The organism is Halobacillus shinanisalinarum (assembly GCF_022919835.1).
Lineage (GTDB): Bacteria > Bacillota > Bacilli > Bacillales > Halobacillaceae > Halobacillus_A > Halobacillus_A shinanisalinarum.
Genome location: NZ_CP095074.1, coordinates 4,832,420 through 4,887,025, shown reverse-complemented (window position 1 = coordinate 4,887,025; position 54,606 = coordinate 4,832,420). Strand labels below are relative to the sequence as shown.

The following is a 54,606-nucleotide window of genomic DNA, read 5'->3' as shown; positions in this document are numbered from 1 at the left end:
GAGTAATATAAAAAAGCTAAACTAGCAGCAAATAATAGAATATACGTGATATCAAGTTTTGAAAGTTTATTGAACATATCATACATCCCCTTGTCAGAAACAAACGTTCTTAGAAACATTTGTTCGTATTAGTTAATTTTAATTATATACGAACAGAAGTTCCTGTCAACTGTTTTTTCGAACGCTTGTTTGTGTTTTTTGAAACCGCATGGTACAATGTGGTTATTATAATTCTATGTACGAGGTGACAATCTATGAATAAACTTTCGAAACGTCAACAAGCGATACTAGACTTTATTAAAGAGCAAGTATTACTAAAAGGGTACCCCCGTCTGTAAGAGAGATCGGACAATCTGTCGGGCTTGCTTCAAGTTCAACCGTTCACGGACACCTTTCCCGCTTAGAAAAAAAAGGCTATCTTCGTCGCGACCCAACGAAGCCACGAGCAATCGAAGTGATTGATTTAGAAGAGAACCAGAGCGTACCCCGCAGCGAAGCATTCTATGCGCCGGTAATAGGTAAAGTTACGGCCGGCTCACCTATTACAGCCATAGAAAATATCGAGGAATATGTACCTCTCCCTGATTCATTAGCAGGGTCAGATGACAATACGTTTGTTTTAGTTGTTCAAGGTGATAGTATGATTGAAGCAGGCATTCTGAATGGGGATATGGTGATTGTTCGCCATCAACAGACAGCTGAGAATGGGGACATTGTGGTGGCTATGACAGAGGATGAAGAAGCCACAGTGAAGCGTTTTTTCAAAGAAAAGAGACACATTCGACTGCAGCCTGAGAATGCAACCATGGAGCCGATTATATTGAATGATGTTTCGATACTAGGTAAGGTAGTCGGTCTTTACCGTACCGTTCATTAAAAAAGCCCGGGAACAAATTATTTTTGCTCCCGGGCTTTTTTTAGATTTGTCATATCAATGTGGAGACCTCAGAATCGCTATACCAGTAACCACCAGTTTTTAACAGTATTTTAAACATCAACTTAGTAGCTAAAATTGATACCTGCTCTATGCCTTTGGTTTGATTGCTCATATTTTGTTAAGTCTGACGAATGCCCTCCACATTGCTACGGTAATTACATATAATGAACTATCAACTAATAAAGGAGGTATAAATATGAGTTACGGCAATAACGGAGGATTTGCTATGATCGTTGTTCTCTTCATTCTTTTGATCATCGTAGGTACTAGCTTTAACCGCGGTGGATTTGGCGGTGGATTTGGTGGAGGTTATTAATAAAAACTCCCTAGTAGTTTGAGGGTAAATCTATTACCCTTCCCATAACTAGTATTTAGCCGATCCGAAGTAACGATTAACACCCCTACCTTGGCTTGAACATTTCCGTTGACACGCTTACCTTCTCTCACCTTGACGATGGTGCAGACGATAAGGGCTATAGAACCCTCATCCTCTGTACCATCTATTGTAATTATTGCCTTATATCCCTTCCCATAAAATCTAAGGCTGCATTATGCCTTTAATGCTTTGCTAATAATTCACCAGCAAACACAAAAAATACCTTGACGCAAGCAACGCCAAGGCATTTAAAGTTTAATAAGTTTGCAGGTACTGCTCGCGCTCCCAAGGGTGTACTTGCGTACGGAACACAATCTATACTTCCAAACGATTATATATGCTTATCAAAACCGCTTAATTTAAAGGTTTATTGATTTGGCTTCTTTAAATGTTTACATATATTATTGTTTTGTTTTGGTCTTTTTTTGGTCAATATTTTGGTCATGATAGACTATTATTCTATTATCACTTCTCCTGCTTTGTCTGCTCCAATCATCGCTGCTCCTTTTTGAGTATATGCAATTCGACCAGAAGCCAGGTTATCACCAAACGGATCACCAGCTGAATGAACATTTACCCATATGGCATCATATCCGCCTTCTTTATGACTTTCCTTAATGTAGTTAACCACATCTTCAGCACTAAAATTATACAAATACTCTTCTTTGCTTGGGAGTTTAACTCTTAAGTTAAGGGAATTATTATCCGTGTTTTCTTTTTCCTCTACCACTTCATAATCGATACTCATAATGAGCTCCCTATCATCCTCTGGTTCTTTTTCCATTAACCCTGAGTCTACAATCATCGAGAGTTTTTCACCTTCGAAGTAAAGATAAACCTCTGAGTCTTTCTCTACACCACCTTCACCCTTATAGGTGAGTTCTTTTCCTCCTAACGCTCCGTCATCTATTGTATCAGCTGCCTGCCCACCAGCTACTTCAATAACCTCCCCATGGGTCATTCCTTCTTCCAGTTGTTCAAATTCTTCTTTGGACAAAGTAGTCTCCGCTTCAGAACATGCACCTAATAATGCCATAGCTGACAATGTGAGAAGTATTCTTTTCATTTGCTCACTCCTATTATAAAATGCCTATAATAACCCCAAGTATCTGAAATATAAATCCTAATGCTATAAGCCTTAGACCTATTATAGTTTTTTTATGTTGTAAAAAATCACTTAAAGATATTTCATAAATTGACGCCCATGTATTCGGTTTAGCTTTATCTCCTTTCGATACTATAACCTGCCATGACATTAAGACTACCCCTATAAGATCTATACATAAACCTATAAGCTGAAACCACTGTGATATTTGAATCCACTCCCTTACGCACTTATATATTACCTATATTCTACACGATTTCCACAAAAAAGAAATATTGATTATTAAACAGCTGCACCGACACCTGCCAATAAATCAATGAACAAAGGTGACATTTGTACAAGCACATATCCTATCCCAGCTTTCATCAATAGACCATAACCTCGATCGTTCATACCGATCATCACCATCAGCGCTCCGCCTGTAATCATCACACCAGCAATAGGCAACGATAATGCGATCATTAATTCAACAACTGGATCAAAAGCATTTACAATTTGGCCTTTAATCGCATCACTAACCGCATTAGCAGCAACAACTTCGCCTGTTGGTGCAGCAGACACTTTCGATAAAGGCAATAATGCAGCTGGAAGGACTAAACCGTACTTACTCACCTTCTTGAAATCCTTCTTCTTTCTTTTATAATCTCCACTCATGAAATCCCCAAATGGAATAGCTTCTGTTTTAGCCATGTTGACCATCTCCCTTTATTTAATTTCGTTTAAGGTGTACACATGCCCCTTCATTCCGTTCATGAGAGCTTCCAGGCGTGGTTTTCTGCCTTCAATCTCTGTGACCCACAATAGATAAAAGTCTACCCCTGTCACCTCTTGAATCTTTCTATACTTATCGATTTTCTTTTTATTAACGGCCATCGGCTGGCTTACGTCCGCTTCAACAAATATTGGCATCCCTTTACGTTCAAACTTAGCATCACAAATGATAGACAGATCAGCAGCCGCTTTAATTTTGACTTCATTTTCCCATGTCTTTGGCCGCTTCAAATAGATCCATAATTGATTACGTAATAGGAAATGCTGCACTTGTAGTGTTTTCTTTCGTATGACATCACTACCTATTTGATCACGGCCAGCTTTGTTTAGATAGTAGACGTTTTCAAGACCGTGTCGATAGCATGATAAATAGTCACCCATTGATTGTAAAAAACGATTGGTGTTACGGACCCCTTTTAAATCATGAATGGTTTGCAGCTGGGAGCGTGTCAAATAATCAAACCTTTTCAAACTCAAGAGGACGTTTTCTACTCGATTCTGTTTTATCAAGGTGTTGTTCACGCTGATCATCCTTCCCTTTAATGGTGATGTGAGGTTTAACACATACTTTGATCTGTTCGTCACTCATATATGGCGTTTGTACAGTCTGACAACGGACGTTTTTATATATAGCCCTTCCAGGAATCATTGGTAAATCCTCAGCACCCGCTTGATCCAAAACATTACTTGATGCCGTTCCGCTATCTAACACAAAGGTTAAACGTGTAGGAATATTTCTTTTCATATCGATGGGAACAGATCGACTGGTCGGATATTGGGTCGCATAAACCGGGTAAAAACCGGCGGCTCGACCTTTTCTTCCAATTTCGGTTAACAGATCAATGCAACTTTGATCCCCTGCAATATCCGCCCCCTCATCAATAATTATAAAGTGGCGTTTTTTTATTCCAGCTTCTTTGACGTTACTGTATCCCTTACTTATGAAGTCTTGATAAACCTTTTTCATATCTTCCTGGACCGCTTCCAATACATTTTTCGCCTCTTCAGGTTCGGTTGCATATCTCTTTACTTGTTTCAAATCCTTGAATTTGTTAAATTCCGCTCCTTCCTTCAGGTCGATCAGTGAGAAACTTACATTCTGAGGCTGCATTATGATTAAGGTCGTGATCAGCATGTTTAAATACTGAGATTTACCATATCCAGGAGTACCGGCAACAATAAGGGAATACAACTTATCGAAATCATGATAAATCATCTCTTTTCGGTTGAATCCAATAGGCACCTTCCAACCATTTCTCAGAAGATCACCCTTCCAATCAATTTGTTTTGCTAATGGTTGGTTGTAGACTCTGATACGTAACATTCCGTCAAAATCAATTTCAATCTCTTTTCTTGCAATCTTTTTATCTGTGACAATCTTTCGTATCTGCTTTAAAGCCGTTTTATCCCACTTCACTTGTAAAAGGTCCCGTGGATCAAATTCTATATATTTAGACCGCCTATTCAGTCCATCCTCTAACACGTTCTGTTTATCGATAATTTCTTTAGAGGACATCCCTAATGGGAGCTGCAACACATATTCCGTCCCTCCCTCAATTTTCCTTTTTCTCCGCATCCTCACCGTTTTCATTTTTCCATCTTCCTGCACCGTCCATCCTGAGTTAGCGAAGATACGTTGAATTTTTTCTCCATCATTTGTTGCTGGACCTTTCGTTTTCAAATAAGAATATCCAGCCACTCCAGCCATGATCATTGTGGATCCGATCTCTACGATCATCACACCACCTCCTAAAGATATTTATGGAATAAATAGTTCCGCTTAAATGGAATGTTCCAGACAACTAATAAACGTTGGTATCAAGGAGTTAGGAATATTCCCACACCCTTTCTAGGTTTGTATTTAATAAAGCATATTCCATATCTGCTCGTCCTATGTATAGATGCAAATAAAAATTTGGATGCATCGAGAAGGGTATTAGGAATGGTGTGGAGAATATCTTCTTATGAGAATAAAAGTTAAATTAAATGAAATGATCGAGGAATCTGGTTTGAGGAAAAAGCATATTGCTAAAAAATTAGATGTAAACCCAACTACGATATCCGGTTGGATTAGTGGAAAAAGGAGGATTTTCTTAGAAGATGCTGTCAGGCTCGCGAATATACTTAATTGTGATGTTAATGACTTATATGAGATAGTTGATGAACGAAAAGAGGGATAAAATGAGCGATCCAGGAAATCCGGTCGGTAGCTAAACATAAAAAAAGCCCTCACGTGGAGGGCTTTATAAAAAGGTTATCTCAAAGACATTATCAAAACTAATGGTGATGTCTTCTTTATTTACTTGATCAATGCAACTAATCTTTTTTGTACTTGGATTTATTCCCTTAACTTTAACCGGGGTATAACTGTAATCGAAACCATTGTGATGTTTTAGTTCAACAAGTAAGTTATCATTCATAGCACGTTGCAACGCAAAACTGTTTTCCTCGATCTGTTGCTCATCCAGTATGCCTTTTTCTACACGCTTTTCTTCTTTCCGCATTTTCTGTAGCATTTCAACGTGTTCCGGAATCATTAATGAAGTCCACTTTGCGGTTCCCCGATCATTTACGTGATCACTCATTCTCTACACTCCTTAATAAGAACGTTTGTTCCTATTGTATCTAGCGTCGGGCTCTATGTATACATGAAGTTTTTTACAAATAAAAAGACCCCACCTTTTCCACGGCAGGGTTTTGGACTTCGAAGACCACCGGCTTCTGCGAACAACCATTGCAAAGTAGAGAAAATGTATGATGGTTCTTTTATTATAATCTTTTTCCATAATAAAGCAACAACTAATTATAAAATACTACAAATATGTATGAAGCCCCTGCTTTATTGTATTAAATTATCGGAAAAGATAAGACTAAATATAAATGTGTTCGCCAAAGAAAGGGGAGAATGATTACTAGTGCATATAGACATTAGAACCAGTATGATCGTAACCATTATTTTTGCAGTATTGGGGATGATTGCGGCTTTTTTCCAAACAAAATGGATTATTCATACCATCAAAAAAGAAAATAATTAAACTCTTTACTTATTTAAAAGTTATGTAATAAGCCCTCGCATGGAGGGCTTATTATTTTACACTCGTTCGATCTTCACATTATCCTTGCCAGACTCAACGGCTTTTCGCACTTGATCAGCAATGTTGTCATCATCAGCATAGGCACCAACCTGCTTACCGTTAATAATTACTCGGTAAACGGAGCCGTTAGGATTTTTATCGTACATCTTAACGGTGGCGTATGCACCTTCCGCGTTACTAATCCAACCTTGACCTAGCCGTAGCCAATGGCCTTTAACTTCATACAGGTGAACAGTATAAGGTTCCCCGTTTTTACCGTGTCCTGCTGGTAACTCTCGGATTACAGGTGCATCAAGACTAGGACGTTCACGGTAGTTCATTGGTTTATCTCCAATGACCACTTCGCCTAGTCGTTCATCTGCATCCATGCTATACGTTGGCGCCGGATCGTCTGCTACATAACGAACATTGAAATAATCACAAATCCCTTTAGCGTGCTCAATGGCAACTTCCCTTTGGAAGTCTCTATCCAACATAAGAAAGGCTTCATCTGGATGATCCATAAAACCATTTTCAGTTAGTACAGCAATCATGTGGGTTTCACGTAGTACGTGGAAATTAGCTTCTTTAATACCACGATAGTTTTGATGCGTCCCTTGCCTTAGATATTTAGCAATACATCCAGCAAGTTCTCCCGCATCTCTGTTCAAGTGACCAGGGTAAACAAATAACGAAATTCCGCTAGGGTTAGACCCTTCAAAGCTACCATCAAACGCATTAAAATGACCAGAGATATAAGCATCGGCCCCGGCCTTATTTGCACGATTAGTTCTTGATGTTAAGGAATGATCAGTGTCACCTGGTGCGACTAGAAGTGTATCAAATCCACACCGTTTTAACTCTTCATTAAGAAAATTAATCATCGGTTTATTAAATTCATTTTCATGAATTGCTCGCCCCAAACTAGAAATATAAGGCGTGCGTTTTCCCGGTGTGTTTTCTCCATGTCCGTCATCTAAAGCAATTAAGTAAGCCATTATTATTTATCCCCTTTCGTATATCCTGCGCGTTTTTTAACCAATTCAAATAGTCCTGTTCCTGCTAATCCAGCAAACCCACCTGCCCATAGACGCAATACAAGTTCCATTTCTGTAAATGGATAAGCAGCTGCTCCAATAGCTAAGCCGATAACCAAACTAACTACAGGTACGATGTTCTTAGGCATGTTCACAGCTTTTTTAAATAATTCCATCAGTCCTGAAACCACTGGAATGAGCACCGTTGCGAAAATCATCACTTGTTCCATTTCTCCTCACCTCCCTTCGTATCTCCGTCTTTTTTTGTTTGTTCTTGCTCAAGCTCTAACTCTTTTAAAAGCTCTTGCTTATCCAAGTTTTTAAGTTGCTGATCGCGTTCTAACGATTGCTCTTTACCCATAGGCTCCTTATTCAATTTCTCAAGAGCATTAAATAATACTGGCGGGATCGGCAAGCCGATTTGAGCACAATTTTCGAGGATACTAAGCCCTTCATTGACCACAAAAAAACTAGTGACGGCTAAGATCACTAGTCCATGCGTTTCTTGTCCTGTAGACAAGATGAGATATTCAATTCCTGCCCCCATGGCAACCATTACAAATATGGCGAACTTTTTAATGGCCCCGCTATTCCTAGCGTGCTATTCATTGACTTGGTGGTGTAGGCTCGCATTAAGCCTGTGATGACATCTAAAATCATGAAGAATACAAGCACGACCACGGCTTCGTTTATAACACCAGCGATGTAAATAATAAAGCTGCTAAATACCGCTAGCACTCCTTTCGACGCCGTTACTTCCAATCTGCTCACGTCCCCTCTCCTCCTTCGACATTCGGATTACCCCCTTTTAAAAAGTCCTTAATCGAATTTATATCTATAACCACCCTTAACTCCCGAGGTGGGAAGGGGCTATCTAAGGTAGCCCCTGTTTTTATCCATAAAAATAACGCCTATTTGGCGCTTTATTGTTTACTGACTATCTTCAATTCCTCAATCTCTTGTTCTAACTCTTCCGCATATTTTATAATCTCATTTTTATGTGAACGCTCTACAGCTAAATCCCCTTCTAAGGTGCCTATCCTCATGGCTAGGTGCGTCATTGCTTCGGGATACTGATATTGAATTTCTTTTTTCATTTCACCACTCCTAATAATTCTTCTAAATACTCGATACGTTTTTCTAATTCCTCAATCGTCGGTTTTCGTTGCCCATTCCCGGGTTTCCCTGCGTTGTCGTTCGCTTGCTCCGGGAGGTTCTTAATTTTCGGTGTTAGTTTCCGCATATGACGGCGGCGGAGAGGCCCCGCCTTCACCTCCTGTTTTTCGCCTTTACGTATATGACAAATGTACCCGTCGTCCTGTTGACCGGGATTTATTTCGAGACTCATAAACTTGTGGAATAACGGTAAGTCTCCGGTGTAGGCAGGTATATAACCCCCGCCAATATACGTCATTTCTAGGTGATAATCGAAAAACATTTTCTCTTTGTCGGAGACTACATACAAGTCGTACTGGCATCGGTCTTCGCGGTTTAATATGAACGAAGCCGCCTCGAATGTGAATTCCTCGCCTTTATAGTGAAGAACGCCTTCACCTAACGTAATCTGATCGTCTGTAACAGTCACGTCGAAACCATCCATATATTTTGTTAAACTTGTAACCTCTCTACGTTCCATGCTTTACCTCCTTATTCAGGTTCAAAGAATATAATCATTCGTACTTGGAATGAACGTCCGTCAACGGCTGACGTTCGGCCTGTACCCGTTACATAGCACGTAAACCCTGTTGAAGTTATGTTCTCGAAGCCGCACACGGCTGAACTAGAGTAGGCGCCTGACACCTGCCCGTGTACAGAAAAAATATTCTCGGCTCCGCTAAAACTATAGTCGATTGATCCGTAGGCATATCCGTCCGATCCTACGCTGACGTAGACGTCCATAGCATCGAAATACATAACCCCATTATAGTTTAATGCGCCGTAATCGTTACTTACTAATGCCCCATAGCTTTATATGAACTCGGGCTTACGTCACCGGCTTGTATCCACGTGTTTATAGGTAAAATTGCGGTTGTGGTGTTAACTTCGAAATAAGTTCCGTCACCTTTATAGTAGCTATCTACTGGATGACTGTCCGAGGACCACATCAGTTTTGCAGAACCCTTTGAATCGCCTCGGTATTGCCAGTGTTCAAACCCAAAGCGATTATCACTGCCGCCTGGTGCTTGGTTATCACGTCCTGTAAACATTATGCCTGCTGACCACTGTGTTTGACTAGGATCTCCATAGTTTTCCGTATAGTTTGATATTAGTAATTTAGGAACTTTACCGCCTGCTGATCCACCTGTCCAAGTTGAACGCAAGTCTAAATAACCGTTATCAGTCCAGCTACCTCCACCGGCTAAAAATGCTTTTTGTTTGTTAGGGTCTGTCCAATCTAGTAAAAACTGCCTTCTTGCTACTGTACTGCTTATTTCACGAGATAGTGATATATAATCCTTATTACCCTGAATAGAAAGTCCACGTTTGCCAGGTTCATCTATATCCCATGCTGACGTAATGTCTCCTATCTTTCCGTAATCGGGATTAGGATCATTAATACCGCTATCGTAAAATTCTAGGGTTCTACCAATGCTTCTAATAGAACGCCTATTGTTTAGCACGGTTTGCCACTGACCATTTGCTATTTCTACTTTATCTCCTGCACCGTCGTCAGTAGTTACTGATCCTTTGAAGTAACCACTTGCACCCTGTAAGTCACCCGCAAACTTAACATTTCCATAGTTATCAACAACAAACTGTCCATTTCCTACATTTAGTCCGTTAAGAGACTTAATATAGTCTGCAACTAGCCAATTAACGCCAAATGACGTGTTGGTGTCAACAATGTTTGGTCCTCTCTCACCTTCTGGTCCAGTAGGCCCTTGCGGACCCTGATCACCTGTGGGACCGGTAGGACCTGTTGGCCCTCTGTCACCTTCCATTTTAGCCCATGTGTATGCACTAGGTGAAGTTGACTCAGTAGCCGTTGTTTTGTTCTGAGCAAGTCCAATATATCGTTTTCCATCAGGAAAGTTAGACATACCGTTACCGTATTGGTCATTTGCATACCGAATCCAAGTGTATCTAGGTTGTCCATCTGCTCCCGGTGGACCTTCCACACCCTGGGGACCTTTCGGGCCTTGCGGACCGGTCGGACCCTGATCGCCTGTAGGACCTTGGGGCCCCTGACTACCTGTGTCGCCTTTCGGTCCTTTTACTAATGCCCAAGTATAGTCAGCTGCATTACTTGATTCGGTTTGATCAAGATTATTATAGGAGATCCCTATATACTCTTTATTTGTTGGATCATCTGACATACCACTACCCGAAACAGTGTCGGCATATTTTATCCATGTATAATAAGTTTCGCCATTCGGTCCAGGTGGGCCTTTAATTCCCTGTGGTCCTTGAGGCCCTGTATTTCCTTGAGGACCTTGAGCACCCCTACGTCCTTGCTTTAACAAGTCTTCTATACTAGGCTCATTTCCGTCAGCTAAATCAAACCTTGGAGCGTAATAATGTGCTTGTGCAGCTTCACTAATAATGTCATCTGAATAGTAGAGGTACGTTCTGTGTTCTTGTGTAAGCCTATCTACAGGTACCCTAAATGTAAGTGCTGTGTCAATTTGCTCACCTGTCTTGCCATCGTACACGCCACCTAATTCATGCCTAGTGTCGAGGGTTTCGCCTGAACCATACATGTACCCTACTATTAAATACCATCTCCCTAGCTCTGGCAGGTCTCCACTCCAAAAATAAGGGTTTGTATTTGTTGAGCCATCAAGATTTAATATTCCGCTGTCGCACCCTAAATAAATTCTTGGTACCCTGTCTAGCTGCATAGCCCACACAGACAACCTGTATCTTTGTGTATGGTCTATTGGAATATCATCATGATTCCATCCACCTTCACTGCTATCATCGGCGTCCTGTGAACGTGCTTTCCAGATAATATCCCTTCCACCAAACGGAGTTGCATCAATTTCACGATAATTTTCTTCAGTTTTTCCATTTTGAGAATAGTTGCCATCACTGCCCGTACCTATTGACCAAGGTTGATTTTCTAAAAGATTGCTGCTGTAATACTGATGTAGTGCGGGCATAGACCAAGACCCCAGTATATTACCGCTAGAATTTCTTATACACTCAGAAAACCATACGTTACCATAACCCTGTGCAACTTCTTCAACAGTTAGATACCAGTCACTAGGTTCATTACCTGATGGAGCAGGAGGTCGCACTTGTGTACGCCTATAGCGTATTTCATAGTTATTACCTTGTGGTCCAGTAGCACCCGTTTCCCCTTTTGGTCCTGTTGCACCTGCGTCACCCTTAGGACCTTTTATTAAGGACCATGAATAGTCGTCAGGATTCGTTGATTCAGTACCTGTAGTTTTGTTTTTAGCAATACCTATATACTCTTTACCTGAAGGTGAGTTACTGATTCCCGATCCGTTTGCATCATCGGCATACATAATCCAAGTGTAGTAAGTTTCTCCATCTACACCTGCTGGACCTTGAATACCTTGTGGACCTTGGGGTCCGTCTGGACCTGTAGCACCTTTTGGCCCCTGTGGTCCTTCAGGTCCTTGAGGTCCAGTATCGCCTATTTCTCCCTTTGGACCCTTAATTAATGACCACGAATAACTGGAAGGATTGTTACTATCAGTAGCATTGAAGTCTGTATATTGACCAATATACGTTTTTCCTGCTGCATCCGTTGTACTAAATCCTGCTGAGCCATCACTATTTGTCGCATATGCAATATGAAGATAAGGTGTTCTTCCATCTTCTCCCGGTTGACCTGGAATACCGCGTTCACCGTCTGCCCCTTTAATAAGTGTCCAGTTATACTTGCTAGGGTCGGTGCTGTCGCTTGGGGTATGGTCTGCATACACACCGATATAAAGTTTGCCAGTAGAGTCACTAACGCTAAAACCACTTGTGCCTGTGCTGTTGTTGGCATAGGCAATGTGTGTATAGGCTGTTAATCCATCGGCTCCCGTCTGGCCACGTATTCCCTGATCTCCTTGAGGACCTTGTAAACCTCGAATACCTTGAGGACCTTGCTCACCCCGATCGCCTTTATCCCCTTTAATCAATGACCACTGATAATCAGAAGGAGTGGTGCTGTCGGCTTGAGTGAAATCGGTGTATTGTCCGATGTACGTTTTTCCAGTGGACTCGGTTGTACTAAATCCAGACGTTCCTGCGCTATTGGTGGCATAAGCTATATGCAAGTAAGGTGTCTTGCCGTCTTCTCCAGCAGGTCCTGGTATCCCCTGGCTACCATCTGCACCTTTAATCAGCGTCCAGTTATATTTGGCAGGATCAGTGGAGTCAGTTGGATTGGGATCCACATAGATACCGATATACGTTTTATTTGTCGAGTCACTAACCGAAAAACCAGTTGTACCTGTTGAATTGGTCGCATAGGCAACATGCGTGTAGCTGGAGGTGCCATCTTCACCCGGAATCCCTTGGATACCTTGGCTTCCTGCTTCACCCTGTAAGCCCCTCAAACCTTGTGGACCTCTTTCTCCTTGATCACCCTTAGGACCTTTAATAAGAGAAAAAGTATAATCACTCGCGGTTGACGACTCTGTTTGAGTGCTCTTATTATACGCAAGTCCTATATACTCTTTACCAACCGGATTATCTGAAAGCCCTGTCCCAACAGCATCATCGGCATACTTAATCCATGTATAAGTTGGTTGGCCATTTTCACCAGTTGGACCGGGTACTCCCTGATCCCCTTTGGGCCCTTCAATTTTAGACCATGTGTAGTCATTAGGATCCGATGATTCTATTTGAATGGTTTTGTTATAGGCTATCCCTAAATACTCTTTGCCGTCAGGTAGCTCTGCCATCCCAGTTCCCTGGGCATCATCAGCGTATTTAATCCATGTGTAAAGAGATTGGCCATCCTCGCCAGGAGGACCAGGAACACCCTGCGGACCACCCGGACCAGCTACCCATTCAGATCCGTCCCATGTTCTCCATACAATGTTATCGAGATCAGATGTGTCGATCCACTTCTTGGCTTTATCCTCAGGAGGAGTAGGACCTTCATGGAATTTTGGTTCAGCATATTCCTTAGCCTCTTTGAGATTAGCTTTCGCTTGTTCAATCCGTGCTTCTTGCTCTTTAGTTAATTGCTTGTCACTGTATTTCTTAGCTTTTTCCACCTGAATCTGAGTATATTTAGCCGGCAACTCTTGCTGTTCAATGCCGCTGATCTCATTAAACTTCTTCTGAATTTTATCAGTCAATGTCGGCACCGACTCACCGTAGGTAGCTTCTAATCGAAAACCACCTACTTCATGAACCTCCAAAAAGGCCGTAATAGGCGCTTTCATGGTGATGCCCCAGTCTCGATTGTCTACGTTTACTCGGTCACCCAAGTCAAAGTCCTTCTCATACTCAAATGGCGTTTTAAGCGCAAAAGGGTTACTTGCTTCGGTGAAAGTAGGTGTTAGAAGTTGAGCCTCAAAGTGAAACTGCGGAGCCATATCATTAAGCTTTCGTTGGCCACGCTCTTTCAATGATTCACCGTTGTCGCCTTCACCTGTTTCATCATCGACATCACGGGCATCGATAAAGGTTTCAACCCTCTCCCATCCAGTGATATTCCCAACAATGATGATTTCACGGTCCTCACCTTCACCCTGCCCACCGACAAATCCAACGTTGGCTGAATCAATACGAGAGCTTGAAAACCGTTGTGTTTCGACTGTTCCATATTCAGGACTGAAGAAGACTGGATCATTTCCCTCATTGTTTCCTTCCGTCAAATCTCGTCCATCCATAACATCGAATATGAATTGCTTATTAACAAGGTCAACGTCAACTTTCCAACCAATACCTGTGAGTTTGCCTATTGTGGTTAACTCATCAGATACTTTTTTATATCGGGATTCCCAAGAGATGTGGTCGCCTCTATGACGATTATGGGCAATGACCAGGCGTGGCATTTTCCGTGCCCGGTCATCCGGATTCACAAAATGTCGATCAACATAATGTTTCATGACGGTTTCTGCATCACCCGATTTTCGATCCTGGTCAGTGTGTTCAGGAGGCTTGGTTTCGCGTCGCCTCATAAGCCCCTTTAACGTTGTTCCTTTAAATATCCAGTTCTCGGTTGCTTTCCCGTTTTCATCGAGAGCAATTTCGCGACTAAGGATGATCCCTGCTTTGTGTGTTTGCTTTCCAAGGATGATAATGTTTCCTTCTTGGAAGCTTTCTACCCCGTGCGCATAACGGTTGATATGAATCTCAAAGTTACCAATCTCGTAATAATTACGGGGAAATTGAAGACTGATATAATCATGGACTTCATCTAGTTCCGTTAAATATTTGTCATAGACTCGGATGCCTGTTTTCAAGAGGGGTCACCTCCTTACGCCATTTTAGCAATACGTACCCTCAGTAGATTAGATGAAATAGATTCGCCAGTGTTGTAATGAATAAATCTAAACTCCACTTCGTCTCCTTGATTGAAACTATCAAAGCCACTAGCGATGAAAAAGTTGTCATTACTCGTGTTTAACACTCTGGCTTCTAGTGGGAAACTTTCTTTCCCGTTCACATAGACGTATATGTGACCGTCTAGGCCGTTTGGGAATGAAGATTGAGGAAGGCCGACTTCTGCCCAGACGTTGAATACTCCGTTTGCCTTAGGGCGAAACATTGTGTCACTGATCAGCTCACCTTGTTTATCTTCTAGCACCTCTCCAAAAGGCAGTGCCGTCCGTACATTTTCAGGAAAAGATATATTTGCTTGGTTTTCTGTTTTCACAAAAGATTGACGCGGCATAGTGACCATCCCATTTTCATCAATGGTCAAGCCGCGATAGATATTGTGAAGTGGAATATACCCACATACATTAGGATTGGCCCGCTCATCCGTAATTTGAGATTGTTCAATAAAAGATTTCCCAGCCGTCACCCTAACTTGAGATACACTCAGTTCATAAACCAGTGTGTCACGCTGCAAGTCAGGAGGCACCGGGTTATCACTAGGCGTGCCTTTCTTAACATAAGCTTTATTCCATCTTACTTGAGGACTTGAATCATAACGGGTTACAATACGGTCAATACGATCATAAGACGGGTCTGCTGTATCGTGTGTCAGATTTAAGGCAGCTGTATTGTTATAACCGTAGCCATTAGCAAACGCCCACATAGGACCAAGCTGGACAGTCATGCTATTAGTAGCTGTGACCTCTCCATTAGACAGGTTAGGCGCGTTTGAAACACCATTACCGATAATCTGTGCGAAAAAAGCCGCAAGAGCATCTTGTTGATACTCTCTTGGATCATCCGGGTAGCTATCATAAAAATAACTTCGTTCCATGGAATCACTCCTTTTTGAGCAAACTAAAAAGCACCCCTTTGGGATGCTTTAAACTTAATCATTCTCTTTAATTAACTCAGCAAATGATTGTGATAAATATTCATCAACTTCTTCAATCTTGAACTCTCCGTCCTTACAAGAGAGTTCACCTTTTTTAGCTACTATTTCATCCAATACCTTTTCTTTTCTTTCTTGATGTTCATGTTTTGGATTAGTAATCTTCCTAATAACGATTTTCTTATTTTGTTGGTCTAACCGGATGTCTAAGATGTTTTTCTTGAATTTTAATTCACTATATTGTCTAAGAGTACTTCCGTAGGATAAGTCTGCATAATCACCTTCTAAGCCAATCTCATTACGATAAAAGTTACCTACACTACGCCTGAGTGATTCAAAAGCTTCTATAGCTAACTCTTTATCAGCATCGATAATTCTCTCCCTAATCTTACCTGCTAAATCTTCTCTTTTCATTTTGTCACCTCCTCCTTCCAAATTATATTCGACAGTAAGAGACAATTTCCTTTAAATTCCTAAATATCTGTTTTGCCAACTCACCGCCACCGCCGCATTATTACCGCCAGCATCAGCAATAAACTGGATCTCATTTTCACCGGGTTCAAGCAACCAGAAATCAGATTCCGGATCACGCCACCCTAAAACCTTCCGTATTGCATAGCCTTCGCGATAGAGTTCAGCACGGATTGCACGTGGACTCGTATCTAGATGCAGGATTTCATCAGCACTAATCGACTGATTCATTTGAATGAATTGACCTGTGGTTTTATTTGTAATCCTTGGGTTTGTCACAGGACCCTGTATATCAATTTGGACCGGTGTAGGCTCGTCCCCTTGGTTATCAAGAGTAGTGGTGTCCCCTGTGACTGATAGTTCAAAGGGCAATGTAAATGGTAAGGTGAGTCCGCCTTGATAAGCACGTAACGCTCGGCTTGTTTCTTCTGGGTCTTTCCAGTAAGGATCAGGTGCTAGGAAATTCACTAAAAAACTTTGGATAGGTGAACGTTGTTTGTCCGGAAAAGCTGGAGTTCCATCCACAACAGCTAAAATCTCTTTAACTGCCCCATCAAACTCAAGTGTGATTCTTCCTAAACCTAATTTAGGACTAAGAACACGCTGCATACGTGATCTATGTTCTCTAATGTCTTCCAAATTATATAATTTGGTAAATTCACCTTCCATGGAAATTGACCGGGGCTGTAACCTCGTGTCTATATAAGTAGCACCATCTTGATATGGTGCTGACTGAGTCTGCGCGTCTGCTTCGACCTCTCCAATGCCTTCTAACTTTGTGATAAGATAGGGGGATTTATAAAAAACGATACCTTCGCCTTTTGCGTTGGTAAATGTTAATCTTCTCATTAGTTCATCCCCCATTCCTTCGCTAACTTTTGCGATGCTTGTTTCATTTTACGAGCCGTATCAGCCGGTGAATCTGTCTTACCATAGAAATAAAAGTGTTGGTGTATATCCCCACCTGTTTGATGGGCACTTGATACATTCGCACTTAATTGCGATGGTTGTGGACTTGGTGATGATCGTCTTGAAGGGACTAAATCAGCTGGCGCCCCAAAAGATGCTATACCCAAAGTTCTTAGATTTGCAATAGCTTCAATTTCTTTTCTAGTCTCTTTCTGATAACCTCTGATAAGTTGAAAATTTCCTTCAAGTATATTCCTGTAGTGCTTAGGTGCATATCCGCCTTGGGGTTCTCCCATTTGTACAGATAGATCACGTCCCGCTAAGAGTAGCTGTCGAACTAATGCTTTATTAGGAATATGCGTAGCACTATCGTTTAACCAGTCTCCCTCTTCTAAAACAAACTGGAAGTACTCACGCGCGTGCCTTCCACCCAATTTTGATATTTTAGTTATACGTTCCTGGAGAACAGCTGGATCAAAAGGTAATTCTCTTTCTTTCGTTTGAGAAACCACATTCTGGATAGCTTGTTCAGTTGCTTTTTTAATGCTTGTACCTACCGCGCTTATGGTAGAGACCAACATACTATTTCCTACATTTATATTGTTTTTTATAGCACCTGAGACAGTAGTAAGTTGATTACGAAAACGAGCTTCTGCTTGAGTTAGATGCGTAGCTACTTTATTCACGCCTAAATGAATACTACCAACTATCTGTTGTAATAGTGGGCTCTGGTTAACGATCTGAGTTGTTTGGGCTTTTATTAATCCTGTTGCTAAACGCAATTGTTCAAGGACAGCTTCTTGTTCGTTGTAAAGGATAGCCATGGATTTACCGGAGACCCCTAGCTTGTTCCCTGCTGCTTGCCAAAGCGCTAGTGCACGACTTCTATGCTGTTCTAGGGGTATGACTACTTCCTCTTTATCCCCTTCACCAACCATAGCAAGATGTTCTCGATTGATGATCCCGCCTCTTTCGAAACCGCCTAAACTACCAGGGTTGATAGCTCTGCCGTTTTTCCTCACCTCATAGTGCAAGTGCGGACCTGTCGAATCACCGGTGCTTCCTACCGTCCCTATTATTTGGCCTTTACTTACCGAATCCCCTGTACCGACGTACAATTGATTTTGGTGGGCATATAAATGCGAATAGCCACCGGCACCTTGGATATGAGCCACGTTACCGTATCCGCCATACCCACTCCCACGACGACCATAACCGGCGAAGATAACCCTGCCAACAGATTGTGACGGTATAGGTGTTCCTATGGGTGCTCCATAATCATTACCTTTATGAAGGGTTCCCCATCGCTGACCAAACCCGGACGTTTTCGTAAAACCGCCGCCAAACCCGAATAAACTACCTAGACTCGGCAGTTTGTCCTTAACGAAATCAAGAGCGTTATCTTTCAGGGAACTGAAAATGCCTTTTCCCATTGTTGTAAAAGCGCCGCCAATGTCAGGGATGTCAAAACCAAATTTATCAAGTGCAAAATCAAAAAGTTTACTTGGTCCTTTTAATAGGTTTTTAAAGAAACTACCAACGCCACCTTCATAGCCTGGGTACTGCGTTTTAAATATTTCCTCTGTTTGACGGTTTGGTAAAACAGAAGTTCCTCGAGGGAGGTTTAATAATTCCGATCCACGCTGCCCGACGACACCTAACCCTTTACCAGGGACGTGGGCAAGCTCTCGACCTTTTTCTCCTACAACCGCCAAACCACCGGGGTGGAATCCAGTACCTTTTGCGTATCCTGGGGGTGTCCATTCACCGATTTGCTTATCTTTAAGCCCTATATGTCTTAAAACCCAGTTAATCCCGTCGATCATGGAGTTAACCGGCTTGGCTACAGCAGCGATAAACTTATCCCATTTACTCAGGACTTGACCAGTCTCCCAATCTACTTCATCCACATGCCCTTTTGCTTGCTTTTTCGCCTGCTTAACGACGTTCTCTTGCATACTTGTAGCTTTTTCCACCGTCTTATCACGTTGTCTTTGAGCGTCAGCAATAAGTTCCTGAGCCTGTTTATCTGAAATTGTACCTGTTTCATCCCGCTGGCGGACGATTTCAGCTACGGTTTGTTTATATTGCTTGTTTGCTTCTTTGATAGCACCGTTAGTTTGCTTTTTAGAATTCTGTACAACAGCAGCTGCCTGACGAGCTGTAATGTTCTCACCTTGGGCCTTCATACGTTCTAAAATAGATTTTTGTTCTACCTCATTTTTAGATAGAGTTTTAATACCTGTATTAACCATTTCTTTTTGGATTTGGTTAATCTCTTTGCGTTCTGAATCTGTCAGTTCACGTTTTTCTTTACTGGCTGTCGCAAGAATTGTTTGAATCCTATCCTGGGCTTGCTGGACCTTTGTTTGTTCTTTCTTATGATTAGCTGTCATCTTTTCAAGCGCTTTTGCTTCCTCTTCTTTCGTTAACGCGCTGCTTCGCTCAAAGAAAGACTGCATTGTCCCATAGGCTTGATTATATTTCGTTTTAATCCCTTCTGATATCTGAGTCCCCATCCGATTAAAGGTTCCCGTCAGATTTGTAGCCATTTTCTCGGAAACGGTTTTACTAGACCAATTTAATAGATTGAGTTGTTCTGTTGCCTTCGTGTTTAGTTTAAGAAATCCACCAACAGCTTTTTGTGTGGATTTAGATACTTTCGATCCAAACAAATCAACCTGTGGAATCGTCTCATTTTTTAGATGTTGATATAACTTATATCCAGCTGTCCCGATCGCGGTAATCCCTGTAATCGCTAGTCCGACCGGACCACCTAAAGCTGCCAGTCCGAAACGTGCTACACCTAAAGTCCTTCCAAATTTTCCGAAACGACCAACGGCTGAAGCAACCTTTCCACCTAGGCCACCTAGTTTGGATCCCGCTTTTGTAGTCGAGGCACCCATTTTATCTGTCTTTTTAGAAGTTTTTTGGAGTGTTCCTCCCATGGTGTTTACTTGTGTACCCGTTTTACCAGCCGTTATTCCAAGGTTCTTTGTTGAGGTGCTTGTTTTCTTAGCAAAGCGACCAAACACATTAAACTTTTTATTGGTCCTTCCCATCCAACCTGTAAGACTAACCATCCCACGAATAGAATGTCCAACGGCATTAGTAATAGCACCAAATGCAAAGGCTAACGGTCCTAATGCAGCCGTCAGACCAATGGCTCCAAGTAGTAATTTTCGTTGTGCTGGCGACATATCCTCAAAAACGCTCGCAATTTTTTCAACAGCATCCGACACAGTTGGCAAGACTTCAATTCCTAAATTTAATAGCTCGTTTGCGATAGGGAGAAGCGCTTTTTGGAATTCACGCCATTTTGCTTGAAACTGTTGCGCTGGGTTTTGTTGCATGGTGTCATTTAGTTTTTGTGTGGCTCCTTCAACTTTCCCGAGTTTGTTTGTTGTGGTGTCCATGGCCAAAACGACTTCTTTTTTTACATCTTCCCATTGGGTACCAAAGAGAGCTACACCAGCCTGTTGCTGCTTAAGAGGATCTTCCATAGCCGCAAGTCCTGCTACTGTAGCCGCAAAAGCCTGCTGTGATGAGTCACCGCCTTTTGCTATAGCCGTGCCCATTTTCTGAGCAGTTAAGCCAATTGCGGCAAAACCTTTTTTCGTAGTTTCAGAGCCATCGACAGCACGGACAGAAAACTCCTTAACCGCGTCGCCGACTTTATCTAGGTTAAAGGCACCGTTTTTAGCACCCTCTATAAGGATGTTCATCATTTCTCCAGCAGAAAAGCCCATTGCGCCAAACTGCGGAGCGTATTCCGTCATTGTATCAAGTAAATCGCCGGCGTAATCTCCACCCTGTTGAAAACCGGCAGTGATATAATCGAGTGCAAGTGTTCCAGTCGTTTCAAAGTTTTTCATAATAACGGAAGCTGTGCGAGTTACATCGTTAACATCTGTTTGGAACACGGAACTCAATCCAAGAGCACCTTTGGTCACTTTTTTCAAGTTTTGTTCATTAAGTAGGTCCATGTTCCGCTTAACCGTGGTTAAGGAAGTACGCACTTCATCAAGATTTGTACCAAAACCTTGTTTCCAAACATCGGTGACAACGTTGTTAAGATCTTTGGCTTCATCTTTCGTAATACCCAACTGATTCTGAATTAGACCTTGGGACCGTTGGAAATCAGACGCCATTCGCACAGCTGCGGCACCAGCAATCCCTACTGGAGCTGTGACGGACATACTTAAGTTTCGGCCCACTTCTCTAAAGTTTCTGCCTACGTCTACCATGGTGCCGCCTACACCGCTAAGCTTTTGTTGGACAGCTTGCCATCGTGATGTCTGTGTATTAAGTGCCTTATTAACACCTGATAATTGGTTTTCTAATTTCTTATAAGAACCAATCGCATTATTAACTTTCGTCCCTGCTCGTATGGTAGCGTCGGCATTTTCGCCTTGCGTTTTCACAAGCTTGTCATATTGTGCCCGTAGCTGTTTAACGCGTTGACCTTGCAGTTCGTATTGTTTTCCAAGAGAGGCAGCTTTGACTTTTAATTCCTCTGTTGTATTCCCGAATTTCTTGAACCCACCAGAAGCAGCACGAAGCTCACTCCTTGCCAAGTTCATCTGGGAGTTAATGTTCTTAATCCCTTTTTGAAAATCCGCACCATTTAAACCAACGCGGACAACTAAATTTCCGATTTCTTCAGCCATAGCGCACCTCCCTTAGAAAACATGATCAATTGGCGTTAGTTTCGGCTGTTGTGGTTCACTTTCAGCTCCCATTAATTCAAAGAAAAAACGGATATCCATTGCATCGATCTCTGGCAACTTATATCCGTTCTGCATCAATTCACGATACATTTTTTTTAGATTGTCATACTGTTCAGCGAAGGTTACGCGCCTTTTTCGTTCTCCGCCTGTTGTGTCAAAAAATCCGTAATCTCATCTTCAGACGGCAATCCAAGGATCTCTTCTCCCATGATGCGACGAATCTCACTCATCAGTTTTGTCGCATCCACGCCTTTGTAGAATTCATCACGTGTGAACTGGTTATTAAACACTTCGCAAACAAAATCGATTTCTTTTTCAAGTATTTTAACGTCAAAGCCCTTCTTCTCTTCCTCAGTAGACAGCTCCAACGCTTTTTTAAAGCAGTATCCAGATACAAACGACTGAGTAAATGTTTTATCTTCACCATTTATTTTTAGTACGATTTCCAATGTATAATCCTCCTTAAAAATAAACGCCCGCGATTAGACGGGCGCATGTCATTCATAATACGGCTGGGCGGGGTTAAAAACCCCGCAACCGCAAGCTTAGGGCGTAGTTGGCGCAACATCAAGCTGAGCCGGATCAAAGACTTGATCAAAGAAGGTTCCTTTATACTGATCAAATTCTGTTACTTCCTCATCCCCCGTAATCTTGAACGCTTCATCAAAATCGCGACGAATGAAAGTAGCTGTAATTTCTTGGTTTGAGAACTCAGGGGAATCTGCTTTTGTATTCCACTCGTCAGACGGTGTGGCAAAACGACCTTTCAGTAACCAAACATTACGATTTTTACCGTTTGCTTTAGTCCCTTTAAAACCGATTGCGATATAAGGTGCTGTGGCCGTCTGTTTATAAACAATGACACCTTTTCTAACTTCTTGACCGAGGATTTCAGCCAATACGGCCTGTTCAAGTGCAGAAGCTGTGATTGTTATTGTCGTCTCGCCGATTTGCGAAACAACTTCAATAGGACCGTTATCAGCGTACTGGGTTGCTGTTTCTTCCGCTGTCTCCGTAGAAGCTGTGATTGCAGGCGCCAAAGGTTTTACTTCTCCGTATGTTGCGCCCGATGCTGAATCATCGAGTAAAGGTGCATAAACTAAATCTTTTAAACCAACGATTGATGATGCCATGTAGAATTCCTCCTAAAATGTTTTTACTGTTTGATAACGCATAATCTTTCTAAAACCTTTCAAAGTGTCATCCCATTGAGGATTTGCACTTGTACGCGAAAAACCCATTGCTTTCATGGTTTTATCCACTTCTACAGCAATGGGGTGGGGATTATAGGGTGTCCATATATCAATCTGAAAGCGCAATGCACTTGCATACGGACTATTATCATGAAATTGAGAATCATAATTGTTTAATTCAGCAATCCGGATGTACGGAGGGCTCTTACCAGACGCTATAGTGTATTGATGGACACCGCCTGTAACATTAGCTTTGATGTAAGCATTGTCTTTTAATGCTTGATAAACAGGGATGGTCAAATCTATCATAATTTTAGCTCCGACCGGATGACATCTTTAATTTTTTCCTGGGCTTCATCCTTTGATTGATCGTAGGCTCGTCCCATGAAGTCATCAGGTGGCATTTTAATAGTTCCGTTAACCAAGAAATTTGCTCTCCATGCCGTTTTCTTACCTGGACCAACTTCAACAGATTTAATCCCGTCCAAGTTTTTCACACCACTGATTTGAATATCGTCCCGTATGTGGACATAGCCCGATGAATTAACATCAGAAACCGCTACTTCCTCCCGCATGGCTTCCGCAACAGGTACCCCTCCAGCGCGAATCGCTTTGTTCTCCACACGTACACCATTTTTCCCCATGCTTTCAATACGTGATTGAATTTGTTTCATACCCTTAATGTCCATGCTCATTGGATCACCTCCAATTTCAAGATGACATATTTTTTATACGCATAATCAGGCAAAACAGCCTTGATGTTGTACTTAACTTCGTGCCAGAGCACATACATATCATTTGTAATTCCTGTTTTCCAGCGTATCTTATGATCGATTTGCTGTTCGGCCTGAACCGCTGCCGCTTCATAGAATTCTCTACCTTTCGGTGCAGAAGGCTCTGACCAACACTCATAGAAGAGATCATCTTTTCGATCTTTTTCAGGAATTGGATAACCTGTATCCGGATCTTTCTCTGGACCTGGAATCATGATCTTTATTCTTTCATTCATGGTTGAAAACCTCACGTTACATCACTCTCGCTTGGCAGTGCCTCAGCTTTTAATTGCAAAATAAAGGTTTGTAAGCTAAATGGGAGATCTGAAGCACTGCTTCCAACTACAACAGGTGATCGATTCTCATATCCATTTGAGACCATCAGAAGGATAGCAATCTTATACCTTTCAGACGGAGGATCCGGTTCAGGAATACCCGCCCCTTTTAGAAATTCTTTCGCAGATAAGAATAAAGAAGTGAGGATTTGATCATCCTCACTTCCATCTATTCTTAGCCAGTTTTTAATCTCTGGTAGGAACTGCTCTGCTGTTAGCATGAATCAATCCCTCCTTATACTGCTGCTGAAGTTGTAACAACTAGTGGCTCACTTAATTCAGACGCCGCTCCATTATTAGCTACCGCTTTAACCTGGTAACTATAATCAGTGGAGGCAGTCAATCCACTATCCGCAAAACTTGTTCCTACTCTTGTATCTAAGAATTCCCCATCACGGAAGACTTCATAGTGTTGAATTCCCTCTGGGTACGAAACAGCATCCCAATTAAGCGTTAGACTTGTGTCTGTCACATTGGTTGCTGTTAAGCCAGAGGGCGCATTAGGGTGTCGCAGTAACTTCAGCAATACGAAAGGCTGATTTGAGTTTGATCTGGTGATCCATCCATGCTGTAATGACAAACTGCTCAATACCTGTTTTAACATCTTTATCACGATCGAAAAGCATACCTAGATCATAGTTAAAATGAGAATACATGAAACTACCCACAACAGGATTTACAGCTGAATCAGAGAAAATAACCGGCTTCCCTAATACTTGCTCAGGTTGAGCTGTGTAGAGTGTTGAGTTATTGTTGGCCAAGACCTCAATCATGTCTGAGTAGTCCTGGAACCGCATAACGATTTTCGCCGTTTCACGGTAATCCTCATGAAGATCAGCAATAGCATTTTTAATCGCCTTGTACATATTTTCGCCTGCCACTTTCTTAATGGCGTTCTGCGTAGAGTAGAAAGACATGTGCTCTTCCCCAACCTTAGGAGTTGCAGCAAAAGCGACTTTCTTTTCTTTAGCAGCTACACCAGAAGATAGGGCACGATCCACGTGTGAGACTAGGTTTGTGTGAGTACCGTTTAGGACGGTTTCTGAAATACCAGCAAACACTTTAAACTTATGACGACCAAACGTTACGACATCCCCTGTTGCTTTAAGCTCCTTCGCCGTTTCCTTATCTGCGATAAAGTCATCATCATCTAAAGAGAAATTCAGTTTAGGAATCTCAAGGTTTGTGATTTGCGTAAAGTCTGAAACCCCGCGTAGTTGGTTCTTCACATAAGGCTCAGTAAGAATATCTGAAGAAACTGTTTTAGGTAAGAACTTATCTCCGTTTGTCGTTCCCTCATCACCTAGAGCCGCTTTTACATCACCTGAGATAGGCTTTTGTCGCATCGTCGCACGAATTAGTTCTGCTTTTGCTTTTACTTTTTGTTCAGTTGGGTCGTCGATCGCTTGAAGGTTATCCTGTTTCGCGAACTTTGCACGTTGTTCTTCCTCAAGCTGATCGTGCTGATTCTTGATTACGTCAAACCGCATTTTTAAATCATCACGTGATTTTTGCAGGGCTTGAATGTCCTCAGTTGATTTGCCTGTATCAATAGCAGCTGATGCCAGTGCATCTTCTGTCTTTTGCAATTGCTGACCAACCGTGGTCATGTTTTGCTTTAACTCATATAACGTCTTATCACCAAAATGTTGGAGATCTAATTTTAATAGATTCTTTTGTTTTACTGTCTTAAATAGTTCTTTGCGCTTCGTCATCTTACATTCCTCCCAGAATATCATTGATATAATTTGAATTTGATCTTGCTTGTTCCGCAATCTTTTGCCGCTCTGCCATTTCTTTTTCTGAAATAGCAGCCGATTTTTTTGGTTCCACTTTCTTATTTAAGAAGTCCGGTACATTCTTGTACTTCTCAAATAGTTCTTTGCTGACAGATGCAGCCATTTGATTTTCTTCCAGGACCACATCACACAAGCCATACTGGAAAGCTTCATCTGCTGATAACCAAGTTTCAGCATCCAACATTTCCTGCAACTTAGATTCATCCAACTTATCCCCTGACTTTTGCAGATAGGATTGTACGGCAGAATTATTGATACGGTCCAGATCATCAGCTGCTTTTCTTAATTCAGCAGCATTGCCGATAGCAATATTCCAAGCATTATGAATCATAAGCATAGAGTTTTTTGGCATGTGAATGGTATCGCCGGCCATGGCAATAACACTGGCAATTGATGCGGCCAAGGCATCTACATAGACATTGATGTGAGCGTTGTGCCGTTTCAGCATGTTGTGAATCGTTACACCCTCAAAAACAGATCCGCCGGGTGAGTTAATATAAAGATTAATCGTTGATACATCGCCTAATTCATCTAAGTCCGCTTTGAAACTAGATGCTGTCGTATCTTCTTCCAGCCATTGATAGCGCTCAATATCACCATAAATAAAAATATCCGCTGAGCTATTGCCTACAGCAGACATCTTCATTTCCCAGAACTTTTTCTTTTGTTGCTTGCTCATTTTTGAACTCACCCCCTTTCGTTGGTTAATATCCTGATTATCATGTTTTTTAAACCACTCCTCTACAAGCTGTTTCCAAAGGGCTTTATCCTTCCGCTCCTCATCTTCATCGATGCGTTGTTTACAGGTTTCCTTGTCTGTTTCCATCAATTGATAAGAAACGTCAAGCCCTTCTAACTCCTGAATAAACTCTATTTTGGGATAAGATATGATAAGCCACGCTTCATCAAATCTCGTTTCGCTCTTAAGCATTTCAATAATCTGTGATCGAAAAGCCACCACATAATCAATGACATTCAAGTGTCGATCATATAAATCTAATCCGCTTAAGTCCCGCATTAATTTGTCAAAGTCATAAATTAATGTGTAATTATTTTTATTCTCTTGTACATATGTCGTTTTACCGCTTGCCGGTGGCCCATACACCACGTTAATCTTCATCAGCACCACCACCTTTCGATGATGATTTACGTTCTTTCGGATCCATATCCATAGGGTAAAGATCACCACTAAGCCATAGTTTCCCTGCATTCCCTCCCCGTGGGGGAAGTTCTTCCCATTGCCGCACTTCATCTGGTTCATAAATGCCTGAGCGAATCCCTTTAAAGTAAGCATCCATTTGCGTTTGTGTATCAGCGCGTAACATAGCTTTCATATTAAATTTAAAATAAAAACCAGCATTTCTTTCGGCTGGTGTGAGGAGTTTTCTATTAAATTCTTGTTCGTACTGCCTTACGATTGGCATTAGAGTAAGCTGCACAAACATTCGCATGAGCTGTTCATTGCTGGAATAGCTAGCACCCTCTGTATCATTCAACATGATCACTGGCATGTTATAAACGTTGGCCACTCGTGATTTTGTAATACGTTCGGTCGCTAAAGTATCAGCTGCCACATACTTCCTGTCCAGTTGATTGATCTCAACTCCGTGTTCTTGGAATAAAATGCCGCCATTATCCTTATAAAAACGTTTAAAGTCATCAATGATCCGCTTTCTTTTATCCGAATCCACATTTGCGTTGTATTTTAAAATGAATGAGTTAGGGGCGCTTTGCATTTCTTTCAAACTAAATTCACGAACCGCTTTATCAAATTCATTAGCATTCGATAACACTTTAATCGGATCAATGCCCTTTATCCCTAAGTTTCCTACGATATGTTTAACGTGTATCATGTCAGCATTATGAAAGTAATAACGTTTCCCGTCTTCTCCTAATACCTCATACCATAAATCACGTGTGTATCTTTCTATCACAGGGTTTACGTGGTTAGCATCCACGATGGTTAAACGAGAAACCTGGTTTCGGATACCCCTTTCAATCACAGCATACCCATTCCCGGTTTCATTACGGGACGTTTCCAAGTTCCGAATAAACTCAAAGGAAGACATGTTTTGATTCGGCTCATTTATTAAAACGTCAGATGCTTCATTGTTCACCACAGCATAATTTTCATGAAGCTTTAAAGGTAGTGAGGCCATGCTATTTGATAACCGCGTAACCACGCTGAAAATCGTCTCATTCGTAGCTAAGGTGGAATTGTCAATGCCCCAAAACGTCTTACCCATCCATGAGGAAAAATCATAAGTCGCTCCTTTCCATGCGGCATAAGCGCTATATGCTGTGTATTTAACTCGTTGAAAGAATTTCAATGTATCACCTCCCTTACTTCATTAAATCTGCCATAGACACAATCCCAATGTCACCATCACCAGCTGGTATAACCAAGCGCCCCATCACTTGTGTATGGGCGTTTAGCAAGGCGGCAAACCCGTCTATCTTACGGTAACGATTGGATTTGGTAGGCATCATATTGTTGTTTCGGTCTGTCACAAGCTCCACATTGTTGATGTACCAACGCAGTAACTCGTTTTCATTGAATATCATTTTGCCATCCAAGAATAGGTGTTTTAAATCCTGCATCGCTGGCCCCAGTGTTAAGAACCCTTGCCGAACGACTTCTGTTTCGAAACCATTTTCTATGAGAGCTGTGTTTAATCGAAAGGCTTTTGCTGGATCATAAGTGATCAGATCGATGTTAAATTGCTGGCTTCGCTTTTCAAACCAATCAAATACGTGTTCTTTATCGATGTAATCTTCATCGACAATTGTTAACAAGCCTTTTTCGGCCCATTCCATGTAGGGGATTTTCTCGTTTCCTTCTTTGACTTTCTTCCTTGGGATCCAGGAGTGCGTTTTCACATACACTTCACCCGTTTCTAGTAAAGGAAAACTCAAACAAGCGCTGGTAAAGTCTTCTGTATCGGATAAATCGTACCCGCCAATCGCACTAACACCATCTAAAACAGATAAATCATTTAAATGCTTGTCGTTTCTTTTCAGTACTTCAAAGTCGATGAAAGGCATCTTGCTAGCATTGACAAAGATGTTGAACTGCTTGGTTATGAAGTCGCTACGTTCTTGGGGAGTACGCTTATCTTTCTCCCAATCCTCTTTCAGGGTCTCTAAATCCAGGGAAACGCCCATATTTGGGTTGGCTTTCACCCACATTTCAGGCTGATCAAATTCATCTTCGCTATCAAGCTCTGCTAGGAAATAGAAAGTACGATCATCTTTAATCGCTCCCTGGAGCACATCCGCTCCTTGTTCATAGTAATTAACAAGAGGACCGTCAAGCTGATAGCCAGCTGTAGTGATATATAAAATCAAAGGCTGCTTCCGTGATCCACGTGATTTTTTGATAATATTGATTAATTTGTAGTCTTTAAACTCGTGAATTTCATCAAAAACACCTAAATGCGTGTTCAAACCGTCTAATTTTTCACTATCGGAAGCCCTGGCTTCGATTTTAGAGAAGGATTTTTCATGTTTAATCTCATAGCGTAATGGGGTGTAATGTTTACGCAGTTGCGGCGATTTTTTCACCATCGCCTTAGCTTCTTCAAAGATGATACCGGATTGCTGCTTACTGTTAGCAAGCAAGTAGATATCTGCCCCGTTTTCCCCATCCTTTGCCACAGCATAGTTAGAAACGCCTGAGATCATGGTCGATTTTCCGTTTTTTCGACCAATAAAAATAAGACCCTCACGAAAGCGCCTTATCTCAGTATCTTTATGAACCCAACCGTAAAGCGATCCTATAATGAAGTGCTGCCATGGCTGGAGTATGAGTTTGTTAAAATCCCCTTTAGAAGGTTTGCAGTATTTCTCGATAAATCGGATGGGCCGGTGACCCTTATCCTCTTTAAACACCCATGGAAATTCATCTGTTCCCTGCTTTTCAAGGTCATTCAGGTGTCTTTTTGCAGCTAAAATGTTCTTTTTACTAGCGATTATCTTTCCTTTTACCACCTGTTTTGCGTACCAAGTAGTTAAAAGTTGAGGTGATGGATCCGCTAATATTTTTAGGATTCCAGTAGTTTTAGAAGTCGTCAAAGTCGTCGACATCATCGTTCACTACCTTCTTACGCTGAGCAGGGGTCAATCCCATCGACTTCAACAAATTATTCAATGTCTGAACAGTCTTTGTTAGTTCAATCGAAAGAGGATTCTTAACTAAATTAGTTGCTCCCGCCTTATTTGTGTACTCATACATAAGATCTTTTTTACTAACTTCTTTTTTGAGTTTGCGGTAAAATTTATGTGTTTCGACATAAAGACTAATCAACTCTTCGTCAGAATCTTGATATGAATCCCCAAGATATTCTCTTAATTTTTTAGCGGTTGGCGCACCCATAATTCATCCTCCTCTCTCGATTTTTATTTTACGTTTACCCCCCTTTCATGAAAATTTTTTCCGCGGTGAAAGCGAAGGTCCCCCTTCGGTCCTAGAGACTCAAGGGATGTAGAATTTTGGGTAGGGGGGATACCTTCTAAAAAATCTCTGGATTCCCACTCATTTGGACAACGTTTATTTTCTTGCTTACCTTCATCTCATTACTCTTTCCTTTGCCACCATGTATCTTGTTATGGCATGTGAAACAGATACTAACCAAGTTATCCTCGTCTAAGGCTTTGCTTTGATCTTCTTTATACTCAATGATGTGGTGAACAAGATCAGCTGGAGTCAATCGTTTATCCTTCAAACATTCTTGGCATAAGTAATCATCCCTTATCAAAATAACCTCTCTGCATTTAAGCCAAGCAGCGCTCTTATAAAAGGCTTTAGCTTCTGGATTCCTTCGATACTTGTCATAGTGTTGATGATTATTCATTGCTATCCTCTTTAGGTATGTCAAAGTCTTCACGTATTTGTTTCTCGTAAGCTTCCCAGTTTTTAATTAACTTATCTTTATCAGAAGAGATAACTACGCTTAGTTTAGGTTTATCCGCCATCACTCCCCCACGAACTGCTATGTCCTATGGTTCGAAGAGAAGGTGCTCCATTTTCAGATATCTCGTGATACTGAATGTCTATCAGAGGAGATGAAGTAGGTTGATTTGTTTGTGTTTCCCAATTGAATTCAACAAACACTTTATTGTCAATCTTTTCCCCTTTATAAATAACTGTTGGAACACTATCGATAGAATCCAATTCAATAGTTAATAACTTAGGCTTGGGATAAGGCATAACAGTATGGCTGCCACATTCGGGACAACTAATACCATCTAACGTTTTCTTTGTATCCTTGATCTCCCAGTCACAATCTTGTTTCGTGCAATGATAGCTTTGTGTATTCTTCGTAGGTATTACTGCTTCAGGTTCACCCATAGGAATCCACGTTACACCAGGACCAATAGGCTTATAGTTATCCAACTCTTTCAATGCAGCAGTAGCTTTCTTAGCCTCACGTTGGACAGCCTTTAAACCTTTCAATGCATCGGAACAATCTACATCAACTGTTAGTTTATCAACGCTTTTCTTTTTTGGTGTAACAGGTTGTCGAGGTGGTTCTTTGGTCATACTAGGTTTATCGATACTTCTTCTACTTTCTTCGCGCGACTTATTGTCCGCCATGATCAACACTCTCCTTTTATAATATAAAAAAGACACCCGTACGGATGTCATAGTAAAAACACAAATATGATAATGGGTATCGCAATAAATAACGTAAGTAAACAGCCGCATCCATCATGGAATTACCCACTTGTTGTAATCCCTCTCCTATATCTTTACTGTTGCTCACCCAACCCTTTCTGCCTATTCTATTTCGACAAAAAGAGTGTTAATCCTTCTTTCATCTCCATGCACTCCCACCCCTGTGCTTACTCCTTCTGGCAAGACTCAATGTGAGTCTGGCATCATAATCATATTGGAGATACAATACCCTTTAATATCCATAAGAAAAAGACACTCACCTAGGAGTGCCTCATTTTAAATCTTTCATAAATTTATTTAAAAACATCATCCAGTAAATTAGCTAAGACCTTAATAATTCTAAACAGTGAAACTAGAAATGTTAAGGATAGAACTATCCATAGCTTAAATAGTTGATCAAAAACATAAGAGATTTCTTGTTGATTAAACATTAATAATCCTGCTGATGAAATCGCATAAATAAAGGACACTGTAACGGAAAATTTCAGGTACGATTTTAGAAGGTCCAAATAACTCAAGCCCGGCCTATACTCAATTTGCAGATAAGTTAAATTTGGGTTATTCTTCAATCCCACCATTACAGATATTGAAGCAATTAGGAACCCAACAGAAATGGAAGCTACATTTACTCCTGAAGATAATAGCTCCTTAGTGTTAGGTATAGAACATGCTCCTAAATTTAAGACAAACACTAATATCAAGGACAAAGCTCCAACCAAAAGTGGTGAATGTCTTTCAATTGAACCTTTAAATTTTTTATACATCTATTAAACCTCACGTTTTCTTTTTGACTGTAATAGTTCGACTACTTCTCCCTTCTTATCAACATATGCTTGCTCTGCAAGTAATTGCATCGTTTCTATTGTGAATTTTGACCCCACAGGTAAAGTGCGGTTATAAGTAATTCTAATAAGATCCTCAAACAAGTTAATCTCCTCTAACCTTGCTCCCGTTTCTTTACGAGCTTTCGTTTTTAACCTGTTGGTTCCTGTATGTTTTAACAACCCTTTTACTAACCTTGTGGCCATATTAAAATCGAGTTTTGACTTTCTTGAATCTTCTACTGTTAAAGTCAATCCTATTTTCATCGCTCCAAGTTCTTCTCTCAATTTCCTAACATCTCCGAAAGCCCATCCTTCTACTTCTTCCTCGAGAATCTTCTCAGATGGGATAGACACATCTGTTTCTACATAAGTTATTTCTTTTTGATTTAGGAGTTTCTTATACGTATCTAAAGTAAACATTGGCAGGATTTTTATATGGTCATTTTTTAAAAATTTTTGAAAGTATTCCTCAACTCCAGCTGCAGATACCCCATATTTGTTTTTTTGTAAGACTAATACTTTTAGAGAGGGATCATAATAAAAGGAAACTTCTTCACCGACAAACTCATCGTCCTCAAGGGGTATCTCCCTCCCCTTACCATCAAGTTTATAGGTGCTTATCTTTTCAAGTGGTCTAAGTTTTACAAAGCTCGCTTTATAGTGATTCGAGCCATCATCCACACTAAATGCTTCTATTCTAATATCTTCACCAAATATCTCAATATTTCTTTCATTGTCTCTCATAGTTGAAAGTTTATCCAATACCTCTTTAAAAGACTCTTTCGATGATGCATCATTGATTTCATAAAAGTCAAAGTGTATTTTTACATTTCTCTTTTTTACCATGATTCAACTAAACTCCCCTTTCATCCGACTAATTTCGATAAAGGGGTAGTTTTTTCCTGCATAAAATTATTTATTTTTATAGAAAAAGTCACCTAATCACAAGTAGCAAGTGATCAGATGACTCTTGGTTGGTGGATATAACTGTTCCAAGGTCATATCCTTTTTTATGGCTAAAACTTCATACTACTACAATATCACTTTTTATCACCCCAAAAGTGCAAAGTTAGTGCAATCTTTTATCTCCATCCTAAAACCTCCATGGTTGTTTGGACGATCTCATCTCTCCAATTAAAGGCTTGCCTGCGGCTTACGTTTAGTTCTTTGGCTATGCCGTCCCACTTTAAATCTTTACCTTTTGACCAATATCTTAGCTTTACTAATTTCTTATGGCTGTCCGGTAACGCATTATAAACGCGATCTATAGCATCAACAACTTCTGTTAAGTATTGCAGCTGTTTATTCGTAGACAGTCGAGTCACAATACGTCCAGTCGGATCACCTGGATTCCTAGCTGAGTTAGCCCCCTTCACAATTGTTGGATCATCAGGATCCTCATCAAAAGGCGTTTCAATCTGTTCACGTAATCTCGATATTTCCCTCAACGTTTCATGGTAATTAAACCATTCATATTCAGTCTTTTTGAATGTGATCTTTTTCGGTTTGATTGTATAGCTCATGATACCCCCACCTTTTCCAACCGGGCTTTGACAGCTTCCAGTAAGGCGTCCTGCCCGGTGCTTTTATCTTTTAGAGCTTGCATAACTTGTTCATCGATTGTGCCTTCAGATACCAGGTGGTGAACAATCACGCTGTCCTTTTGTCCTTGGCGGTGTAGCCTGGCATTTGCTTGCTGGTACAGTTCGAGAGACCAGGTAAGCCCAAACCACACGATGATGTTCCCACCATCTTGAAGGTTGAGTCCGTGACCTGCTGACGCTGGATGGGCTAGAAACAGTGGCGTTTCTCCACGATTCCACTTTTCGATATCCTCTGACGTTTCTAGCTTCTTTGCTTGCGGGAATCGTTGTTTAATCCTCTCAAGGTCATGCTTGTACGAATAGAACACGAGAAGAGGCTTGCCGTTGGCTGCTTCGATCATATCTTCTAAGGCATCAAGTTTTGCGTCGTGGACCTTCATCACGTCTTCATTCTCATCATAGATGGCTCCATTGGATAACTGCATTAGCTTATTGGATAAAACAGCAGCCGTATCAGCTACCACATCGCTATCTTCAAAAGGCAACAGGAGATCCTTCTCAAGCTGTTTGTACTTCTTCTTAGCTGTAGGGGATAACGTCACGTTCACCACATTGTCCATCCGTTCAGGCATCTTTTTCAGCCAATCCTTTGACTTCATGCTGATACAGATATCTCCGATCCGGTCATATATCGCTTCCTCTGATCCATCCTTCAGATTCCACTCATACACAATGTATCGTGCTGGATCCCGACGACCGGGTTTGAAAAAGGTATCGCGATACCACGTGACCGTTTTCCCTAAACGCTCTCCTTTATCTAGCAGGTAAAGCTGTGGCCACAAATCGATTAAACTGTTGGGTGCTGGCGTACCCGTTAGACCGACAATTCGTTTAATCAATGGCCGTACTTTTCGTAACGCTTTGAATCGTTTAGCTTTCGATGATTTAAAACTAGAAAGCTCGTCGATCACAACCATGTCAAACGGCCAGTCCTTTTTATAATGATTCACTAACCATTCAAGGTTTTCCCGATTAATCACGTAGATGTCAGCTGGTTCCAGTAATGCTTGTAATCTATTACTCTTTGACCCTAAGACTTTGGATATCTTCAGATAAGCCGTATGGTCCCACTTTTCCGTTTCACGGCTCCAGGTATCCTCTGCCACTCGTTTAGGGGCGATCACTAACACCTTGGATACTTCAAAGTAATTATGGAGGAGATCAGCTGCAGCTGTTAAAGCACTAACGGTTTTGCCCAAGCCCATCTCAAGAAATAATCCAGATGCTTCGTTCTCCATAATGTGATCAATCGCAATTTCTTGATAATCGTGTGGAATGAACTTCACGCTGCGCCTCCTTTATGGTGGGTGGTTTGAAACCTCAACCCATCGTTCATTTTATAAATTCCAAAGGAAACAGTTTTTCTAGTAAACCCTCAACCTCGGCATCAGAAGATACTGTTTCTACCGGAAACCCTAACCGTTCTAGTTCTATTGCTCTTTTCTGTTGAAGTGGGCGAAGTTTTTTTCCCGGTGCCTTCACCTCTACAAATACAGCCACTCCCTCTGGAAGCATTAGTATTCGGTCTGGCACCCCTGCTTTACCTGGGGAAACGAACTTCAAGGCCATGCCGTCTCTTTTCTCGATCTCAAGCTTTAGTTTACGTTCTAATCGTGATTCTTCCATTTCTAAGACCTCCCTGTTTCATAAGGTGTATCCACGTTCTCGCGCGCGCACGCGTATGTGCACTTGCGTATTAGGCGTTGAGTATATGGTTGTTATCCCCTATATTACTTCTCCCCCATATAAACATGGATACTATGGATACATTAGGGGTTTAGCCCTTGCCCTAGAAGAGTTGTAGGCGTATCCATGCTATGGATACTTCATGGATACATGGATACACTTTTTTATCATTTGGAATTTATTAGGTGTGTCCAAAGGGGCGCCCATGGATACAATGGATACACCCAATGGATACACTTAGTTTTCTTTTTTCACAAAAGCTTTTTGCACTCCGTAGTATTTACCAAAACGTAATCTACCTCGTGACTTTTCATAGGATTCCCATCCATCCATTTTCCTTAAAATATCGTTGATTTCCCTAGCCTGTGTGGGGTTAAGTTGTTTAGGATCACCCTCAAAGAGTTCCACCCATATCTCCATGGCACACACCTTGTCTCTCGCATTGCCTTCTGGAGCTTCTTCCATTTCTCCAAAATCGGAACCGTGGATACGGTGTCTCCTTGATGCAATATCCATCGATGGCCACTCTTCAGGTAAAGGCATTTCAAGATATTCACGAATCAACCCAACCTTACTGCTCTCTTCTGTGTGCATTTCCTGTACTTGCAGCGCTTCTTCTTCTAAAGCACCTTCGAGATAAAGTTTCTCGCCTTCCTTGTACCTAACGACGGCCTCCGCCCATATCTGGTTAATTTCCTCTTTGCTGAATTCCTTCCATAGATCCTTTCGCGTTTCACCGCCAACGACAATCGGCCAAAAACGACGGTTACCCGTTTTATCCTTTAAAAACTCACGATCATTCGTGGTTCCAAAGAAAACGCACTGTCTTGGGAATACGGAGGTATGACGGCCATAAGCTACACGAAAGATATCCGTCTGCTTAGATAAGAAAAGCTTGATCGCTTCCACGTCTGCTTTACGAGTGGCAGATAATTCTCCCATCTCCATGATCCAAACACCTTGAAGTTGTTCATAAGCATCTTTCCCGTGGACAGTGGTTAGAGAATCGGAAAACCACTGTTGGCCAAGTTTATTTAGGATCATGCTTTTCCCAACCCCTTGGCTTCCTACAAGCACAGGCATGTAATCAAACTTACAACCGGGATCCATGACGCGCTTCACAGCTGCTGCCATAGCTTTACGGGTGGCCGCACGGACATACTCGCTATCATCAGCCCCTAGATAATCAATGAATAAGGTGTCTAACCGTTCTTGGCCGTCCCATTCCAGTTTCTCTAAATACTCCTGAACAGGGTGGAAACGGTGCCGTTTTAAAATTACTCCGATTCCATTACGGACCTTACCAGGGGCGTCGATTCCATAAACACTTTCAAGGTAGTGAAAAAGAGCGTCTTCATCTTGATCCTCCCAAAGAGCTCCGGTGTCTGCATTCGCCCAAGGTAACTTCTCACGAACGGTCGCTCTAAATGAAAACTCATTCAGCATAATGCGGTCTTTAAGAGAGGGATCATTCTCTAAAACCGTTACAATGTTCCCTCTCGTGGAAAGGACCTCGCCCGTTTTAGAGTGCCGTTCCAGCTTCTTTAACCATTCATGGGATTCACCTTCAGCCACTTCTCCGAACTCTTCTTCAGCTGCAGCTAATTGCTCCTCTCCTAGTTGCATCCGAACATTTTCATCTTTAGCTGCAAAGTCCACCATAGCTTTATAAGAGGGGTGACGATTCATCGGCGTATCCGGCTTTATATCTTCATCTTGAATTCCAAACTTATGAATCCGCACCAAGTCAAACGCATTCGTGAGTTGGCCACCAACCGGATCCGTGCCGTGGTGACTGAAAGCAAACCGATCATCGTAAAGAACAAGACCGCCGTTCGTGGATCCATCTGTATAGGTGAAACGACCGTCGCCAGCTTCTTCATACACATCACCTAAAAAGGTTTCAATCGCTTCGGTAATCGAGTACGTCCGGCAGAAAGCACCGACCATTCTTGGTTTTTCTAATGGATCACCTTGCTTTTCCGCTTCCTTTTTCCGAACGTTCTGCTGCCTAGATGATTCTGGCCACTCAAGTGGATCCGTCCAATCATTGTAACGATTAAGCACATCATCCGGATCCAGCCAATCCGCATCCTGCTTTTCGAACACGTAAGCTCCATCAGATGACGTCGATGGCCAATACATCAAACGGTGAGCTTGATACGTTGTATCGTCGAAAAAGTCAATGCCGATATCAGCTGCAATCTTTCTGGATACAGCTTGATATTCATCGGGTGTCACAGCACGAGACAAGGGGAAAACAAAACGCAACCGGGGCTTTTCGGCTTTGTGCTTGTGAGTGGAATAGATGCAGCAGGCATAGTCGAAAAGCATTTCAATCGATGCCCATAAGTCGCCTTTAATATGGTCGGCATCTAGCGTCACTACCTGACGCCAGGACACCGTATCAGCTTTTCGCCGACCACCTTTCAACGTTCCACCGACAAACCCACCAACATCTTTCACTGCATCCTGCTGGCTCTTGGTCATCTTCATGTATTCCGCATGCGTTTCACGGGTTTTCGTAGTTTCAGAGAGACGCTTCAATAACTCCGACCACAGCATCTCCCGATTCTTCCACTTCATTTCCTTACGGCTTTTCCCGGTTGCGATCGTTATGGACCCGTCATGTGTGAGATTCAGTTTCTTTGCTGGTGCCACGGAATCCATCCCCTTTCTCATCCCATTTTCACGAGCTCAAACAAGTGATAGGATCTTTGTTTACTCTCCCCTAACTGATCACTTACAACTTTAAACGATTGCTTATAATTTTCTTTTTCGTTCTCCAACCTCATATTTTCTTGTTCAAGTGACTGAATCCACTCTTTTAAATCTCCGATTTTCTCATTAAGCTCACTTACTGTTTGCTTAGGTTGCTGATCAGCTTGAAGACGATCAAGTTCTCCTTTCAAGGAAACGTGTTCAGACTTCCATCTTTCCCTTGCAGCATCCGCACGTTTGTATTCTCTCTCCCAATAATTTCTTTTCTCTTTATCCTCTTGATTATCTTCTTCCAGTTGCTTCACTTTATCTTCAAGCGCTGTCTTAGCTCCCGTTTCATCATTCAGCTTCTGCTTTAACTCTTTCATGTACTTTTCATAATCAGCGTGTGGATCCTCTTGCTCTTTCGGTTGAACAGGGGCAGCAGCTTCCTTTTCTTCCTGAGCTTTTTCCACATCTTCTTTTATGTCATCTTTCATGGTGCCTTTATTCTTGATGTATGATTTCTTGGTTTCTTGCTTCAATTTGGCTTTCATCTGTTCCAGACTCTTACCGACGAAGTCCCAACGACCTTTTAAAATACTTAGGTTAGCAGGACTAATACCCATTCGACTGGCAACATCCTTATCAAGCATCCCTATCTCCTTACACTCGATATAGAAGTTAGGAGACCGCTTCTTCCGTTGTTCCTGATCGGACTGGGGCATTTGATAGGTTTTTACATCACTCATTTAGTTATCCTCCTCAAAGTGTTTATAAAAGAAAGCATCCAGTTCATCATTTTCACGGTTTTTTATGATATGGCTTTCACCTTTATCATTTATAGCTTTTAGAACCCTTTCGAACGCATAAGGGTCATCATTGCTCCCTTTTACAACTCCCCACCGTGCTCTATACTTTTCACCTTCTGTAAAGGCTTGGTAAATTTTTTCAACATTCATATGAACAGATTCAATACATTTCAGATACATGCTTCCTTCGCCTCCATCCGATTCCAGCGCTCCATATAATAATCAAAACGCCCTTGTTTTCGAAGCATTGACACTTTACTCATCAATGTCTTTTCAGTTCTACCGAGAGCCGCAGCGATGCTCTTTGCTCCATCAGTTTCCCAAAAACGGCACATGTAGGAGATTTCATCATTAGTCATCTTCTTCCCATGGTTTGGGTGAAAGTCGGGATGGTACTTCATCCGACCGTAATCGTCGTATTGAACTTCACTCATTCTGGCTTCACTCCCACATAAGCAATGGCTTCAACTTCTTTCCTTTGATTAAGAGTGAAGCTCTTTAACCCACCTCGATGATTCTCTTTCGACCACTTCTCAATCTCATCTAAGTGAACAATCACAGATACATGATCTTCCTTTTCTGTTACTGTAAAGAAGCGCTGTTTCAAATCCTCAAAAGCTTGCAGTTGACTTTGCATATCTTCATAACGTTCCAGAGTCATTTGTACCTGTTCATTGTCTTTGTAAGGCATTCGAACTCCTCCTATTCTTTATCAATCAGTAACAAGGCCACATAGCATAGGATCCAGAAACATATAGGCGATTAGATCAGTCACGCCTTCACATCCTTCGTATTCGGATCATAGACGAACCGTTTACCGTCCACATGAATTACAGTAGGTACACCCTTTTTCGTCTTAATGATCTTGATACTGTTCTGGAGACGGATGTTTTCTTTCACCTGGTACTGGAGAGCGTCGATCAGCTCCTCCATCGTCATGCGATTCCAGTCATAATCATTTTCCGGGCAATCCTCTAAACTTTGGCCATACGTTTCGATGCCTTTGGCTTCCTGTTCATCTAACAGCACGTTTATGCGACGTTTAATTTCTCTCATAGAAGATACTCCTCCATGATCTGACCTTTAGGCATCTGTATAAGTGAGGGTAGTTTGTATAAGTGATAAAGCGTGAATGTTCCTTTTGTGCTACCTTTAGAGTAGTTGATTATCAACTGACCATCCTTTTCCTCCATGGAAATCTTGAAGCCTTTTAGCTTCTTCATTAACTGCTTAACGAGCTCGTAGTTTATAATTAACCCACTCTCAAGCTGAATTGGATTGATTGCTGACACCTTTAAGAGCTCAGCCTGTTCCAATAAACGGTCATATTCTCTTTCCACCTTAAGAGGTATCTCATCATCTTTTTTATATTGCTTTTTAATGTTCCTAGCTTCATCAAGTGCAGCTGATCGTAAAGCTTTCATTTCCTCTTTAACGTTCTGGAAAGAGCCGTTCACGACAATATCCATAATCAGATTCCCCCTAATCTTTCATGTAGTAATGAGTGACAAACCCATCAGCATTTAATGGCAAGCCCTTTGCCCATTCAATCGGTTGCCCCATAATGCCCTCTATATCCTCAAGTGCGTCCTGATTTTCTAACGTTTCAATGACTGCTTCATCATGGACGTGAAAAATAATGTCATAACCGGCATCGTCCAGACGTATCATAGAAAGAGCCAAGCAATCTCTGGCTACGGCCTGAACAATGTTCTCCACGAGCTTCCCACCGTAGGTGTCAAGTCTTGCCCACTTGCCACCGGCTTCTGTGCCCATATAGGTGATCTTGTCTTTGTTAAACCGTTCATCTTTTTCTAACTTGGGTTTGGCATAGGCCAGTTTTCGCCCAGACGGTAACCCTATGAACAACACGCCTGATTGATAGAAGAAGCTAAGACCGTGAGGCATCGTTACGGTCGTTTTGTTCTGGAGAGCTTGAATAGCGGACTTCTCCACGTCATACCAAAACTTCTTAATGTTTGGGTTCGCTTCACGCCATGAGCTCACAAGTTCAGGCAGTTCATCTTCTTCAAGCCCCATGTCTAACGCCCCCATTTGCTTCAAGGCGCCAACACTTCCTTGATAGCCGAGAGCCAATTCAGAAATCTTCCCTTTTTGCCTTAATGGATCGCCTTTCGAAATTGATTCAACGGGTACATTAAACATTTGAGCTGCTGAGGCTTCATAAATCTTTCCGTGACCATCGAACACATCCAAGCGCCACGTTTCATCCGCAAGCCAAGCAATAACACGAGCTTCAATGGCAGAGAAGTCGGACACCGTTAAGCGATAACCCTTCTTAGGAACAAACGCTGTCCGGATCAACTGAGACAGCACGTCCGGTACATCCCCGAACAACAGCTCAAGCGTTTCAAACTCACCCTGCTTCAATAGATTTCTTGCCAGATCCAGATCGTTTAAATAGTTTCGTGGAAGGTTCTGCACCTGGACAAGGCGCCCTGCCCATCGTCCAGTACGACCGGCACCGTAAAACTGCATTAACCCTCTTACTCGATGATCTTCACACATGGCCCGTTCCATAGCTTGATACTTCTTAATGGATGTCTTGGAAGACTCAAGCCGTATTTCAAGCACCCGTTTCACGTCTCCGCTAGTTTCCTCAAGCAGTTTTTCTACTGTTGCCTTTTGAAGGTTAGGAGCCTGCACACCTTGGTTTTTCAGCCACTCCCCTAGCTGGGCGGTACTGTTTGGATTATCTAAGCCTGTTAGTTCAATTGCTTCTGCCTTGAGCTTCTTTTGATACACCCTATTGATTTCAATGGCATTTTTAACAACGTCCGGGTCCACTTCGACTCCAAAATCATTGATCTTTTGATCTAACTCCCACATGCGGTGTTCCATGTCTGGAAGCTGAAACTTATCCAACTTTTCTTTTATGCCACGTTCGACCTCAACGTCCATCACGCAATAATCTTTGTACTGCTGCCATTTCTCTTCATCATGGTGAGGGAGGTTCCGTGTACGCCCTTCATTCTTCTTGTTTGGTTTACATGGCATGGAGAAGTAACGGATCAGGGCTTTACCAGCTGAATCTTTTTGAACGTCTAAGTTCATGGCCTTGGCCACCCCATCCAGATAACCGGGTAAGCCTAGATTCATAGATTTCACGGCTGTACAGCGCCATTGTGTTTCGTATTGTTTAATGTCAAAATGTTTGGAGATACAAACCCGTTCAAAGTTGGCATTAAAAGCTGTTTTCATGATCTCTCGATCTTGAAGTGCTTTGATCACAACAACGGGTAGCTTTTCGCCCTGAGCTAGATCGATGACCTCCACGGGATCGTCACCGAATGCATAAGCAAAGAGTAGAATTTCAAAATCATCAGCTTCCACGTAGCGATACACGCCTGTCTTTTTAAGGTCGGTAGAGCTATAAGTTTCAATGTCAATGGAGAGTGTGGTCATGATTGTTCACGCTCTTCTTTCACTTGTTCAGCGATTGCGGTTGCCACTGCTGCCACTTGGATCAACTCTTCATATAGATCATCCGAATCCGACTGCTTATAAGCTACGCTTCCTTGCTGCATGGCCTGAGCAACTTCGCCTACTTCCTCAGTCAATATGGTCAGCCAGAAAGGATAATCGTGCCTTTGCTTTCCCCACTTCTTTTCTTGCCTGATCCGTTCTCTCCGGATATCGTCCAACACTTCAATCGTTGCCGGGACTTTCATATATTTCCCACCCTTTCTTTGTATAGAAAAGGGGAGCTATAGCACTCCCCCTAGCCATGTCTATTAACCTAAGAAATCGTCGTCATCGTCGTCTCCATCCAGTTCGTCAGCGAAGTCATCAGTAGCATTCGGCTTACCTGCTAGGGCTTCACCATCATTTGTCTTAAGAAGGTTATTCAGTCCACAAGCGACCCCTTTATTTCCGTTAGAGTTGAACGGGAAGAAATTGACGGAAGCTTTTCCATAACACCCTGAATAAAGTTCTGCTTCATCCGTAATTTCCAGTAAACCAGCTGATCCTTTCTTCACGAGACCTGGCTTTGTTTTCGACGTAGCATTCATGAAGTAGTGACCTTGATACGCTTCATCATCCGGTCGTTCTTCATCCCCATCACGTAAAGGGGTTTTCAAAGTAGGCGGGATCTTACCACTAAACTTGGACGACTTCCCTGCTTGCTTCGCTGCTTCAATTGCCTTTTCTACACATTCAATTGTTTCTTTATCCTTTTTAGGGATAAGGATGGCCACGCTATACTTTGGATCGTTGCCCTCAATTGCATGCGGCTCGAATACGTGTGTGTAGGAAAAGCGTGCCTCGTTTGTTACAACTTTTGTTTCATTTAGTTTTGCCATGTGTGAATCTCTCCCTTTTGGTTATTTTTAGCTAAAATCTTCTACGGCTGAATCTGTTGAGTTGATCTCTGGACGCTTATCCGATTCCTTAACGAGCGTCGGTTTACCGGCCGGCTTGATGACGTATTCAGATAGATATTCTTTAAACGGCTTTTTCCCGATGGCCTTCTCCATCTTCGTAATGCCGTTTACCTTCATGTCATAAATGTCTTCCTCACTGTATCCTTCATCTTTCAAACGCTTAATCACAGCTGCTTCATCCGTGTACTTGCGGTTGCTTCGTCCTTCAACGAGCTTGTATCCCGGGAATTTCGCCCCGTGTTTCTCTGCCTGATCTAAGGCATAGTTTTGAACATCCTTTGCCCATTTTTGAAGCTCGTCCGCTTTTGGTAATATTTCACCGATCTCTTCATAAGATAGTAGTGGAGGTTCTTGAAAGTCATGTTGGGCAAGCTCTAAGTTCTTTTCTGCCCGAGCCCTGCATTGGCTCCTGGCTTTACAGAACCGGCAATGTTCACCAGCGACAAAGTTTCCCTCTCCCTCGATAGCTTCGTGTGCTTTTGGTTGGACAACCTCATCGGCCCAATCAAGTAAATCACTAGCTGCTATCTCGTCCGTAGACACACTGTCCAGCCTTGGCTGAACAATGGTCATGCGGACATTTTCAATGTCATACAACATTTCAAATTGGTTTAAGGCGCCTAATGCATATAAACGCATTTGCGTATTTCCTTCAGCACTAACAGGAACGCCTTTACCATACTTCAAATCAATAACTTCTAACGTCTGATCAGCGACTAAAACAACGTCACCTGTTCCGAACCCTTGCGGAACCCACCGACTAAAGTCGAGTCGTTCTTCTAGCAATGTAAGGACATCAGAGGAATATTGCTTTAGTTCACTGATATGTTCCAAGACGATAGTTGCGTAATTCTCCACGTAGTCGAGCATGGACTGTGAGTAATGTTCATTTTCTTTTTTCATCTTGTTTAGCCTACGTGTGAAAGTGCCTTTAGCGATTAACCCTAACTCTTTCCGAAGAAAATCCTCTGCTAGTTCATGCGCTGTCGTTCCTTCTTCAGCAAAGACACTCGTTGTATTTTCATACTGTTCTTCCAGCTGAGCGCTTGGGGTACAAGTCAACCATCGACTAGAACCGGAAGCCGAAAGAATGGCGTGATCTCTTGTAGCGTGACCACTCATTACAATTTCTCCGCAGCTTCAAGTAGTTCCGCATATTTACTTTTATCAATATCTGTGAGCTTCTTGGCTCCAAACTCTTGAATCAATGCCTTAACCTCAGCTTGCTTTCCTGCTTGAGAAATCTTGGCCAACTTGCCACGGACGATCTCTAAGGAAATGGATGGCTCACTCTTCTCTTCTTTTGGTACTTCTTCCTTCACTGGTGCAGGTTCTTCTTTTGGTTCTTTTTTGTCCTCTTCCTTTGCTTTCTCTTTCTTAGGTGATGGCTTATCTTCTGCTTTACTGCCTGGATCCACCACTTGACCTAACGTGGTCCCTTCCAGTGAAGTGGATAAAGATAGTAAGGCTTTTTCTAACCCCGGTGCTTCAATCGTCAATTTAATTTCCATGAATGATCATCCTCCTATTTTTGGTTACGGAATTTCTCAATTTCTTTTTTCTTGGCTTTGTGCTGTCTTAATCTGTAGTCCTCTTCTTCGTACTGGTACTCAAGGATTTTGGCATAGGTTAGCTTGCCATCCTCTACAAGTTTTGCGATACGAATGGGAGTGAGGCTATTGGCAGGAATGCCAAGGTCATAAGCAAGAGCTGCTTTATCAATTTGTTTAACGGATTTTTTAACAACCTCGATAATGGTTGGTTTCTCCCCGTTATAAACAAGAGTCGGACCATTTTGCTTCAGATACATAATAAGGTGAGCTTTACGACTATCGATCTTATCTGTAAGAGACTTACGTTGGTTTTTTAAGCCCAACATGTCACGGAATACGCTATTTGCTTCGGACGCGTTATTCAGCATTCAACTTCCTCCTTTAATGTGCTACAATAGTTTCAAATATGTTTCTTTAAAGGGCCGCACTGCCATGCGGTTCTTTTTTAATGGGCTTCTGCTGCATGCTGATACATTCCAATCAGCTGAGTGTTTAACGGCAACCCCAACTGAACGTAACAACCTGTACAGCAGAACATGTCCGTTTTAATGTCATAAGTGCCTTCATCCATACGTACATATTCAACAGGTGACATTTCATGGACTGTAGCTTGTTGCACGTATTCGGAAAGCTCGTGCGGTTGTTTTTGACAGCCTATACATTTCATTCGTTTTCACCTCTTTCTGATGTGGGAACACATCGTCGTAGGCAGGAAACCCTGAGCAGAGAGGTTTTGGATGAAACGAGCCTCCTACCCACGACGACAGGTTCACCACGCCTGCCGTAGATAATAACTAACAACTTCTACCATCCTTGCCCAAAACATGAACAACATGATATTATAATTGTGAGTTTGTCAGTAGCTATCTGGTGTGGAGACCAGGTAGCTTTTTATTTGCCCACATAAGCGATCACATCTTGCAGCATGTCTTTGACTGTTGGATCTTTTTCAGTTTCCAATAAAGTGTGTAAATCTTTGAGCACTTCCTGCTTTTCTTCACTAGGCTTGTACTTACGAAGAATGATCTTTTCATCATCCATAAAGATCTCCAGCGGTTCCCTTTCACTTATATCTAAAGTGCGTCTCAATTCAATTGGGATAACAATCCTTCCTAAATCGTCCAAATTTCTAACAATGCCTGTACTTTTCATTGGTTCGTCCCCCTTTAAAATATTTGATAATGCTTAGCGTCTTTCGCCCATTCAAGGCCTTCTTTAGTGTTAAGCCACTTTTCAGCTTTATTGAAGGAATTAGCGCGTTTAATAACGCCCTTTTCCTTTAACTCATCACAAGATAGATATTTAACCCCTAAACGTTCACCCGCTACACCTATTAAACGAGCTTCCATGATTGAAAACTTTCCAAGTGATGCACCTGCTACAATCGAAACTTCAACTACTTTCATTTACATCTTCCTTTCATAGTTTTATAGATTACGTTCAAGTGAAACCGTCTTGTATAACTGCATGACATGTGGATGCTTCTTTATGAATTCATTTCTTTTATTGATGCCGTACATAGGGATCTGATACATCACTTCCAGATCTGTCATAAGTAAAGCTAATCGGTTATCTTTACCTAGCCCATCTTGCATGGACATGATATCTTTTAGCCGTCTTGTAAATTCCTTCATTTCACCGAATGTCATTTCCTTTTACCTCCTTATAAGCTTGTAATTGTCCATCTTAGAAACTCGAGAGCTGCGAACCCCAGTACATAATAAGTAATGTCACTTTCACGAATCTTTTCGATCAAGAAACCTCCCTCCTTTCCTCTAACCACATGAGTAAGAAATCTTTAGTCTCTTTGGCTGGGTAATACCATTTGCCACCTAGTTTGACTTTTGGGAATCTTTCGTCGAAAAAGAATGTATCTTGAATCGTTCCCCAGCTCATACATGTACGCCTTTTTAACTCATTTGAATCCCAGTAGACCATCTCTGCATCAAAATTCTTGATGGTCTCCTCGATCTTCTGGACTAACATCGCTTTCGCTTGCTGCTCGTTGATCTGGATGTCTAACATCTAACCCACCCCCGTTCTTCACTATTAGTTCCTGAAGCAACTCGTCATCTTCTTTCGACCAATGCCATCGTGTGTTGCGATAATCTCTCAATGTGTCATCTCCCTTTTGGCACTATTAGTGTCATTGGTGAGCAAAAAAAAGTTCCTCAACTGAAACACCATAATAATTGGCGATATTTAATTTAATCTCGTCCCTTGGAATTCTTTCACCATTTTCATACATACGTAGAGTAGAAAGGGCAATACCTAAATGGTACGCTACTTCTTGCCTTGGTGTTTCTCCACGAAGTTTCTGAAGTCCTTGACCGATTTTTTTCTTATCCAACGTGTTCCCTCCTTTTTCTTGGCACGTTTTGTGTCAATTTGTAATTCAACTATAAACCTAGTTAAAAACAATGTCAACATTTTTTGCACAAAATGTGCCACAAATGGCACGAAACGTGCTATAATATTTTCATACATATATCAGAAGGTTTTAGAGAGGATTGAATGATATGAAATTACACGAAAAAATAAAAAGTCTTAGAAAAACTAACAGTAAAAGATCTCAACAAGAAGTAGCAGATTTATTAGGTGTATCAAGAAGTGCTTATAATATGTGGGAACGCGGAGATAGAAAACCTTCAATACCAGTGTTACAAGATATGGCCGCTTTATATGATATAGATGTTATGGAGTTTTTGCATATTATTATGGAGGAATCAAAGAACGCTGAAATGACTGAAACAGAAGTACCTAAGTCTAATGGTGAGACACCCCCTACCAGTTTAAGGGTTCCAGTATTAGGTTCGATTGCTGCCGGAAAGCCGGTTTTTGCTGAAGAGAACATAGAGACTTATATTGACTTACCTAACTTATGGGAATATAAAAGTCCACACGAACTTTTTGTTTTAAATGTAAAAGGGGATTCCATGATAGGCGCCCGAATTCACGAGGGAGATAGGGTAGTAGTTAAACTGACACCACAAGTGGAAAATGGAGACATCGCAATCGTTAATGTGAATGGACATGAAGCGACCTTGAAAAGGGTCAAGATAACCGATGGTGGTCAACATATTTTGTTACCTGAGAATTCTGCTTATGATCCAATCATTATAAATGACGAAGACGCTAGGATAGTTGGTAAAGTTTTGCATGTAATGTTTGATCCTAAATAAGGGAGGAGTGAATTTTTATGGCTACTTTTCGGAAACGAGGTAACAAATGGGAGTATAGGATATCGTACAAAGACCCTTTCACCGCTAAACATAGGGTTAAATCAAAATCAGGATTTCAAGGGAAGAAAGAAGCTCAACTAGCAGCCCGCGAAATGGAAAGACAATTAGAAGAAGGGTTTGAACAAACGACTCTACCTCTTAAACATTATCTACATGAATGGTTACACGAGTATAAAGAAGGCACTATCAGAAAGAACACATACAACTTGCACCAGGCGAATATTAAAAATCACATTCTTCCTTATTTCAAAGATATCCAAATTGATCAGATCAAACCGATGATGTACCAGAAATTCATCAATCACCTATTTGATCAAGAGTATAGCAGGCGCACAATTGAAATTGTTCATAATACTATGTTTAATTCACTTCAAAAAGCCGTCACGATTCACAAATTACAAAAGAACCCGTGCGAAGGTGTTACACTCAAAGGCGATAAAAAGAAAAAGGATGTACAGTTTATTGATAGTGGAGATATTCCATCCTTTTTACAAGAAGCTTATAAGTATGGATATATTTATTGGTTATTTTTCAAAGTACTCATCGAGACAGGAATGCGTAAGGGAGAAGCCGCTGCCCTTCAGTGGACTGATATTAATCTAAAAGATAAAACTATCAGCATTTCTAAAACTCTTGATTTTCAAGCAAAATCTAAAGAAGAGCTCTTAGGTGATCCGAAAACGTATAGTTCTACAAGGGTAATCACTATAAGTCAATCGCTAACAAACGATCTTCACTTTCATATGAAACAACAAAACCAGGACAAACTAACTTTAAATGACCTGTATCATCACGATCTAAATCTAGTCTTATGTCGTAAAGATGGCAACTACATGCCAAAATCCAGTCTCTTCAATTCTTTCTCAAGAATATTGAAACGAACAGAAATACCACCTCTCCCCATTCACTCATTGAGACACACTCATGCTGTCTTATTGCTTGAAGCCGGAGCGGATATGAAATATGTTCAAGAACGTTTGGGGCACGGTAGCATTCAAATTACTTCAGACGTGTACGCACACATCAGTAAAAAGATAGAAAAAGATACTATGGATAAATTCGAATCCTATACAAAAGGGATATTCGAATAATTTTTTTGATTATTTTTTTGGTCATGTTTTGGTCGGTAGAAAATATCATTTGAATGGCAACCTTATGACCAAAACATTAAAAACCCCTTAACATCAGTCATGTCAAGGGGTTACATACATTAATAAGTTTGCAGGTACTGCTCGCGCTCCCAAGGATGTACTTGTGTACGGAACATATCCCACTCTATTTCTTTTGCTTCAATAAAGTGTTCAAACAAGTGTTCTCCAAGCGCTTTAACCATGACTTCATCAGATTGCAGCTCAAGAAGTGCATCTGAAAGTGTTGCAGGCAGATCCTTAACGCCGTGGGCTTCACGCTCTCTTTTGTCCATTACATAGATGTTACGATCAACTGGTGCTGGTGCCTCAAGCTTGTTCTCAACACCATCAAGACCAGCAGCAAGGAGTACTGCCATTGCCATATACGGGTTTGCAGCCGGGTCAACACTGCGAACTTCAATACGTGTGCTTAAACCGCGAGATGTTGGAACACGAACGAGTGGACTGCGGTTTTGACCTGACCAAGCAACATAACAAGGTGCTTCGTAACCAGGTACTAGACGCTTATAGGAATTGATAGTCGGGTTGGTTACGGCTGTGAAGTTAGTTGCATGCTTTATAATTCCGGCTGTAAATTGATAAGCGACATCAGATAACTGCTCTTTTCCATTTTCATCAAAAAAGGCATTGCCATCCTCAGTGAATAGTGACATGTTGGCATGCATACCAGATCCGTTCACACCAAACAATGGTTTAGGCATAAAGGTCGCATGTAATCCATGCTGGCGTGCAATCGTCTTAACCGCTAGTTTAAATGTTTGAATATCATCACAATGCTTCACTGCATCAGAATACTTGAAATCGATCTCATGTTGTCCTGGAGCCACTTCATGGTGAGAAGCTTCGATTTCAAAGCCCATCTCTTCAAGCTCAAGCACAATATCACGTCGGCAATTTTCACCTAAGTCTGTTGGTGCTAAATCAAAATAGCCGCCTTTATCATTAAGTTCCATCGTTGGTTCGCCATTTACATCCAGCTTGAAAAGGAAAAATTCAGGCTCTGTTCCGATATTAAAGGCGGAGAAACCTAGTTCTTCCATTTTCTTTAGATTACGCTTAAGATTGTAACGTGGACATCCTTCAAATGGTGTCATATCAGGGTTATAGATATCACAAATGAAGCGTGCTACCTTCCCTTTTTCAGATGACCAAGGGAAGACAACAAATGTATCAAGGTCTGGTACTAAGTACATGTCTGATTCTTCGATACGAACAAATCCTTCGATGGATGAACCATCAAACATCATCATTCCATCAAGAGCTTTATCTACTTGACTTACTGGAATTTCAACATTTTTAATCGTCCCCAGCATATCCGTAAATTGCAAACGGACAAACTTTACGTTTTCTTCATCAATCTTCTTGAAAATTTCTTCTCTCGTTAATCCCATTTGTCTCCTCCTATGCTACTTTAGTGGAAGAATCGTGATAATTCTCCCTGTCTTATACTTGCCTTCCCTTGTCTTCCCGCGGTGAATAGTTCTTGCTGTAACATACGGCGAAGCTCTTTATCAGTAAGCTCATTATGAACTTCTTCCATTTGATCTTCGCTGTATGGCTCGTTCTCCGGCTGATGGGTAAGCGTAAGCACCTGTTTAATCCCAGCCATATTTACGCCTTTTTCAATAAGCGCTTTAATCTCTAGCAAACGATCGACATCATTAAAGGAAAAAAGTCGTTGATTGCCATTTGATCTAACTGGATTAACTAACTGATGCTTTTCGTAATACCTGATTTGCCGGGCTGAAAGATCAGTCAAGGATTGTACAATCCCCATCGGGAACAACGGCATCGAACGACGAACTTCATCACTCATCGATTTGCCACCCCCAAAAGAAATTCTAATTACATTATACGACAGTCATTATAGATGTCAAGAGATGTTAAGTAAGTTAACATGGAAATTCACAGAAAAAACTGAAGAATGAATGTTCTTCAGTTACTACGTGTTATCACTTAGATAATCCTTTTTACTTTAATTGTTGTACTGCTCGAGAGACAGCGATTTTAACGTGGGCATACGTGAGGCCGCCTTGGACAAAGGCTGTATAAGGAGGGCGCAATGGGCCATCTGCCGTCAATTCTAAACTTGCCCCCTGAATAAAAGTTCCCGCAGCCATAATGACATCACTATCGTAACCAGGCATCGGGCTTGGATGTGGCTTCACATGGGAGTTGATCGGCGATGCAGCTTGGATAGCTTGGCAAAAACGAATCATCTGCTCACTTGTGTCAAAATTTACGGATTGAATCAAATCCGTTCGTTTAGCTTGATAGCTTGGCGTCGTTTTAAAACCGTGTGAATCCAGCAATTTTGCAGTGAAAACAGCTCCCTTCAATGCTTCCCCGACAACATTTGGGGCTAGAAAAATACCTTGGTACATCTCCTGTAAAGTATTCAAACTGGCTCCGGTTTCTTTTCCTAATCCCGGAGCAGTTAAGCGATTGCCACAAAGCCTAATCAAATCTCGTCTACCCGCGATATACCCGCCTATCCTTGCAATCCCGCCGCCAGGATTCTTAATCAGCGATCCAGCAATTAGATCCGCTCCAACTTCAGTCGGTTCATTCTCTTCAACGAATTCGCCGTAGCAGTTATCAACAAAAATAATAACATCTTCTTTTATCGACCTGACAAAAGCGATCATCCGTCCTATTTCTTCAATCGAAAAAGAAGGACGATCCGCATAGCCTTTGGATCGTTGGATAGCGACTATTTTCGTTCGTTTTGAAATAGCCTTCTCTACTTTAGATTGATCAATTTCTTGATTGTTTTTTAAAGAAATCGCTTGATAAGTCACACCAAAGTCCGTTAACGAACCTTTATCCTCTCCACCTTGTTTCCCAATAACTTCTTCAAGGGTATCATAGGGCTCGCCGGTCATGTATACCAGCTCATCCCCTGGACGCAAGACACCAAAGAGCGCCGTCGTAATGGCGTGAGTTCCAGAAATTAGCTGAGGCCTGACTAAAGCGTCTTCCGCTTTGAAAATTTCAGCATATAGCTCTTCTAGAGTGTCTCTCCCAAAGTCATCATATCCATAACCTGTGGTAGGGTTAAAATGTGAGTCTGACACTTTAAGCTTTTGAAAAGCATCTAGTACTTTCCGCTGGTTTTTCTCTACTAAGGCTTGTACATTTTCATGCTGTGGGCGAATTTGTTCTTCAACAGCTAACACTAGATCATTCATCTTCCTCTTCCTAACTTATTGTAATATCTTATTTTTTAAAGGGTGTTCAGGATGGATATACCCATGTAAGGCATATCCTTCTCTATCTTCATGAAATTTTATCGTTGTTATAATACTCTCACTCTTGAACTGTTGCAGACGTTTACCTTGGGAAGCAGGAATGAATAAGCTATATTCATACCATTCTTCCTTAAGCACTTCTTCTACTTTATCAAGGACCCGCTTTATATCAATGCGGTCATGAACACTAACAGAAAGGGATGGAAACGTACTCGGGATAAAATCATCCTGAAGTAAATCTTTTTTATTATAAACCGTAAGTGTCGGCAAATGATCTGCATGTAAGTCCCTGAGTAATTTGTGGACTGTTTTTTCCTGTTCTTCGTGATCAGGATGGGAAGCATCAACCATATGGATGATAAAGTCAGCCTCGGTTACCTCCTCTAACGTTGAACGGAAAGCTGCAATTAAAGTTGTCGGCAAATCTTGAATAAAGCCAACCGTATCGGAAATTAACGCCTTAAAACCAGAAGGCAGGCTGACTTGCCGCGTTAACGGATCGAGGGTAGCAAACAACAAGTCTTCTTCAAACGAATTACTATCTGTTACTTTGTTGAAGAATGTGGATTTCCCAGCATTCGTATAACCTACGATCGCTACTTGAAACGCATAATTATCTTCACGCCTTTTTCTATACTGATTCCGCTGTTTTACAACGGTTTGCAAACGACGCTTAATGTCATCGATCCGGCGCTGAATATGACGACGGTCTGACTCAAGCTTCGTTTCCCCAGGACCTCGTGTACCGATCCCTCCACCAAGCCGTGAAAGCTCCGTTCCTTGCCCAGCGAGTCTTGGTAATAAATATTGCAGCTGGGCAAGCTCTACTTGAAGCTTTCCTTCCTTCGTCCGTGCTCGGCTGGCAAAGATATCTAATATTAACTGACTTCGATCGATCACCCGCCGCTCTAAACGATCGGCGATATTCCTTAACTGTCCCGGCGACAGCTCATCATTGAACACAACGATCCCCGCTTCACTTTTGTCGATTTCTTCCTTAATTTCTGCCAGTTTTCCTTCACCAATATACGTAGCCGGGTGAACACGCTCACGTTTTTGGACCATCACTTTACACACTTCGCCCCCGGCTGTTTCGGTTAACGATTTTAGCTCCTCAAGCGAGGAAGTGAACCTTTCTTCCTCCTGAGCAGGATCTCTTCTAGCGACTAATACGACTTGTTCTTTCATTGTTATTGGATTCATCCTTTTCATTATGAAAACCGTTTGCCCCTATCATACCAAAAAGGCATAAAGAGAGCACATTTCCTCTCTTTTAATGATAGTTAGTTTTTTCATTTATTTGTTGAAAATCTTCTGCCTCAAGTGTAATCAAGGTTGCTCTTGCATGGTCCGAACTCCCCGCCACTCTATAGGCGTGTTTTCGTATCGCTTCTTCGATTACATTTCTAACATATCTCGCATTTGAAAAATTATGCTGGGACTGGTAACAAACAGCTACTAAATGTTCGTATAATTTCTTACTTGCCTGTGGGGAAAGGGCGTAATCCCTATCCTGCACCATAACATCTGCAATGGCGGATAACTCGATTGCCGAATAATCATCAAATTCAAGTTGGATCGGGAAGCGTGAAGCCAGCCCTGGATTAATATTTAGAAAATCTTCCATTTCATATGGGTAGCCCGCCAGGATAATCACCAGTTCATCGTGATGATCCTCCATACATTTGACGATGGTATCAATGGCTTCCTTACCAAAGTCTTTATCGCCGCCCCGCGCCAAAGAATAGGCCTCATCAATAAACAATACGCCACCGAT

Annotated in this window: 63 protein-coding genes and 2 pseudogenes (1 of these 65 running past the window's edge); 5 read left to right on the top strand and 60 right to left on the bottom strand. The window is 41.7% G+C overall.

Translation table 11 applies throughout. The features are described from left to right. Positions 1-254 precede the first annotated feature (254 nt). Positions 255-877, top strand: a pseudogene (gene lexA, locus MUO14_RS24210) (transcriptional repressor LexA). A gap of 256 nt (positions 878-1,133) precedes the next feature. Beyond that, positions 1,134-1,253: a YjcZ family sporulation protein gene (locus MUO14_RS24205; protein WP_244753033.1), complete on the top strand. Its 120-nt coding sequence runs from the start codon at positions 1,134-1,136 to the stop codon at positions 1,251-1,253. 514 nt (positions 1,254-1,767) lie between these two features. Here the strand turns inward: MUO14_RS24205 and MUO14_RS24200 are convergent. The 4 genes from MUO14_RS24200 to MUO14_RS24185 all read right to left on the bottom strand — a co-directional run bounded on the left by MUO14_RS24200 (position 1,768) and on the right by MUO14_RS24185 (position 4,927). After that, positions 1,768-2,379 carry a membrane lipoprotein lipid attachment site-containing protein gene (locus tag MUO14_RS24200; protein WP_244753032.1) on the bottom strand — a complete coding sequence of 204 codons (612 nt, stop codon included), beginning with the start codon at positions 2,377-2,379 and terminating at the stop codon, positions 1,768-1,770. A gap of 321 nt (positions 2,380-2,700) precedes the next feature. After that, positions 2,701-3,108 (bottom strand): hypothetical protein, encoded by a 408-nt coding sequence (locus tag MUO14_RS24195; protein WP_244753031.1) that lies wholly within the window; start codon positions 3,106-3,108, stop codon positions 2,701-2,703. A gap of 15 nt (positions 3,109-3,123) precedes the next feature. After that, a complete protein-coding gene (locus MUO14_RS24190) occupies positions 3,124-3,642 on the bottom strand; it encodes a replication-relaxation family protein (protein WP_244753030.1) in 519 nt (172 codons plus the stop codon). 4 nt (positions 3,643-3,646) lie between these two features. Beyond that, positions 3,647-4,927, bottom strand: a complete 1,281-nt coding sequence (locus tag MUO14_RS24185; RefSeq protein ID WP_244753029.1) for an FtsK/SpoIIIE domain-containing protein — start codon at positions 4,925-4,927, stop codon at positions 3,647-3,649. Between the two features lie 226 nt (positions 4,928-5,153). Here MUO14_RS24185 and MUO14_RS24180 point away from each other — a divergent pair, with 226 nt between their 5' ends. Next, positions 5,154-5,369, top strand: coding sequence for a helix-turn-helix domain-containing protein (locus MUO14_RS24180; protein WP_244753028.1), 216 nt, complete (start codon positions 5,154-5,156; stop codon positions 5,367-5,369). A 63-nt stretch (positions 5,370-5,432) separates the two neighbouring features. On the opposite strand, the gene MUO14_RS24175 is transcribed toward MUO14_RS24180, so the two are convergent. From MUO14_RS24175 to MUO14_RS23930, 51 genes and pseudogenes are all read right to left on the bottom strand, one after another. Beyond that, positions 5,433-5,774 (bottom strand): YolD-like family protein, encoded by a 342-nt coding sequence (locus MUO14_RS24175; RefSeq protein WP_244753027.1) that lies wholly within the window; start codon positions 5,772-5,774, stop codon positions 5,433-5,435. A 506-nt stretch (positions 5,775-6,280) separates the two neighbouring features. Further along, positions 6,281-7,261 carry an N-acetylmuramoyl-L-alanine amidase gene (locus MUO14_RS24170; RefSeq protein WP_244753026.1) on the bottom strand — a complete coding sequence of 327 codons (981 nt, stop codon included), beginning with the start codon at positions 7,259-7,261 and terminating at the stop codon, positions 6,281-6,283. Positions 7,262-7,263: 2 nt separating this feature from the next. Then, a complete protein-coding gene (locus MUO14_RS24165; protein ID WP_244753025.1) occupies positions 7,264-7,530 on the bottom strand; it encodes a holin in 267 nt (88 codons plus the stop codon). Next, positions 7,518-7,960 (bottom strand): annotated as a pseudogene (locus MUO14_RS24160) (phage holin family protein). Before MUO14_RS24160 ends, MUO14_RS24165 begins: the two are co-directional and overlap by 13 nt. Before the next feature lie 263 nt (positions 7,961-8,223). After that, positions 8,224-8,397: a hypothetical protein gene (locus MUO14_RS24155; RefSeq protein WP_244753024.1), complete on the bottom strand. Its 174-nt coding sequence runs from the start codon at positions 8,395-8,397 to the stop codon at positions 8,224-8,226. After that, entirely contained in the window at positions 8,394-8,936 is a 543-nt protein-coding gene (locus MUO14_RS24150; protein ID WP_244753023.1) for a hypothetical protein, read from the bottom strand. The genes MUO14_RS24155 and MUO14_RS24150 overlap by 4 nt, the downstream gene beginning before the upstream one ends. An 11-nt stretch (positions 8,937-8,947) precedes the next feature. After that, a complete protein-coding gene (locus MUO14_RS24145; protein WP_244753022.1) occupies positions 8,948-9,214 on the bottom strand; it encodes a hypothetical protein in 267 nt (88 codons plus the stop codon). Positions 9,215-9,252: 38 nt separating this feature from the next. After that, the gene (locus tag MUO14_RS24140) at positions 9,253-14,685 is read right to left on the bottom strand and encodes a Gp37-like protein (protein WP_244753021.1); all 5,433 of its coding nucleotides are present in this window, start codon (positions 14,683-14,685) and stop codon (positions 9,253-9,255) included. A 14-nt stretch (positions 14,686-14,699) separates the two neighbouring features. Further along, entirely contained in the window at positions 14,700-15,656 is a 957-nt protein-coding gene (locus tag MUO14_RS24135) for a hypothetical protein (protein WP_244753020.1), read from the bottom strand. A gap of 54 nt (positions 15,657-15,710) precedes the next feature. Continuing rightward, a complete protein-coding gene (locus tag MUO14_RS24130; protein WP_244753019.1) occupies positions 15,711-16,127 on the bottom strand; it encodes a hypothetical protein in 417 nt (138 codons plus the stop codon). A gap of 51 nt (positions 16,128-16,178) precedes the next feature. After that, entirely contained in the window at positions 16,179-17,033 is an 855-nt protein-coding gene (locus MUO14_RS24125; RefSeq protein ID WP_244753018.1) for a phage tail family protein, read from the bottom strand. After that, a complete protein-coding gene (locus MUO14_RS24120; protein ID WP_244753017.1) occupies positions 17,033-21,763 on the bottom strand; it encodes a peptidoglycan DD-metalloendopeptidase family protein in 4,731 nt (1,576 codons plus the stop codon). The genes MUO14_RS24125 and MUO14_RS24120 overlap by 1 nt, the downstream gene beginning before the upstream one ends. A gap of 182 nt (positions 21,764-21,945) precedes the next feature. Then, entirely contained in the window at positions 21,946-22,272 is a 327-nt protein-coding gene (gene gpG / locus MUO14_RS24115; protein ID WP_244753016.1) for a phage tail assembly chaperone G, read from the bottom strand. A gap of 96 nt (positions 22,273-22,368) precedes the next feature. Then, positions 22,369-22,956 carry a major tail protein gene (locus MUO14_RS24110; RefSeq protein ID WP_244753015.1) on the bottom strand — a complete coding sequence of 196 codons (588 nt, stop codon included), beginning with the start codon at positions 22,954-22,956 and terminating at the stop codon, positions 22,369-22,371. Between the two features lie 12 nt (positions 22,957-22,968). Then, positions 22,969-23,325, bottom strand: a complete 357-nt coding sequence (locus MUO14_RS24105) for a hypothetical protein (RefSeq protein WP_244753014.1) — start codon at positions 23,323-23,325, stop codon at positions 22,969-22,971. Further along, entirely contained in the window at positions 23,322-23,711 is a 390-nt protein-coding gene (locus tag MUO14_RS24100) for an HK97-gp10 family putative phage morphogenesis protein (RefSeq protein WP_244753013.1), read from the bottom strand. Before MUO14_RS24100 ends, MUO14_RS24105 begins: the two co-directional genes overlap by 4 nt. After that, positions 23,708-24,025, bottom strand: a complete 318-nt coding sequence (locus MUO14_RS24095; RefSeq protein WP_244753012.1) for a phage head closure protein — start codon at positions 24,023-24,025, stop codon at positions 23,708-23,710. Before MUO14_RS24095 ends, MUO14_RS24100 begins: the two co-directional genes overlap by 4 nt. An 11-nt stretch (positions 24,026-24,036) precedes the next feature. Further along, complete coding sequence (locus MUO14_RS24090) at positions 24,037-24,345, bottom strand: head-tail connector protein (RefSeq protein ID WP_244753011.1); 309 nt, start codon at positions 24,343-24,345, stop codon at positions 24,037-24,039. A gap of 14 nt (positions 24,346-24,359) precedes the next feature. After that, positions 24,360-24,728, bottom strand: a complete 369-nt coding sequence (locus MUO14_RS24470) for a fibronectin type III domain-containing protein (protein ID WP_255822148.1) — start codon at positions 24,726-24,728, stop codon at positions 24,360-24,362. Further along, on the bottom strand, positions 24,625-25,839 hold the full coding sequence (locus MUO14_RS24080) for a phage major capsid protein (RefSeq protein ID WP_244753009.1): 1,215 nt from the start codon (positions 25,837-25,839) through the stop codon (positions 24,625-24,627). Before MUO14_RS24080 ends, MUO14_RS24470 begins: the two co-directional genes overlap by 104 nt. A gap of 1 nt (position 25,840) precedes the next feature. After that, on the bottom strand, positions 25,841-26,602 hold the full coding sequence (locus tag MUO14_RS24075; protein ID WP_244755741.1) for a head maturation protease, ClpP-related: 762 nt from the start codon (positions 26,600-26,602) through the stop codon (positions 25,841-25,843). 430 nt (positions 26,603-27,032) lie between these two features. Further along, a complete protein-coding gene (locus MUO14_RS24070) occupies positions 27,033-28,253 on the bottom strand; it encodes a phage portal protein (RefSeq protein WP_396265781.1) in 1,221 nt (406 codons plus the stop codon). A gap of 13 nt (positions 28,254-28,266) precedes the next feature. Then, entirely contained in the window at positions 28,267-30,009 is a 1,743-nt protein-coding gene (locus MUO14_RS24065; protein WP_396265865.1) for a terminase large subunit, read from the bottom strand. Continuing rightward, complete coding sequence (locus MUO14_RS24060) at positions 29,984-30,298, bottom strand: P27 family phage terminase small subunit (RefSeq protein WP_244753007.1); 315 nt, start codon at positions 30,296-30,298, stop codon at positions 29,984-29,986. Before MUO14_RS24060 ends, MUO14_RS24065 begins: the two co-directional genes overlap by 26 nt. A 136-nt stretch (positions 30,299-30,434) precedes the next feature. After that, positions 30,435-30,776 carry an HNH endonuclease signature motif containing protein gene (locus tag MUO14_RS24055; RefSeq protein ID WP_244753006.1) on the bottom strand — a complete coding sequence of 114 codons (342 nt, stop codon included), beginning with the start codon at positions 30,774-30,776 and terminating at the stop codon, positions 30,435-30,437. Beyond that, positions 30,769-30,897 carry a hypothetical protein gene (locus MUO14_RS24465; RefSeq protein ID WP_255822147.1) on the bottom strand — a complete coding sequence of 43 codons (129 nt, stop codon included), beginning with the start codon at positions 30,895-30,897 and terminating at the stop codon, positions 30,769-30,771. The genes MUO14_RS24055 and MUO14_RS24465 overlap by 8 nt, the downstream gene beginning before the upstream one ends. Then, on the bottom strand, positions 30,887-31,519 hold the full coding sequence (locus MUO14_RS24050) for a hypothetical protein (protein ID WP_244753005.1): 633 nt from the start codon (positions 31,517-31,519) through the stop codon (positions 30,887-30,889). Before MUO14_RS24050 ends, MUO14_RS24465 begins: the two co-directional genes overlap by 11 nt. Positions 31,520-31,893: 374 nt before the next feature. Beyond that, the gene (locus MUO14_RS24045; protein ID WP_244753004.1) at positions 31,894-32,364 is read right to left on the bottom strand and encodes a hypothetical protein; all 471 of its coding nucleotides are present in this window, start codon (positions 32,362-32,364) and stop codon (positions 31,894-31,896) included. Positions 32,365-32,367: 3 nt separating this feature from the next. Continuing rightward, positions 32,368-33,270: a DUF6731 family protein gene (locus MUO14_RS24040; RefSeq protein ID WP_244753003.1), complete on the bottom strand. Its 903-nt coding sequence runs from the start codon at positions 33,268-33,270 to the stop codon at positions 32,368-32,370. A 236-nt stretch (positions 33,271-33,506) separates the two neighbouring features. Next, complete coding sequence (locus tag MUO14_RS24035) at positions 33,507-33,947, bottom strand: DUF722 domain-containing protein (RefSeq protein ID WP_244753002.1); 441 nt, start codon at positions 33,945-33,947, stop codon at positions 33,507-33,509. Then, positions 33,944-35,314: an SNF2-related protein gene (locus MUO14_RS24030; protein WP_244753001.1), complete on the bottom strand. Its 1,371-nt coding sequence runs from the start codon at positions 35,312-35,314 to the stop codon at positions 33,944-33,946. The genes MUO14_RS24035 and MUO14_RS24030 overlap by 4 nt, the downstream gene beginning before the upstream one ends. A gap of 46 nt (positions 35,315-35,360) precedes the next feature. Next, complete coding sequence (locus MUO14_RS24025) at positions 35,361-35,654, bottom strand: VRR-NUC domain-containing protein (RefSeq protein ID WP_244753000.1); 294 nt, start codon at positions 35,652-35,654, stop codon at positions 35,361-35,363. A 297-nt stretch (positions 35,655-35,951) separates the two neighbouring features. Further along, positions 35,952-38,384 carry a virulence-associated E family protein gene (locus tag MUO14_RS24020; RefSeq protein WP_244752999.1) on the bottom strand — a complete coding sequence of 811 codons (2,433 nt, stop codon included), beginning with the start codon at positions 38,382-38,384 and terminating at the stop codon, positions 35,952-35,954. An 8-nt stretch (positions 38,385-38,392) separates the two neighbouring features. Next, the gene (locus tag MUO14_RS24015) at positions 38,393-39,166 is read right to left on the bottom strand and encodes a hypothetical protein (RefSeq protein WP_244752998.1); all 774 of its coding nucleotides are present in this window, start codon (positions 39,164-39,166) and stop codon (positions 38,393-38,395) included. Further along, the gene (locus MUO14_RS24010; protein ID WP_244752997.1) at positions 39,167-39,406 is read right to left on the bottom strand and encodes a hypothetical protein; all 240 of its coding nucleotides are present in this window, start codon (positions 39,404-39,406) and stop codon (positions 39,167-39,169) included. Beyond that, positions 39,397-39,660, bottom strand: coding sequence for a DNA-entry nuclease (locus MUO14_RS24005; RefSeq protein ID WP_244752996.1), 264 nt, complete (start codon positions 39,658-39,660; stop codon positions 39,397-39,399). Before MUO14_RS24005 ends, MUO14_RS24010 begins: the two co-directional genes overlap by 10 nt. After that, positions 39,657-39,917 (bottom strand): hypothetical protein, encoded by a 261-nt coding sequence (locus tag MUO14_RS24000; RefSeq protein ID WP_244752995.1) that lies wholly within the window; start codon positions 39,915-39,917, stop codon positions 39,657-39,659. The genes MUO14_RS24005 and MUO14_RS24000 overlap by 4 nt, the downstream gene beginning before the upstream one ends. An 80-nt stretch (positions 39,918-39,997) precedes the next feature. Continuing rightward, complete coding sequence (locus MUO14_RS23995) at positions 39,998-40,282, bottom strand: hypothetical protein (protein WP_244752994.1); 285 nt, start codon at positions 40,280-40,282, stop codon at positions 39,998-40,000. Then, complete coding sequence (locus MUO14_RS23990; RefSeq protein WP_244752993.1) at positions 40,279-40,695, bottom strand: hypothetical protein; 417 nt, start codon at positions 40,693-40,695, stop codon at positions 40,279-40,281. The genes MUO14_RS23995 and MUO14_RS23990 overlap by 4 nt, the downstream gene beginning before the upstream one ends. A 13-nt stretch (positions 40,696-40,708) precedes the next feature. Continuing rightward, complete coding sequence (locus MUO14_RS23985; protein ID WP_244752992.1) at positions 40,709-42,652, bottom strand: DNA polymerase; 1,944 nt, start codon at positions 42,650-42,652, stop codon at positions 40,709-40,711. Beyond that, the gene (locus MUO14_RS23980; protein ID WP_244752991.1) at positions 42,649-42,918 is read right to left on the bottom strand and encodes a MazG-like family protein; all 270 of its coding nucleotides are present in this window, start codon (positions 42,916-42,918) and stop codon (positions 42,649-42,651) included. The genes MUO14_RS23985 and MUO14_RS23980 overlap by 4 nt, the downstream gene beginning before the upstream one ends. Positions 42,919-42,981: 63 nt before the next feature. Then, entirely contained in the window at positions 42,982-43,551 is a 570-nt protein-coding gene (locus MUO14_RS23975; protein WP_244752990.1) for a DUF2815 family protein, read from the bottom strand. 27 nt (positions 43,552-43,578) lie between these two features. After that, positions 43,579-44,754 (bottom strand): DUF2800 domain-containing protein, encoded by a 1,176-nt coding sequence (locus MUO14_RS23970; protein ID WP_244752989.1) that lies wholly within the window; start codon positions 44,752-44,754, stop codon positions 43,579-43,581. Next, positions 44,754-45,143, bottom strand: a complete 390-nt coding sequence (locus tag MUO14_RS23965) for a hypothetical protein (protein WP_244752988.1) — start codon at positions 45,141-45,143, stop codon at positions 44,754-44,756. Before MUO14_RS23965 ends, MUO14_RS23970 begins: the two co-directional genes overlap by 1 nt. A 14-nt stretch (positions 45,144-45,157) precedes the next feature. Beyond that, positions 45,158-45,553 (bottom strand): hypothetical protein, encoded by a 396-nt coding sequence (locus MUO14_RS23960; RefSeq protein ID WP_244752987.1) that lies wholly within the window; start codon positions 45,551-45,553, stop codon positions 45,158-45,160. A gap of 77 nt (positions 45,554-45,630) precedes the next feature. Beyond that, complete coding sequence (locus MUO14_RS23955; RefSeq protein ID WP_244752986.1) at positions 45,631-45,852, bottom strand: hypothetical protein; 222 nt, start codon at positions 45,850-45,852, stop codon at positions 45,631-45,633. A gap of 224 nt (positions 45,853-46,076) precedes the next feature. Then, a complete protein-coding gene (locus MUO14_RS24500; protein ID WP_304654204.1) occupies positions 46,077-46,337 on the bottom strand; it encodes an AbrB/MazE/SpoVT family DNA-binding domain-containing protein in 261 nt (86 codons plus the stop codon). 14 nt (positions 46,338-46,351) lie between these two features. After that, positions 46,352-46,591 carry a hypothetical protein gene (locus tag MUO14_RS23945; RefSeq protein ID WP_244752985.1) on the bottom strand — a complete coding sequence of 80 codons (240 nt, stop codon included), beginning with the start codon at positions 46,589-46,591 and terminating at the stop codon, positions 46,352-46,354. A gap of 21 nt (positions 46,592-46,612) precedes the next feature. Further along, the gene (locus MUO14_RS23940) at positions 46,613-46,834 is read right to left on the bottom strand and encodes a hypothetical protein (protein ID WP_244752984.1); all 222 of its coding nucleotides are present in this window, start codon (positions 46,832-46,834) and stop codon (positions 46,613-46,615) included. A 103-nt stretch (positions 46,835-46,937) separates the two neighbouring features. Further along, entirely contained in the window at positions 46,938-47,210 is a 273-nt protein-coding gene (locus tag MUO14_RS23935; protein WP_244752983.1) for a group-specific protein, read from the bottom strand. A 121-nt stretch (positions 47,211-47,331) separates the two neighbouring features. Further along, a complete protein-coding gene (locus MUO14_RS23930; protein ID WP_244752982.1) occupies positions 47,332-47,535 on the bottom strand; it encodes a helix-turn-helix transcriptional regulator in 204 nt (67 codons plus the stop codon). Positions 47,536-47,704: 169 nt separating this feature from the next. Between MUO14_RS23930 and MUO14_RS23925 the strand changes: the two genes are divergently transcribed. Both MUO14_RS23925 and MUO14_RS23920 read left to right on the top strand, forming a co-directional pair. Beyond that, positions 47,705-48,367, top strand: coding sequence for a LexA family protein (locus tag MUO14_RS23925; protein WP_244752981.1), 663 nt, complete (start codon positions 47,705-47,707; stop codon positions 48,365-48,367). Between the two features lie 17 nt (positions 48,368-48,384). Then, positions 48,385-49,518: a site-specific integrase gene (locus tag MUO14_RS23920; RefSeq protein WP_244752980.1), complete on the top strand. Its 1,134-nt coding sequence runs from the start codon at positions 48,385-48,387 to the stop codon at positions 49,516-49,518. 119 nt (positions 49,519-49,637) lie between these two features. On the opposite strand, the gene glnA is transcribed toward MUO14_RS23920, so the two are convergent. The 5 genes from glnA to MUO14_RS23895 form a co-directional block, all read right to left on the bottom strand. Next, complete coding sequence (gene glnA, locus MUO14_RS23915) at positions 49,638-50,969, bottom strand: type I glutamate--ammonia ligase (RefSeq protein WP_244752979.1); 1,332 nt, start codon at positions 50,967-50,969, stop codon at positions 49,638-49,640. A gap of 20 nt (positions 50,970-50,989) precedes the next feature. Beyond that, entirely contained in the window at positions 50,990-51,394 is a 405-nt protein-coding gene (locus MUO14_RS23910) for a MerR family transcriptional regulator (RefSeq protein ID WP_244752978.1), read from the bottom strand. A 154-nt stretch (positions 51,395-51,548) separates the two neighbouring features. Continuing rightward, positions 51,549-52,769 (bottom strand): methionine gamma-lyase family protein, encoded by a 1,221-nt coding sequence (locus MUO14_RS23905; protein WP_244752977.1) that lies wholly within the window; start codon positions 52,767-52,769, stop codon positions 51,549-51,551. Between the two features lie 15 nt (positions 52,770-52,784). Further along, positions 52,785-54,017 carry a GTPase HflX gene (gene hflX / locus MUO14_RS23900; protein ID WP_244752976.1) on the bottom strand — a complete coding sequence of 411 codons (1,233 nt, stop codon included), beginning with the start codon at positions 54,015-54,017 and terminating at the stop codon, positions 52,785-52,787. 85 nt (positions 54,018-54,102) lie between these two features. Then, positions 54,103-54,606 carry the 3' portion of an AAA family ATPase gene (locus tag MUO14_RS23895; RefSeq protein WP_244752975.1) on the bottom strand. 438 nt of this gene lie beyond the right edge of the window, so only the last 504 of its 942 coding nucleotides appear in the window; the start codon falls outside the window, past its right edge; its stop codon occupies positions 54,103-54,105.

Bases quoted from the DNA above. Each gene is read 5' to 3' on its own strand.
- MUO14_RS24035 (WP_244753002.1), bottom strand. From the start codon at position 33,947: ATGAGCTATACAATCAAACCGAAAAAGATCACATTCAAAAAGACTGAA.
- MUO14_RS23995 (WP_244752994.1), bottom strand. From the start codon at position 40,282: ATGAGAGAAATTAAACGTCGCATAAACGTGCTGTTAGATGAACAGGAA.
- MUO14_RS24150 (WP_244753023.1), bottom strand. From the start codon at position 8,936: ATGGAACGTAGAGAGGTTACAAGTTTAACAAAATATATGGATGGTTTC.
- MUO14_RS23990 (WP_244752993.1), bottom strand. From the start codon at position 40,695: ATGGATATTGTCGTGAACGGCTCTTTCCAGAACGTTAAAGAGGAAATG.
- MUO14_RS24165 (WP_244753025.1), bottom strand. From the start codon at position 7,530: ATGGAACAAGTGATGATTTTCGCAACGGTGCTCATTCCAGTGGTTTCA.
- MUO14_RS24180 (WP_244753028.1), top strand. From the start codon at position 5,154: ATGAGAATAAAAGTTAAATTAAATGAAATGATCGAGGAATCTGGTTTG.
- MUO14_RS24135 (WP_244753020.1), bottom strand. From the start codon at position 15,656: ATGGAACGAAGTTATTTTTATGATAGCTACCCGGATGATCCAAGAGAG.
- MUO14_RS24470 (WP_255822148.1), bottom strand. From the start codon at position 24,728: ATGTTAAAACAGGTATTGAGCAGTTTGTCATTACAGCATGGATGGATC.
- MUO14_RS23910 (WP_244752978.1), bottom strand. From the start codon at position 51,394: ATGAGTGATGAAGTTCGTCGTTCGATGCCGTTGTTCCCGATGGGGATT.
- MUO14_RS24205 (WP_244753033.1), top strand. From the start codon at position 1,134: ATGAGTTACGGCAATAACGGAGGATTTGCTATGATCGTTGTTCTCTTC.
- MUO14_RS24130 (WP_244753019.1), bottom strand. From the start codon at position 16,127: ATGAAAAGAGAAGATTTAGCAGGTAAGATTAGGGAGAGAATTATCGAT.
- MUO14_RS24500 (WP_304654204.1), bottom strand. From the start codon at position 46,337: ATGAAAAGTACAGGCATTGTTAGAAATTTGGACGATTTAGGAAGGATT.
- hflX (WP_244752976.1), bottom strand. From the start codon at position 54,017: ATGAAAGAACAAGTCGTATTAGTCGCTAGAAGAGATCCTGCTCAGGAG.
- MUO14_RS24120 (WP_244753017.1), bottom strand. From the start codon at position 21,763: ATGGCTGAAGAAATCGGAAATTTAGTTGTCCGCGTTGGTTTAAATGGT.
- MUO14_RS24050 (WP_244753005.1), bottom strand. From the start codon at position 31,519: ATGGCGGACAATAAGTCGCGCGAAGAAAGTAGAAGAAGTATCGATAAA.
- MUO14_RS24105 (WP_244753014.1), bottom strand. From the start codon at position 23,325: ATGATAGATTTGACCATCCCTGTTTATCAAGCATTAAAAGACAATGCT.
- MUO14_RS24075 (WP_244755741.1), bottom strand. From the start codon at position 26,602: ATGAGCAAGCAACAAAAGAAAAAGTTCTGGGAAATGAAGATGTCTGCT.
- MUO14_RS24200 (WP_244753032.1), bottom strand. From the start codon at position 2,379: ATGAAAAGAATACTTCTCACATTGTCAGCTATGGCATTATTAGGTGCA.
- MUO14_RS24170 (WP_244753026.1), bottom strand. From the start codon at position 7,261: ATGGCTTACTTAATTGCTTTAGATGACGGACATGGAGAAAACACACCG.
- MUO14_RS24100 (WP_244753013.1), bottom strand. From the start codon at position 23,711: ATGAGCATGGACATTAAGGGTATGAAACAAATTCAATCACGTATTGAA.
- MUO14_RS24045 (WP_244753004.1), bottom strand. From the start codon at position 32,364: ATGTATAAAAAATTTAAAGGTTCAATTGAAAGACATTCACCACTTTTG.
- MUO14_RS24155 (WP_244753024.1), bottom strand. From the start codon at position 8,397: ATGAAAAAAGAAATTCAATATCAGTATCCCGAAGCAATGACGCACCTA.
- MUO14_RS24080 (WP_244753009.1), bottom strand. From the start codon at position 25,839: ATGACGAAGCGCAAAGAACTATTTAAGACAGTAAAACAAAAGAATCTA.
- MUO14_RS24055 (WP_244753006.1), bottom strand. From the start codon at position 30,776: ATGAATAATCATCAACACTATGACAAGTATCGAAGGAATCCAGAAGCT.
- MUO14_RS24025 (WP_244753000.1), bottom strand. From the start codon at position 35,654: ATGGAAGAATCACGATTAGAACGTAAACTAAAGCTTGAGATCGAGAAA.
- MUO14_RS24020 (WP_244752999.1), bottom strand. From the start codon at position 38,384: ATGGATTCCGTGGCACCAGCAAAGAAACTGAATCTCACACATGACGGG.
- MUO14_RS23945 (WP_244752985.1), bottom strand. From the start codon at position 46,591: ATGAAAGTAGTTGAAGTTTCGATTGTAGCAGGTGCATCACTTGGAAAG.
- MUO14_RS24110 (WP_244753015.1), bottom strand. From the start codon at position 22,956: ATGGCATCATCAATCGTTGGTTTAAAAGATTTAGTTTATGCACCTTTA.
- MUO14_RS24095 (WP_244753012.1), bottom strand. From the start codon at position 24,025: ATGAATGAAAGAATAAAGATCATGATTCCAGGTCCAGAGAAAGATCCG.
- MUO14_RS24000 (WP_244752995.1), bottom strand. From the start codon at position 39,917: ATGCCTTACAAAGACAATGAACAGGTACAAATGACTCTGGAACGTTAT.
- MUO14_RS24015 (WP_244752998.1), bottom strand. From the start codon at position 39,166: ATGAGTGATGTAAAAACCTATCAAATGCCCCAGTCCGATCAGGAACAA.
- MUO14_RS23960 (WP_244752987.1), bottom strand. From the start codon at position 45,553: ATGCTGAATAACGCGTCCGAAGCAAATAGCGTATTCCGTGACATGTTG.
- MUO14_RS24005 (WP_244752996.1), bottom strand. From the start codon at position 39,660: ATGAGTGAAGTTCAATACGACGATTACGGTCGGATGAAGTACCATCCC.
- MUO14_RS24125 (WP_244753018.1), bottom strand. From the start codon at position 17,033: ATGAGAAGATTAACATTTACCAACGCAAAAGGCGAAGGTATCGTTTTT.
- MUO14_RS24010 (WP_244752997.1), bottom strand. From the start codon at position 39,406: ATGTATCTGAAATGTATTGAATCTGTTCATATGAATGTTGAAAAAATT.
- MUO14_RS24185 (WP_244753029.1), bottom strand. From the start codon at position 4,927: ATGATCGTAGAGATCGGATCCACAATGATCATGGCTGGAGTGGCTGGA.
- MUO14_RS24040 (WP_244753003.1), bottom strand. From the start codon at position 33,270: ATGGTAAAAAAGAGAAATGTAAAAATACACTTTGACTTTTATGAAATC.
- MUO14_RS23920 (WP_244752980.1), top strand. From the start codon at position 48,385: ATGGCTACTTTTCGGAAACGAGGTAACAAATGGGAGTATAGGATATCG.
- MUO14_RS24060 (WP_244753007.1), bottom strand. From the start codon at position 30,298: ATGGGTGCGCCAACCGCTAAAAAATTAAGAGAATATCTTGGGGATTCA.
- MUO14_RS24195 (WP_244753031.1), bottom strand. From the start codon at position 3,108: ATGGCTAAAACAGAAGCTATTCCATTTGGGGATTTCATGAGTGGAGAT.
- MUO14_RS24090 (WP_244753011.1), bottom strand. From the start codon at position 24,345: ATGCTAACAGCAGAGCAGTTCCTACCAGAGATTAAAAACTGGCTAAGA.
- MUO14_RS24465 (WP_255822147.1), bottom strand. From the start codon at position 30,897: ATGGCGGATAAACCTAAACTAAGCGTAGTTATCTCTTCTGATAAAGAT.
- MUO14_RS23940 (WP_244752984.1), bottom strand. From the start codon at position 46,834: ATGACATTCGGTGAAATGAAGGAATTTACAAGACGGCTAAAAGATATC.
- MUO14_RS24145 (WP_244753022.1), bottom strand. From the start codon at position 9,214: ATGTATTTCGATGCTATGGACGTCTACGTCAGCGTAGGATCGGACGGA.
- MUO14_RS23980 (WP_244752991.1), bottom strand. From the start codon at position 42,918: ATGAAAGTCCCGGCAACGATTGAAGTGTTGGACGATATCCGGAGAGAA.
- MUO14_RS23935 (WP_244752983.1), bottom strand. From the start codon at position 47,210: ATGTTAGACATCCAGATCAACGAGCAGCAAGCGAAAGCGATGTTAGTC.
- MUO14_RS23955 (WP_244752986.1), bottom strand. From the start codon at position 45,852: ATGAAATGTATAGGCTGTCAAAAACAACCGCACGAGCTTTCCGAATAC.
- MUO14_RS24065 (WP_396265865.1), bottom strand. From the start codon at position 30,009: ATGTCGACGACTTTGACGACTTCTAAAACTACTGGAATCCTAAAAATA.
- MUO14_RS23970 (WP_244752989.1), bottom strand. From the start codon at position 44,754: ATGAGTGGTCACGCTACAAGAGATCACGCCATTCTTTCGGCTTCCGGT.
- MUO14_RS23975 (WP_244752990.1), bottom strand. From the start codon at position 43,551: ATGGCAAAACTAAATGAAACAAAAGTTGTAACAAACGAGGCACGCTTT.
- glnA (WP_244752979.1), bottom strand. From the start codon at position 50,969: ATGGGATTAACGAGAGAAGAAATTTTCAAGAAGATTGATGAAGAAAAC.
- MUO14_RS23985 (WP_244752992.1), bottom strand. From the start codon at position 42,652: ATGACCACACTCTCCATTGACATTGAAACTTATAGCTCTACCGACCTT.
- MUO14_RS23905 (WP_244752977.1), bottom strand. From the start codon at position 52,769: ATGAATGATCTAGTGTTAGCTGTTGAAGAACAAATTCGCCCACAGCAT.
- MUO14_RS24175 (WP_244753027.1), bottom strand. From the start codon at position 5,774: ATGAGTGATCACGTAAATGATCGGGGAACCGCAAAGTGGACTTCATTA.
- MUO14_RS23965 (WP_244752988.1), bottom strand. From the start codon at position 45,143: ATGGAAATTAAATTGACGATTGAAGCACCGGGGTTAGAAAAAGCCTTA.
- MUO14_RS23925 (WP_244752981.1), top strand. From the start codon at position 47,705: ATGAAATTACACGAAAAAATAAAAAGTCTTAGAAAAACTAACAGTAAA.